69 protein-coding genes, 5 pseudogenes and 2 riboswitches (1 of these 76 running past the window's edge) are annotated in these 57464 nt (G+C 31.1%); of the genes and pseudogenes, 46 read left to right on the top strand and 28 right to left on the bottom strand.

The window, feature by feature from the left end; translation table 11 throughout:
* Positions 1 to 650, bottom strand: partial view of a GH25 family lysozyme gene (locus tag NST87_RS12525; protein WP_019469842.1) — the 5' portion only. 148 nt of this gene lie to the left of the window's left edge; the window shows 650 of its 798 coding nt (coding positions 1-650); it begins with the start codon at positions 648 to 650; its stop codon lies off the left edge, out of view.
* Between the two features lie 357 nt (positions 651 to 1007).
* On the opposite strand from NST87_RS12525, the gene rpsF reads away from it, so the two are divergent.
* The 3 genes from rpsF to rpsR are packed head-to-tail and all read left to right on the top strand — an operon-like array spanning position 1008 to position 2136.
* A complete protein-coding gene (rpsF, locus tag NST87_RS12520) occupies positions 1008 to 1313 on the top strand; it encodes a 30S ribosomal protein S6 (RefSeq protein WP_019469843.1) in 306 nt (101 codons plus the stop codon).
* 18 nt (positions 1314 to 1331) lie between these two features.
* A complete protein-coding gene (gene ssb, locus NST87_RS12515) occupies positions 1332 to 1844 on the top strand; it encodes a single-stranded DNA-binding protein (RefSeq protein ID WP_019469844.1) in 513 nt (170 codons plus the stop codon).
* Positions 1845 to 1893: 49 nt separating this feature from the next.
* A complete protein-coding gene (gene rpsR / locus NST87_RS12510) occupies positions 1894 to 2136 on the top strand; it encodes a 30S ribosomal protein S18 (RefSeq protein ID WP_002484306.1) in 243 nt (80 codons plus the stop codon).
* Positions 2137 to 2368: 232 nt separating this feature from the next.
* On the opposite strand, the gene NST87_RS12505 is transcribed toward rpsR, so the two are convergent.
* The 5 genes and pseudogenes from NST87_RS12505 to NST87_RS12485 all read right to left on the bottom strand — a co-directional run bounded on the left by NST87_RS12505 (position 2369) and on the right by NST87_RS12485 (position 5806).
* Positions 2369 to 3295: an Abi family protein gene (locus tag NST87_RS12505; RefSeq protein WP_019469845.1), complete on the bottom strand. Its 927-nt coding sequence runs from the start codon at positions 3293 to 3295 to the stop codon at positions 2369 to 2371.
* Positions 3296 to 4511, bottom strand: a pseudogene (locus tag NST87_RS12500) (tyrosine-type recombinase/integrase).
* Positions 4512 to 4654: 143 nt separating this feature from the next.
* Positions 4655 to 5422: a hypothetical protein gene (locus NST87_RS12495; protein WP_019469849.1), complete on the bottom strand. Its 768-nt coding sequence runs from the start codon at positions 5420 to 5422 to the stop codon at positions 4655 to 4657.
* Between the two features lie 98 nt (positions 5423 to 5520).
* Positions 5521 to 5658, bottom strand: a complete 138-nt coding sequence (locus tag NST87_RS12490; RefSeq protein WP_019469850.1) for a hypothetical protein — start codon at positions 5656 to 5658, stop codon at positions 5521 to 5523.
* A 10-nt stretch (positions 5659 to 5668) separates the two neighbouring features.
* A complete protein-coding gene (locus NST87_RS12485; RefSeq protein ID WP_019469851.1) occupies positions 5669 to 5806 on the bottom strand; it encodes a hypothetical protein in 138 nt (45 codons plus the stop codon).
* A gap of 1484 nt (positions 5807 to 7290) precedes the next feature.
* Here NST87_RS12485 and NST87_RS12480 point away from each other — a divergent pair.
* The 8 genes from NST87_RS12480 (at position 7291) to NST87_RS12445 (ending at position 11333) form a co-directional block, all read left to right on the top strand.
* Positions 7291 to 7836, top strand: a complete 546-nt coding sequence (locus tag NST87_RS12480) for a hypothetical protein (protein ID WP_019469854.1) — start codon at positions 7291 to 7293, stop codon at positions 7834 to 7836.
* A 585-nt stretch (positions 7837 to 8421) separates the two neighbouring features.
* Complete coding sequence (locus NST87_RS12475; protein ID WP_019469855.1) at positions 8422 to 8589, top strand: hypothetical protein; 168 nt, start codon at positions 8422 to 8424, stop codon at positions 8587 to 8589.
* Positions 8586 to 8726 carry a hypothetical protein gene (locus NST87_RS12470; RefSeq protein WP_019469856.1) on the top strand — a complete coding sequence of 47 codons (141 nt, stop codon included), beginning with the start codon at positions 8586 to 8588 and terminating at the stop codon, positions 8724 to 8726. Before NST87_RS12475 ends, NST87_RS12470 begins: the two co-directional genes overlap by 4 nt.
* A gap of 114 nt (positions 8727 to 8840) precedes the next feature.
* Positions 8841 to 9455 (top strand): stage II sporulation protein M, encoded by a 615-nt coding sequence (locus NST87_RS12465; RefSeq protein ID WP_040030357.1) that lies wholly within the window; start codon positions 8841 to 8843, stop codon positions 9453 to 9455.
* A gap of 250 nt (positions 9456 to 9705) precedes the next feature.
* A complete protein-coding gene (locus NST87_RS12460; protein WP_019469858.1) occupies positions 9706 to 9828 on the top strand; it encodes a hypothetical protein in 123 nt (40 codons plus the stop codon).
* A gap of 90 nt (positions 9829 to 9918) precedes the next feature.
* Positions 9919 to 10368, top strand: a complete 450-nt coding sequence (locus tag NST87_RS12455) for a GNAT family N-acetyltransferase (RefSeq protein ID WP_019469859.1) — start codon at positions 9919 to 9921, stop codon at positions 10366 to 10368.
* Positions 10369 to 10788: 420 nt separating this feature from the next.
* Positions 10789 to 11091, top strand: coding sequence for a hypothetical protein (locus NST87_RS12450; RefSeq protein WP_019469861.1), 303 nt, complete (start codon positions 10789 to 10791; stop codon positions 11089 to 11091).
* A 23-nt stretch (positions 11092 to 11114) separates the two neighbouring features.
* Positions 11115 to 11333, top strand: coding sequence for a hypothetical protein (locus tag NST87_RS12445; protein WP_019469862.1), 219 nt, complete (start codon positions 11115 to 11117; stop codon positions 11331 to 11333).
* Positions 11334 to 11730: 397 nt separating this feature from the next.
* Here NST87_RS12445 and NST87_RS12440 read toward each other — a convergent pair whose 3' ends face one another.
* The 3 genes from NST87_RS12440 to NST87_RS12430 all read right to left on the bottom strand — a co-directional run bounded on the left by NST87_RS12440 (position 11731) and on the right by NST87_RS12430 (position 12621).
* The gene (locus NST87_RS12440; RefSeq protein ID WP_019469863.1) at positions 11731 to 11964 is read right to left on the bottom strand and encodes a hypothetical protein; all 234 of its coding nucleotides are present in this window, start codon (positions 11962 to 11964) and stop codon (positions 11731 to 11733) included.
* 184 nt (positions 11965 to 12148) lie between these two features.
* Positions 12149 to 12355 (bottom strand): hypothetical protein, encoded by a 207-nt coding sequence (locus NST87_RS12435; RefSeq protein WP_019469864.1) that lies wholly within the window; start codon positions 12353 to 12355, stop codon positions 12149 to 12151.
* A 65-nt stretch (positions 12356 to 12420) separates the two neighbouring features.
* The gene (locus tag NST87_RS12430) at positions 12421 to 12621 is read right to left on the bottom strand and encodes a hypothetical protein (protein ID WP_019469865.1); all 201 of its coding nucleotides are present in this window, start codon (positions 12619 to 12621) and stop codon (positions 12421 to 12423) included.
* Between the two features lie 99 nt (positions 12622 to 12720).
* On the opposite strand from NST87_RS12430, the gene NST87_RS12425 reads away from it, so the two are divergent.
* From NST87_RS12425 to NST87_RS12375, 11 genes and pseudogenes are all read left to right on the top strand, one after another.
* The gene (locus NST87_RS12425) at positions 12721 to 12909 is read left to right on the top strand and encodes a hypothetical protein (RefSeq protein WP_115041329.1); all 189 of its coding nucleotides are present in this window, start codon (positions 12721 to 12723) and stop codon (positions 12907 to 12909) included.
* Positions 12910 to 13046: 137 nt separating this feature from the next.
* Positions 13047 to 13238 carry a hypothetical protein gene (locus NST87_RS12420; protein ID WP_019469867.1) on the top strand — a complete coding sequence of 64 codons (192 nt, stop codon included), beginning with the start codon at positions 13047 to 13049 and terminating at the stop codon, positions 13236 to 13238.
* A gap of 117 nt (positions 13239 to 13355) precedes the next feature.
* Entirely contained in the window at positions 13356 to 13631 is a 276-nt protein-coding gene (locus NST87_RS12415) for a hypothetical protein (protein WP_019469868.1), read from the top strand.
* A 10-nt stretch (positions 13632 to 13641) separates the two neighbouring features.
* Positions 13642 to 13860: an epilancin biosynthesis-related protein ElxI1 gene (elxI1, locus tag NST87_RS12410; RefSeq protein WP_019469869.1), complete on the top strand. Its 219-nt coding sequence runs from the start codon at positions 13642 to 13644 to the stop codon at positions 13858 to 13860.
* A 557-nt stretch (positions 13861 to 14417) separates the two neighbouring features.
* Positions 14418 to 14669 (top strand): GlsB/YeaQ/YmgE family stress response membrane protein, encoded by a 252-nt coding sequence (locus NST87_RS12405; RefSeq protein ID WP_019469870.1) that lies wholly within the window; start codon positions 14418 to 14420, stop codon positions 14667 to 14669.
* Between the two features lie 130 nt (positions 14670 to 14799).
* Entirely contained in the window at positions 14800 to 15330 is a 531-nt protein-coding gene (locus NST87_RS12400) for a hypothetical protein (RefSeq protein WP_019469871.1), read from the top strand.
* Positions 15331 to 15484: 154 nt separating this feature from the next.
* A pseudogene (locus tag NST87_RS12395) lies at positions 15485 to 15972 on the top strand (GNAT family N-acetyltransferase).
* A gap of 220 nt (positions 15973 to 16192) precedes the next feature.
* The gene (locus NST87_RS12390) at positions 16193 to 16381 is read left to right on the top strand and encodes a hypothetical protein (RefSeq protein ID WP_019469873.1); all 189 of its coding nucleotides are present in this window, start codon (positions 16193 to 16195) and stop codon (positions 16379 to 16381) included.
* Between the two features lie 202 nt (positions 16382 to 16583).
* Complete coding sequence (locus tag NST87_RS12385) at positions 16584 to 17900, top strand: peptidoglycan recognition protein family protein (RefSeq protein WP_040030356.1); 1317 nt, start codon at positions 16584 to 16586, stop codon at positions 17898 to 17900.
* A gap of 141 nt (positions 17901 to 18041) precedes the next feature.
* Entirely contained in the window at positions 18042 to 18737 is a 696-nt protein-coding gene (locus NST87_RS12380; protein ID WP_019469875.1) for a hypothetical protein, read from the top strand.
* A gap of 183 nt (positions 18738 to 18920) precedes the next feature.
* Positions 18921 to 19157 (top strand): hypothetical protein, encoded by a 237-nt coding sequence (locus tag NST87_RS12375; protein ID WP_019469876.1) that lies wholly within the window; start codon positions 18921 to 18923, stop codon positions 19155 to 19157.
* A 99-nt stretch (positions 19158 to 19256) separates the two neighbouring features.
* Here the strand turns inward: NST87_RS12375 and NST87_RS12370 are convergent, their stop codons facing one another.
* Positions 19257 to 20561, bottom strand: a complete 1305-nt coding sequence (locus tag NST87_RS12370; RefSeq protein ID WP_340721755.1) for a TrkH family potassium uptake protein — start codon at positions 20559 to 20561, stop codon at positions 19257 to 19259.
* 95 nt (positions 20562 to 20656) lie between these two features.
* Positions 20657 to 21394: a poly-gamma-glutamate hydrolase family protein gene (locus tag NST87_RS12365; RefSeq protein ID WP_019469878.1), complete on the bottom strand. Its 738-nt coding sequence runs from the start codon at positions 21392 to 21394 to the stop codon at positions 20657 to 20659.
* A gap of 373 nt (positions 21395 to 21767) precedes the next feature.
* Here NST87_RS12365 and NST87_RS12360 point away from each other — a divergent pair, with 373 nt between their 5' ends.
* The 3 genes from NST87_RS12360 (at position 21768) to merA (ending at position 24089) form a co-directional block, all read left to right on the top strand.
* Positions 21768 to 22181: an SRPBCC domain-containing protein gene (locus NST87_RS12360; protein WP_307725470.1), complete on the top strand. Its 414-nt coding sequence runs from the start codon at positions 21768 to 21770 to the stop codon at positions 22179 to 22181.
* 164 nt (positions 22182 to 22345) lie between these two features.
* Positions 22346 to 22780, top strand: a complete 435-nt coding sequence (hypR, locus tag NST87_RS12355) for a redox-sensitive transcriptional regulator HypR (RefSeq protein WP_019469880.1) — start codon at positions 22346 to 22348, stop codon at positions 22778 to 22780.
* Complete coding sequence (merA, locus tag NST87_RS12350) at positions 22767 to 24089, top strand: hypothiocyanous acid reductase MerA (RefSeq protein WP_115041325.1); 1323 nt, start codon at positions 22767 to 22769, stop codon at positions 24087 to 24089. Before hypR ends, merA begins: the two co-directional genes overlap by 14 nt.
* Before the next feature lie 106 nt (positions 24090 to 24195).
* Here merA and NST87_RS12345 read toward each other — a convergent pair whose 3' ends face one another.
* The gene (locus NST87_RS12345) at positions 24196 to 24372 is read right to left on the bottom strand and encodes a hypothetical protein (RefSeq protein ID WP_019469881.1); all 177 of its coding nucleotides are present in this window, start codon (positions 24370 to 24372) and stop codon (positions 24196 to 24198) included.
* Between the two features lie 593 nt (positions 24373 to 24965).
* Positions 24966 to 25190 carry a hypothetical protein gene (locus NST87_RS12340; RefSeq protein ID WP_019469882.1) on the bottom strand — a complete coding sequence of 75 codons (225 nt, stop codon included), beginning with the start codon at positions 25188 to 25190 and terminating at the stop codon, positions 24966 to 24968.
* A 259-nt stretch (positions 25191 to 25449) separates the two neighbouring features.
* Positions 25450 to 25547: riboswitch (guanidine-I (ykkC/yxkD leader) on the top strand.
* A gap of 53 nt (positions 25548 to 25600) precedes the next feature.
* On the opposite strand from NST87_RS12340, the gene NST87_RS12335 reads away from it, so the two are divergent.
* From NST87_RS12335 to NST87_RS12325, 3 genes are all read left to right on the top strand, one after another.
* A complete protein-coding gene (locus tag NST87_RS12335) occupies positions 25601 to 25927 on the top strand; it encodes a DMT family transporter (RefSeq protein WP_019469883.1) in 327 nt (108 codons plus the stop codon).
* Positions 25927 to 26241 (top strand): DMT family transporter, encoded by a 315-nt coding sequence (locus NST87_RS12330; RefSeq protein ID WP_019469884.1) that lies wholly within the window; start codon positions 25927 to 25929, stop codon positions 26239 to 26241. Before NST87_RS12335 ends, NST87_RS12330 begins: the two co-directional genes overlap by 1 nt.
* A 191-nt stretch (positions 26242 to 26432) precedes the next feature.
* On the top strand, positions 26433 to 27059 hold the full coding sequence (locus tag NST87_RS12325; RefSeq protein WP_019469885.1) for a LysE family translocator: 627 nt from the start codon (positions 26433 to 26435) through the stop codon (positions 27057 to 27059).
* 103 nt (positions 27060 to 27162) lie between these two features.
* On the opposite strand, the gene NST87_RS12320 is transcribed toward NST87_RS12325, so the two are convergent.
* Entirely contained in the window at positions 27163 to 27528 is a 366-nt protein-coding gene (locus NST87_RS12320) for a DUF4870 domain-containing protein (protein WP_019469886.1), read from the bottom strand.
* Between the two features lie 109 nt (positions 27529 to 27637).
* Here NST87_RS12320 and NST87_RS12315 point away from each other — a divergent pair, with 109 nt between their 5' ends.
* Positions 27638 to 28216 (top strand): histidine phosphatase family protein, encoded by a 579-nt coding sequence (locus tag NST87_RS12315; protein ID WP_019469887.1) that lies wholly within the window; start codon positions 27638 to 27640, stop codon positions 28214 to 28216.
* Between the two features lie 54 nt (positions 28217 to 28270).
* Here NST87_RS12315 and NST87_RS12310 read toward each other — a convergent pair whose 3' ends face one another.
* The 6 genes from NST87_RS12310 to NST87_RS12285 form a co-directional block, all read right to left on the bottom strand.
* Positions 28271 to 28486 (bottom strand): hypothetical protein, encoded by a 216-nt coding sequence (locus NST87_RS12310; RefSeq protein WP_115041323.1) that lies wholly within the window; start codon positions 28484 to 28486, stop codon positions 28271 to 28273.
* A 326-nt stretch (positions 28487 to 28812) separates the two neighbouring features.
* Positions 28813 to 29433 (bottom strand): NDxxF motif lipoprotein, encoded by a 621-nt coding sequence (locus tag NST87_RS12305; RefSeq protein WP_019469889.1) that lies wholly within the window; start codon positions 29431 to 29433, stop codon positions 28813 to 28815.
* A gap of 272 nt (positions 29434 to 29705) precedes the next feature.
* A complete protein-coding gene (ahpF, locus tag NST87_RS12300) occupies positions 29706 to 31229 on the bottom strand; it encodes an alkyl hydroperoxide reductase subunit F (protein ID WP_019469890.1) in 1524 nt (507 codons plus the stop codon).
* 16 nt (positions 31230 to 31245) lie between these two features.
* Positions 31246 to 31815 carry an alkyl hydroperoxide reductase subunit C gene (gene ahpC / locus NST87_RS12295; protein WP_019469891.1) on the bottom strand — a complete coding sequence of 190 codons (570 nt, stop codon included), beginning with the start codon at positions 31813 to 31815 and terminating at the stop codon, positions 31246 to 31248.
* 561 nt (positions 31816 to 32376) lie between these two features.
* Positions 32377 to 32727 carry a helix-turn-helix domain-containing protein gene (locus tag NST87_RS12290; RefSeq protein WP_019469892.1) on the bottom strand — a complete coding sequence of 117 codons (351 nt, stop codon included), beginning with the start codon at positions 32725 to 32727 and terminating at the stop codon, positions 32377 to 32379.
* A gap of 279 nt (positions 32728 to 33006) precedes the next feature.
* On the bottom strand, positions 33007 to 34998 hold the full coding sequence (locus NST87_RS12285) for a catalase (protein WP_019469893.1): 1992 nt from the start codon (positions 34996 to 34998) through the stop codon (positions 33007 to 33009).
* Positions 34999 to 35394: 396 nt separating this feature from the next.
* On the opposite strand from NST87_RS12285, the gene nfsA reads away from it, so the two are divergent.
* From nfsA to NST87_RS12255, 6 genes and pseudogenes are all read left to right on the top strand, one after another.
* On the top strand, positions 35395 to 36150 hold the full coding sequence (gene nfsA, locus NST87_RS12280; protein ID WP_019469894.1) for an oxygen-insensitive NADPH nitroreductase: 756 nt from the start codon (positions 35395 to 35397) through the stop codon (positions 36148 to 36150).
* 75 nt (positions 36151 to 36225) lie between these two features.
* The gene (locus tag NST87_RS12275; protein ID WP_037540008.1) at positions 36226 to 36792 is read left to right on the top strand and encodes a hypothetical protein; all 567 of its coding nucleotides are present in this window, start codon (positions 36226 to 36228) and stop codon (positions 36790 to 36792) included.
* Positions 36793 to 37340: 548 nt separating this feature from the next.
* A pseudogene (locus NST87_RS12270) lies at positions 37341 to 38374 on the top strand (PTS sugar transporter subunit IIC).
* 12 nt (positions 38375 to 38386) lie between these two features.
* Positions 38387 to 39063 (top strand): annotated as a pseudogene (gene sdaAB / locus NST87_RS12265) (L-serine ammonia-lyase, iron-sulfur-dependent subunit beta).
* A gap of 12 nt (positions 39064 to 39075) precedes the next feature.
* On the top strand, positions 39076 to 39966 hold the full coding sequence (sdaAA, locus tag NST87_RS12260) for an L-serine ammonia-lyase, iron-sulfur-dependent, subunit alpha (protein ID WP_115041320.1): 891 nt from the start codon (positions 39076 to 39078) through the stop codon (positions 39964 to 39966).
* Between the two features lie 91 nt (positions 39967 to 40057).
* Positions 40058 to 40237 carry a hypothetical protein gene (locus NST87_RS12255; protein WP_071560188.1) on the top strand — a complete coding sequence of 60 codons (180 nt, stop codon included), beginning with the start codon at positions 40058 to 40060 and terminating at the stop codon, positions 40235 to 40237.
* 132 nt (positions 40238 to 40369) lie between these two features.
* Here the strand turns inward: NST87_RS12255 and NST87_RS12250 are convergent, their stop codons facing one another.
* The 4 genes from NST87_RS12250 to NST87_RS12235 form a co-directional block, all read right to left on the bottom strand.
* Positions 40370 to 41752: an L-cystine transporter gene (locus NST87_RS12250; RefSeq protein WP_019469899.1), complete on the bottom strand. Its 1383-nt coding sequence runs from the start codon at positions 41750 to 41752 to the stop codon at positions 40370 to 40372.
* Between the two features lie 520 nt (positions 41753 to 42272).
* Positions 42273 to 43319, bottom strand: coding sequence for a hypothetical protein (locus NST87_RS12245; RefSeq protein ID WP_040029827.1), 1047 nt, complete (start codon positions 43317 to 43319; stop codon positions 42273 to 42275).
* 121 nt (positions 43320 to 43440) lie between these two features.
* Entirely contained in the window at positions 43441 to 44106 is a 666-nt protein-coding gene (locus NST87_RS12240; RefSeq protein ID WP_019469901.1) for a hypothetical protein, read from the bottom strand.
* A 246-nt stretch (positions 44107 to 44352) separates the two neighbouring features.
* Complete coding sequence (locus NST87_RS12235; RefSeq protein ID WP_019469902.1) at positions 44353 to 44766, bottom strand: general stress protein; 414 nt, start codon at positions 44764 to 44766, stop codon at positions 44353 to 44355.
* Between the two features lie 227 nt (positions 44767 to 44993).
* Positions 44994 to 45096, top strand: a riboswitch (purine riboswitch).
* Positions 45097 to 45342: 246 nt separating this feature from the next.
* Here NST87_RS12235 and xpt point away from each other — a divergent pair.
* Genes xpt through guaA form a run of 4 tightly spaced genes read left to right on the top strand, consistent with a single transcriptional unit; the run spans position 45343 to position 50256 of the window.
* Positions 45343 to 45924 (top strand): xanthine phosphoribosyltransferase, encoded by a 582-nt coding sequence (gene xpt, locus NST87_RS12230; protein WP_019469903.1) that lies wholly within the window; start codon positions 45343 to 45345, stop codon positions 45922 to 45924.
* Positions 45921 to 47189, top strand: a complete 1269-nt coding sequence (gene pbuX, locus NST87_RS12225; protein ID WP_019469904.1) for a xanthine permease PbuX — start codon at positions 45921 to 45923, stop codon at positions 47187 to 47189. The genes xpt and pbuX overlap by 4 nt, the downstream gene beginning before the upstream one ends.
* 37 nt (positions 47190 to 47226) lie before the next feature.
* Entirely contained in the window at positions 47227 to 48693 is a 1467-nt protein-coding gene (guaB, locus tag NST87_RS12220; protein WP_040029828.1) for an IMP dehydrogenase, read from the top strand.
* A 21-nt stretch (positions 48694 to 48714) separates the two neighbouring features.
* Positions 48715 to 50256, top strand: a complete 1542-nt coding sequence (guaA, locus tag NST87_RS12215) for a glutamine-hydrolyzing GMP synthase (RefSeq protein ID WP_019469906.1) — start codon at positions 48715 to 48717, stop codon at positions 50254 to 50256.
* A gap of 368 nt (positions 50257 to 50624) precedes the next feature.
* Here the strand turns inward: guaA and NST87_RS12210 are convergent.
* The 4 genes and pseudogenes from NST87_RS12210 to NST87_RS12195 form a co-directional block, all read right to left on the bottom strand.
* A pseudogene (locus NST87_RS12210) lies at positions 50625 to 51154 on the bottom strand (tyrosine-type recombinase/integrase); the annotation flags it as partial.
* 244 nt (positions 51155 to 51398) lie between these two features.
* Positions 51399 to 51638 (bottom strand): hypothetical protein, encoded by a 240-nt coding sequence (locus tag NST87_RS12205; RefSeq protein WP_019469908.1) that lies wholly within the window; start codon positions 51636 to 51638, stop codon positions 51399 to 51401.
* Between the two features lie 25 nt (positions 51639 to 51663).
* Entirely contained in the window at positions 51664 to 51804 is a 141-nt protein-coding gene (locus tag NST87_RS12200; RefSeq protein WP_019469909.1) for a hypothetical protein, read from the bottom strand.
* A 364-nt stretch (positions 51805 to 52168) separates the two neighbouring features.
* Positions 52169 to 52777, bottom strand: coding sequence for a stage II sporulation protein M (locus NST87_RS12195; RefSeq protein WP_019469911.1), 609 nt, complete (start codon positions 52775 to 52777; stop codon positions 52169 to 52171).
* A gap of 1401 nt (positions 52778 to 54178) precedes the next feature.
* Here NST87_RS12195 and NST87_RS12190 point away from each other — a divergent pair.
* The 7 genes from NST87_RS12190 (at position 54179) to NST87_RS12160 (ending at position 57412) form a co-directional block, all read left to right on the top strand.
* Entirely contained in the window at positions 54179 to 54418 is a 240-nt protein-coding gene (locus tag NST87_RS12190) for a hypothetical protein (RefSeq protein ID WP_040029830.1), read from the top strand.
* 128 nt (positions 54419 to 54546) lie between these two features.
* Complete coding sequence (locus NST87_RS12185; RefSeq protein ID WP_019469914.1) at positions 54547 to 54711, top strand: hypothetical protein; 165 nt, start codon at positions 54547 to 54549, stop codon at positions 54709 to 54711.
* A gap of 71 nt (positions 54712 to 54782) precedes the next feature.
* A complete protein-coding gene (locus tag NST87_RS12180; RefSeq protein ID WP_019469915.1) occupies positions 54783 to 55016 on the top strand; it encodes a hypothetical protein in 234 nt (77 codons plus the stop codon).
* Positions 55017 to 55310: 294 nt separating this feature from the next.
* Complete coding sequence (locus NST87_RS12175; protein ID WP_019469916.1) at positions 55311 to 55739, top strand: organic hydroperoxide resistance protein; 429 nt, start codon at positions 55311 to 55313, stop codon at positions 55737 to 55739.
* Positions 55740 to 56051: 312 nt separating this feature from the next.
* Positions 56052 to 56249, top strand: a complete 198-nt coding sequence (locus NST87_RS12170; protein WP_019469917.1) for a hypothetical protein — start codon at positions 56052 to 56054, stop codon at positions 56247 to 56249.
* A 39-nt stretch (positions 56250 to 56288) separates the two neighbouring features.
* The gene (locus tag NST87_RS12165) at positions 56289 to 56552 is read left to right on the top strand and encodes a hypothetical protein (RefSeq protein WP_019469918.1); all 264 of its coding nucleotides are present in this window, start codon (positions 56289 to 56291) and stop codon (positions 56550 to 56552) included.
* Positions 56553 to 56923: 371 nt separating this feature from the next.
* A complete protein-coding gene (locus tag NST87_RS12160) occupies positions 56924 to 57412 on the top strand; it encodes a hypothetical protein (RefSeq protein ID WP_040029831.1) in 489 nt (162 codons plus the stop codon).
* Positions 57413 to 57464 lie beyond the last annotated feature (52 nt).

The following is a 57464-nucleotide window of genomic DNA, read 5'->3' as shown; positions in this document are numbered from 1 at the left end:
TAACCATCATATTGTCCCACTGATTCTGAAGCATGTTCTTTCATAAAGTTCTCATATGAATAAAATAAGATTTTTTTATTTCCAGCAAGGCTGCGCATTTTGTCATACCAGGCAGTTGTACTTTCATCAGCGGTACCCGATGTCACAGTATTTTCTTCAAAATCATTAATATAAAAACTAGCTTTAGGCGCACGATTGTACAAGGTTTGTGCTTCATATCTAGCATCATCAGGATTTTCATACATACTATAAGAGTAAACGCCAAAATCCAAGTTATATTTATCTAATAGATTTGAGTTATGCTCTAATGCCGCATCGACTTTTTCAGAACCATATTGTGCACGAATAATAATGAAATCATAATTTGCTTTTAAATCTTTGACTTGTTGCGCTGAAAGTTTACCTTGCCATTCAGAAATGTCTAAGACACGTTCACCAGAAGCTGTTGTACTGGCATTAGAACGAAAGGCACTTTCTTGAGTTTCATTATTTTTTTCTTCTGGATGCTTTTCAATATATTTTTGATAACCATATCCCATTGTGCCTTTTTGATTTGCTGTATTTTCAGCTGCGTGTACAGTATTAAATGTTATTGTAGTTGCAAACAGGACACTCATGGACAGCAATCCTTTTTTAATAACTGAAGTCATATAAATCTCCTTTGATTTTAATGATACAAATCAAGAACGTACATGATATGCTATTAGAATTAAAATGATTTATCAAGTTTATCTGGAATAACTTTTAAATTGATTTATAATTATTTAAAAATAAATATAATATCTAATTTTTTATATACGCTTTATATGAATTTATGAGCTGTAGATGCCGAGTTGATAAAATGTTTCATATGAAACATGATGCAAAAATGTCATTTTGAACGTCTGATAATCATTGTAAAATGTAAAGCGTTGTGCTATAATTCTTGATTGTGAGTAATGAAAATTATTCCTTGCTTACCACAATGATGGTGAGCCGCATAGACCACAAGGAGGTGCAATTATAAAATGAGAACATATGAAGTTATGTACATCGTTCGTCCGAACATTGAAGAAGATGCTAAAAAAGCTGTCGTTGAACGTTTCAACGGTATCTTAGCTTCTCACGGATCAGAGGTTTTAGAAACTAAAGATTGGGGCAAACGTCGTTTAGCTTATGAAATTAATGATTTCAGTGAAGGTTACTACAACATCGTACGTATCCAAACTGAAGACAATGAAGCGACTGACGAATTCCAACGTTTAGCTAAAATCACAGACGATATCATCCGTTATATCGTAATTCGTGAAGACGAAGATAAGACAAGAAAATAATAAATGGGGGTCGTTTAAATGATAAATAGAGTTGTTTTAGTCGGTCGTTTAACTAAAGATCCAGAATATAGAACAACACCCTCAGGCGTGAGTGTTGCGACTTTTACTCTAGCAGTAAATCGTACGTTTACAAATGCGCAAGGGGAACGCGAAGCTGATTTCATTAACTGCGTTGTTTTTAGAAAACAAGCAGAAAATGTAAATAACTACTTATTCAAAGGTAGTCTAGCTGGCGTTGACGGTCGCATTCAATCACGTAGCTACGAAAACCAAGAAGGTCGTCGTATATTTGTAACTGAAGTTGTCTGTGATAGTGTTCAATTCCTTGAACCTAAAAACCAAAATCAGCGTCATGCTCAAGAAGAAAATAATAATTTCCAGAATTTTGGTGGACAACAATCCGGACAAAATACGTCTTCTTATCAAAATAATAACAATAATAATAATTCATCAAACAATAATCAATCAGATAACCCATTTGCAAATGCAAACGGCCCTATTGATATTAGTGATGATGATTTACCATTCTAATTATAATGAACGTATAAAATTAAAAAACTATTAAAAGGAGGCAGTTACCATGGCAGGTGGACCAAGAAGAGGCGGACGTCGTCGTAAAAAAGTTTGTTATTTCACAGCAAACGGAATTACACACATCGACTATAAAGATACAGAATTATTAAAACGTTTTATCTCAGAACGTGGTAAAATTTTACCACGTCGTGTAACAGGTACTTCAGCTAAATATCAACGTATGTTGACATTAGCTATTAAACGTTCTCGTCATATGGCTTTATTACCATATGTTAAAGAAGAACAATAATAGATATTGTATCTGAAAACCCCGTAGGCATATACCTACGGGGTTATTTTTGTGTTTTTATTTGTAAAAAGTTCGCAAAAAATTCGCAGAGTGTGGGGATTTATGAAATTTTGGCATAAAAAAAGGGCTATTCACTAAATTGTGAATAGCGCTTTTTTATGATTCTGGAACAAAGCGTATGCTTTGCGGAACATAATAATGAGTTCCTTTGTTAAATACAATGATAGCACCATTACAAATACGAGTCAATTATTTTATTGATAGCCGAAATAGTCATATTTAAATATTTTTCTGTTGTAAAATAGTTTCTGTGAGCATTTAACTGTGATTTAAAAGATATCAGTTCGTCTTTTAAGTTAGTAATAGTGTTGTTGTGACAATATTTTTTATGTAGTAAAAATACAGCGCTAATGTTTCTTACAGGCAATAACTTCATTTGTGAATAACTTAAATTGAAATGCTTTATTGACTCTTCAATCAATAGTTTATTAGTACTATCTAATTTCGGATCATTTAAATGAACTAATAATGGTTGATTATGAGCACTTACATTTCTAACTTTTCTCACATTACCTATGCATCTAACAGCAAGGAAATACTTAGCATCGTTAATACGAGAATGATAAAATTGTAGAAATTCATTAAATTGATTATAACTAATTAGTTCCAAGCATACCCATATTGGAGGGTTATCATAATATTTTTTGAATTCAGGTTTAGGGACTTTTGTCTTTGTAGTTTTACCATTAGATTCAATACTTACTTTTTCCATAACATTTCTAAATGTGCGCTTTTTTTGCTCTTCGCTTTTATAAAAATCGCTCATTATTGTATAGCCATCTTCGTTAGGATTTAATGAAACATCATTTAAAATTTCTGTTTTGACAATGTGTTCGATATCTAAACACATTGTAATTAAAAGGTACCTTAATCGCATATCTATAGAAGCTAATTCAGATAGGTATGCAAATTCTATATTGTATTTACCATCTTTTTTGGGGAAATTAGTTCTAAAGTATCCTAATTTAAAATAGTACGTTTTCTCACTTAAAATATGTTTAGCATCTTCGTGATCTTGTATATTAAAACGGATTCCTAAAGAAGTAAGCTTTTTTATTAGACTGTCCGTATTTAACATTGGTTTCAAAAAACTTTCCATTTAACTTTGTATCCCCTCTAGTTTATTCATCATATCTTTAGCCATCTGATCTGTAACATGGGTGTATATCTCTAATGTGGTTTTGTAGTCACTGTGGCCAACTCTATCTTGTATTGCTTTTAGGTTTATTCCTAATTGCGCAAGTGTTGATATGTGTGTATGACGTAATGTGTGCGTTGTTACACGTTTGTTAATCGAACTTATATCGGTTGCTTCTTTAATTATATTGTTCACCTTATTTAAGTCAATAGGGCTACCAGCAGTATTAGTAAATATATAACCTCTATCAATAAATTTATCACTCCACTGATTCTCTTTTTTATTTTCTAGCATGAGTGTTTGAAGTAAATTGATACTTTGAGTTGTAAGTCCGATTGTTCTGTAACTCTTACTTGTTTTAGTGGTTTATTTAACGCCAAATGCTCCAGTTTCTACATCAGTAACCCAGTTAATTGTGCCATCAATTTCTAATGTTTTATTCTCAACGTTTACATTGTCTGTCTTGATTGCAAGTAACTCACCAATTCGCATACCATTGTTAATTTGAAACTCTACTAATGCTTTAACCATTTCATAGTTACGTTTACGTGTATCATGGCTTTTATTCTCAATTAGGTAGTCGAAGCTTTCAAGCAACTCTTTTACTTCACTATTTTCTAAATAGTTATTACATTTAGCTTGTAGTTCAATTCTTGTCTTAGCTTTCTTAGGTATATCTATTTTATCTAAAATCCTAATATCATGAAGATCGTAGTATTTAAACGCATATTTGAAAACGGAACGAATAACAATAACAAGAGATTGAACATGGCCAATACTATGTGATTTAGCCCATTCATTTATGATGTCTTGTAAGTAGGTGTGCGTAATCTTGCTGATAAGTACTTTACTATCAATAGCATTTTTGACTGTATTAACATTACTTGTCTTCTCTTTGATAGTCGTTGGTTTTGAGCCTGAATGTGTCTTGTAATGCTCTAACCATTCATCGCATGCATCATGGAATGTTAAGTTCTCAAGCTGCTTTGTACTGTTATGCTTCAATCGTTGCTCAATTATTTTATTTAATTCTAATTGAGCGTCTTTTTGACTGCGTACATTGTTCTTGTTACGTGTAACTGATAACTGTTTTATACTTACCAGTTAAAGGGTCTGTATAGCGCTCTATATAGCGGTAGGCGGTACAGTTATTTTTAGTGATTTCACGCACCCACATTTGTCATCCCTCCTTAAAGATAATTAGGGTAGGCGTACTACCTTAAAAATAGTTAGTTATCATTTAGATTGATCATTGTTGTTGGTGCCTTGTTGGGCGTCACCTTCAGTTTCAGTGTTTTCTTGAGTGTCCTCTTCTGCTGTTTATTGTTCGTTTTCGTGACTATTTTGTTGGTTATTACTTTCTGTAGTTTGTTGATTGTTATTAGAATTCTGTTGATTACTATCTTCTTCAGTTTGTTGTTCATTTTCTTTAGTATCTTGTTGGTTATTTCTATTTTTATCATATACGTTGTTTTCTTCTGCTAGTTCTTTTAATCTCTGTTGTCTTTCTTTTTCATTTTTCTCCAACATACTTTTGTATTCTTCCATTTGTTGCTTATTTGCTAGATTATTAGCTCCTAATTTTTCGCCAGTTTCTCTATCAATGATTATTTCGAATGGCATAGGTGTTGAAATTCCATTGTAATAATATTTAACATGATACTCATTTTTATTAGTTCTATCTTTATCTATATGGAATGAATTCCAATCAATGTTTTGAACATCAATTACATCTCCACCAGGAAAGTCTTTAGCTTGTTCAATTGCTGCAACTTCCCCTATATCATTTGCGCTATTTTCCGTAGAAGTATTAGTTTTTTGATTGTTGTTAGTTCCATTATCTTGATTGTTAGTGTTAGCTGTTTGCTCATTTGATTCAACATTATCTTCTTGGTTTTTGTTGTTTGAAGAGGTGTTATTATTTGCACTTGTTTCGTTTTCTGAATTATTCTTTTGGGAATCATTATTGGATTTTTCTTCTGTTTTGTGGTCTGATTTGTTATTAGATTCTTTATCTGAAGAATTATCGTTATTGCATGCGCCTAAAACTAATGTCCCAGTTAATAGAAGGATTAAAAATTTCTTCACTTTAAAATACTCCTTTAAATAATAATTATTTTGTGAAAATACTCAATGAATTATTGATCTCACTAAGATTTTCCCATTCCACATTCCCCCTTGATATATCATTCTTCTTTCTCTAACCCTAATATGATCAATATTGCAACTGTAATTATGATAGATGGTGCAAATAAAGATAAGGCTATAAATATTAGGATTAAAAGTAAATAGAACTCATCAATTTTATACTTACCGAATTTCATAATAATCCTCCTATTTTTGTTCCTCAAATCCACATATTAAACAGATTAGAAATGCTACAAAAACTGCTGGTACAAATATAGATGTTACTAAGAGTGGTATCGACATCAGTAAATAGTTGTAATCGTATTTGTACTTACCGAATTTCATAAAAATACTCCTTTTGCTATTTATTTTGCTTTTTATATTCTATGTATTTATTCACTACAAGCGTCAGCATCGATGTGAAGATTATTAGACTGAATATAGATAAACATGTAGCAACTACATCATCTTTAGTCAAAATGTTGTGAATAGATAGACCAATGAAGAATAAATGTAATAAAACAGTGATTGGTAACATTGTCTTGAACAATTTTGAATTTGGTTGATTCCTATTTTGTTTGATGAATATGACTCCTTCCAACACTACTTAATTAAAAATTTACTATGTATCTCACAACCTTAAAATAGGGCGTACGTGTGCAAAGACACGTAGGGGTGGTGCTATTCCTTATTCTTTTTTCTCTCTTTAATAAACTCCTTAAAATACAAGTAACCATCGAGCATTGTACTTAATATGAAATTTATTACTTTAATTACTATACCTATAATATACTCCACAGCGATACCCCTTTGTAAACGTAATAGGTATTAATATACTTTATGAACGTATGAAAGGACACAGTTATTGTTCCTATTCTTTTATCTCATCTTCTTTTTTATTTTTACGTCTAAACATCTTACTCAATAACTTTGATGTTTCCTGTTCAAATAAGCTTACTATAGCTACAATTATATCTATTATTTTGATTATGACTCCTATAAGTATATCCACAATGATGCTCCTTTATGTAAGTAATGAGTACGATTTATTGGATTTTTGTTTGATCGTTTAATTTTACAATCCATAAAATTGAAGAGGTCAACAAAACTTTTCTAGCATTTTGTTAATTTACGAGCTAATGCGCTAAAATGGAGCATCTGTCTATTATTAGAATATGACTAGATAACCAAAATACAAAAAGTCCGATTGCATTAGTAAAAAAAATTAATAATTGCCAATATCAAAAAATGTAATAGCTCAAGTTTATCAAAAGACCATTCCAAAAAGTTAGTTTTTATAGAAACATCTTGTTTAATCAATAATATGGATTTAAAGTAACTTATTTAAAATAACTTAAGTAGATTGCAATAATAACAAAGATTGCTGCACAAATAGCGTGTACTATTAAGATTAAATTGTTTCTTAGTCATAGGTTTAAAATTGTTACGTTTTATTCTTCTATTATTTTCCCAACGATATATAGATGCCCAAAAGTAAGCGTAAATAGGTATAATGATGATTCCTAATATTATCGCAACAAGTAAGCTCATTGTTTATCACCTTTTTGTATAAGGATAGCATGGAAATATTTAATTGTTAACAATGTAAAAAATGAAAGTTAGTTCTTGGAATGATACTGTGTTATTACTGTTTAATGGATGTAGTTTTAGAGGTTTTATAAATGTTGGTGAACTATCGTTCATACACAACAAAAAACCAATTTTTACACTACCTTAATTGAAATGAATTTTAATTTTGTTAAACTTATTTTGGAGATGTTATTTATATAGTAATTTGAGAGAATTATTATATAAAAGGAGATTTAACATTGAATAAGCAAATTAAAAAAATATTAACTGCTAGTGTAGCTACAGCGATTTTATCTGGTCCTGTATATTTTACTATTGATTCTGGTAAGGCGAATGCTAAAACTAGAAGTGAAATAGATAAAGAAATGAATCAAAGAAAAGAGATTGGTGATGCACTCTTAAAAGAGATTGATAATAGTAAAAGTGATTTTAAAGATCCGGCAGTTGCTGAAAGGCTAAAATGGCAAGTGAAAAATTATAGAGGTGGTGTAGCTGAAAGAGGCAAAGCCACAATGACTACAAAAGCAGGAGCCCAAGCAATTAGAGCTACTGTAAATAAGGTCGGTGAAAAGGCATGGAACAAATTGGTAAAGAAAATAGAAAATACAACTGGTACTAAACTCGTTATGTTCCATTATCAAAGTATTAATAAATTTTGTGATATTTTAACAGGGTTTGAAGGCAACTTAGCAGATGGCATAGCGAATGGGTTAACTAATAAGTTTGGTTTTAATAAACAATTTGCATATGTTGTTGCTAGAGCATTTATAGCAATTGTTTTGTAGGTTTTACATATGAGTAATAAAAAAAAATTTATCTAATATTTTTAGTAATAACATTTATAATTTATATTTTTTTGCCAATTATTTTTGATGATAATTCTTTTAACATACGTTTATTTGCCATATTCCCATTATTATTTTTTGGTGCATTTTTATTTTCTTCTAACTCTAATAATAAAAAGTAATGATTTTATTCAATATTTCTTTGTACTAAGGCAATTTAATATAAAAGGGAAGTAGATATTATTCCAAAATCTCAACAAATAATATTAGCCATTTTGCTATTCTTTATGAGTTTTAATTTTTTGTTACCTATAATAGGAGCAATTTTTCAAATTGAAATTTTAGAGTTTGGTTCAATTTTTATAAAGCTACTTGATAGCATAACTTTAATAGTTGCAATCATCTTTGTATACAGACAAATTAAACGCAAAGGTTTTTGAATAGAAGTATGTAACCCAATATTTTTGATATGAGGAGTAGTATGTAGGATAAACATCTATGTACTTGACCTATTTTTTATATTTATATTCTGAATAAGATTAAATAAACTGAAATAAAGGTTGCTAGAAGGGAGTATTTTAGTCTATGAAATTAAGTCAATGGATAATTTGTATAGTGACTGGAGGATTAATTTTTTTAGTTTCCTTTTATATGGGAGATATGAATTTTTGGCCATCTTTGATTAATGGGTTAATAGGGTTTGTAGGATCTGTTTTTGTAGGAGAAGGTTTAAAAAAAGGTGGAAAATTATGAAGAAAAAAGATTTGAAAATTTTAAAGATTACTTTCTCTGGGTTAACAGCTATTTTATTTTATATTTCTGGATTATGGATTGTTAGTGCTTTCTTTGCTTTACTGTCATTGTATTTTATGGATGAAAAAAAGAAATGAGTTATATGTATAATACAATTCTAAACATCAATACGTGCTGCTGTAGGTTGTTCATATTTCTAATATGTTAGTTTGTGTTTGGTTGTGAACTACACAAAATGCAAGGAGAAGTCTATGTTTGTTATTGATAAAGGTTTTATTATTAGATCTTTAAAAATATTTTTATTTAGTCTGAGTATAATGATCTTAACGATTGTAATTACATATAGTATCGATATGAATGTGGAAGCAATGATTAAAGGTATAGATAACGATATATCCAGTTCTCTTAAACAATCTTCAGGACTAGGTGCAGTTATTATATATATCGTAAATAATGGTTTTATAGTTCCACTACAAATGTTTTTGCTTTCACTAATACCTATTCAATTTTTATACTTCTTTAATTTGATATATAGTTCTATATTGCCAGGTATTGTGATTGGTATTTTATTAAAAATTGATTTTTATAAAGCTATAGCTAACATCATATCTGTATTTCCTCACACTACACTAGAAATTTTAGGTTTCTGTATGTTTGCAAGTGTATTGTTTCAGATAAATAAATCAATTCGAAGTAAAATCAGAGAGCTATTTAATAAGAATAATAGTAAACGAACATCTGTTATAAAATCACTTTTCAGTACAATCAAAATCTATATATTTGCAGTGATACCAGTAATAATATTAGCAGCATTTTGTGAAGAATATTTAAGAGAGTTTTTATATTCGCTTCTTACAGGTATATAATTAACAACCCATCAACAGAAATGTTGATAAGGGTTTATATTTAAAAATTTCGCAAGATTTATAGAGTTTGAGAATTAATAAAATTTGTATATAAAAGCAATAGAACAGAGATACCTGAAATTAATTAGCAATATCTTAGTAGCAACAAAATAGAAGATAATGTTCACTTAAAAAATAAAGTAATATTCATATTAAATGTGTGATTATTTTATGGGGAATAAGGTATCTATATAGTAAAGGGGAATACTGTATGGACATAATTGGAAAAATATTAACATTTTTAATGAATACATTTTCTAACTTTGCAGGTAGTGACTCCTTGATTAAGGATATTAAAAAAGGATTTAAAGAAAATTCAAAAAAAGAAAATTAGCTATTTCCACCCGTCAGTATAATTTCTGATGGGTGTTTTCGTATTATATTTAAAAACCACAAAATATAAAATTTTGAAAGAGTGATAATTATGATTGAAAAGTTGAAATCTGTAGATGAAGCACCGATTGAACTTCTGTTATTGGCAGATCCATCAAAAAATTTAATTTTAAATTATTTAAAAAATGGTGAATGCTTTGTATATAAAGAAAATAATGAGACTTTAGGATGCTATGTATTACAAAAAATTAATCAAGATAAAATTGAATTAGTTAACATTGCAGTACTTGAATCTAAACAGAAGACGGGGATTGGTAAAAAGTTACTAGCAAATGCTTTTGAATATGCCAAGAAGAATGGTTACAAAAATATAAAGGTTGGTACAGGTAATTCTAGTATAGGGCAAATTGTATTTTATCAAAAAATGGGTTTTAGAATGTGTAATATAGATATAGGCTTTTATGATAGAAATTATAATGAAAAAATTTATGAAAATGGGATATTATGTAGAGATATGATTCGTTTTATAAAGGAATTGTAAGTAAACTTTTAGAAAGCGCCCACAACTTTAAAATTGAAATATAGACTATTTTATACACAATATAAATTTAATCGAGGGTGTGTTAGTATGAAAGCATATTTAAAACAATATTTGTGAGGACTTTTATATGAAATTTCTTAGCAAGGTGTTTGCAACTATCGCATCATTTATTGTAGATGTTATTGGAGGTAGCTTTTTTAGCTATTTAGCAGATATTACTTTTTTGAATAATGTTTTTTACAAGAAAGATAATAAAACTAAAAAGAAGGACTGAATTCACGATGACAATTTGGCTTTCAATATTGGGAATGTGGTTTTGCATAGGAATTGCATTCTTAGCCATTTATTTAAATAAGAAAAACAATAAAAATTAATGAGTAATGAAACACATAAATTTGAAAATTGAAAGGCTGTGTTTATTTGGTTTTTGTATACATAATTCTATCAGCTATTTTACTTTATTATGCAATTAAATACGGTATTAGAGACGGTTTGATTGATCATGATGCTAATAAAGAAAAACTTATCTATTTAAATAAAAGTGCAAACTTATTTGAAGAAATTGGTGATTTATATAGTGCAGTGGCTAAAGAGGGCAAATCTAAAGCTAAGAGCATATATGATAAGTCACTAGATGTATTATTGTCTGAAGTGGAGCCTAATGAAAAGTACAATACTATGATCGAATTAAAAAAACAGATAATAAATTTGAAAGATGGATAAATTAATATTAGGAGATGAATAATATGGACGTACTAAAAATTATATTTTTAATTTTATCTGTGATTTCACTCGTGATTTTTATTGGTTATTCTATCTTTACTTTTTATTATATTTTAAGTAAAAAGAAAAATGAAATGTCTGATAATGAATATCAAGAAAAACTTAAAAAGATAGGCATAACAAATGCTATAATTCTTATTGTAGTGGTTCTAGTTACTGTTGTTTACACTTTGATTCCTTGATCAATAATAAAAGGTTATAGCTCAATTGATTTAATAAAGTTTGATACAAAGCATACGTAATATTAAGGAAAAAGGAATGGTTTTGATAATAAGGGCAAATGTATGAAATGGCATTTACAGAAATGTGCTAGTAAATGCCTTTATAACAGCATTTTGAACATTAATGATTATTAATAAAATAGTAGTATATATAAAGCACGATAATAGATATTGTATCTGAAAACCCCGTAGGCATATACCTACGGGGTTATTTTTGTGTGTTATATATTTTGGGAAAGGACATTAAACTTTATTCAAGTGTAAGAAATTACTAATTTTAAATAAGTGTATTTTAAGTTTTTTAAGTGAACTTTCTATAATATCATTATTGTTGAAGTTTGCGTAGTGATGATTTAGATTAATCGTCATCATCTAATAAATTTATAACATTTACAATGATTTCTCTTGTATCAACATTAAACGAGACATCATTTCCATAACTTAGTGATTTAACTTTTATAGTATCATTTTCCAATTTTAAATATAGGGCAACGTGTTGATAGTTTTCTAAAATAACTAGTGTATCTTCGTCTCTAACTATATTATATGATCCTTTGCCATTAATTGTAACTGTCCAATTATTGAATTCCATTATACCCATCTCCTTTTATATATTATTCATCTTTTTCTAATCCTAAAATAACCATTAACACAGCTGAAATGAGCATGAATGGTACAAAAATAGATGTTATTAAAAATCAGCCAATCATGATTAGATAAAACTCATCAATTTTATATTTGCCAAATTTCATCATATCACTCCTTATAAAGTTATATTACTTCTTGTTATAGTCGTCTATCGTAACGCCGTCTTTTTCGACTTTTTTCGTGCTTGCTCGTATTAATAAAATTGCATTACCCATAAAAATTATTGCTAATATTAATAAAATGGTAAATCCACCAATATTTGTATAATTAAAAATAATGAGTGCTATCATTAAAATGATATTAATTGTATGGTGTATAGCCATTCTCTTATTCATTTTCTCCACTCCTCAAATATTAATCCTCTGGTTTTTAACATTTGGAATCAAAGATTTGTAATGAACTACCTAGCATTATTGTATTTTGACTCGAAATCCATGAGTGCAATAGTATAATTTTTCCACCATGAATCTTTTTCGTAATATTCTAAAAGTATTTTTAATTCCATAATACTATATGTAACTGTGCAATCTGCAAATATTAAAGGATAGGATAGTGTATGTCCTTCATACCAAAAGCCCATATCAACAATTAATCTATTCAAATTATGTCAACTCCTAGAATGATTTGGATGGATACAACATATATTTTATAAAAAGTATGTTAGGATTGAAATAATATTATAACAAAAAGGAGTATTTATATGTGGAATAATATTGAGGTAGTTGTTTCATTTATTATATTTGTAGGTGCACTCATATTTGCTGTTTATTCATTTTACAATAATTCTATTACAGCAGGTATTGGTGCTTTAATTGTGACTACAGTAAATATCTATTACATAGTTCAAGCATTGAGAGACAAAAGAAAAGAAAGAGAAGATAATTACTAAGTGTAGGTATTGTATTAAATAATTATAGAGACATCGCATAATTCAGCACATTATTAATAAATCAAATCAATATATAAGTTTATGTAATACGAGTGAGGTATTTTTTCTAAAATATTAGTGTAATAGGAGTGAGAAATTTGAAAAATAATATGGATACGAGTTTTATAATTGCTAATTTTATGAATATAATTTTAGTACTATTGTTTGCTTTTGGCGCGTTTAATCACCTTAATAATTTTTTTACAGTGATTTTTGCAATAATAACTGTTTTAAATGCAGGCTTTTTAGTTTATAAAAGTATCGAAATTTCAAAGAAAAATAACCATTAAAAGCCTTAACTAAAGTATTTTCTACACTATATAATCCACTGACAGAAATTTAAAAACATAAATACTAATCTTAAGTATTTTAAAATGATTGTTCATATAGCATTTTGGAGGTATTTTATGAATCATGAAAATGATAAGAAAAAATATCAGAAAATAGAAGTTATAGCAAACACTTTTGGCATAGTAGCTTTGATCTTAGTATTTGCCTCATTGATTCTAGCTTTGATTTTTGAATGGAAATTTCTAGACTATGTTGTTAACGGGTCTGGCGTACTTATTATACTAAGCTTAATCATAAGTGCGATACCGCACGTTATGGAAAAAAATATCAAGATAATAGTTTTTGATATTATCTTTATCGTAATAATAGCGATTATATTTTATAGTTTATAAGGGGTTATGTATGAAATTTATCACTAAAATTTTAGATGTTTTAGTATGGATATGTGTTATTTTATTGTTTAGTAAGTATATTGTTAAATATGCAAATATGATGTTTGATTGGAATTTAAGATGGTATTTTCTTGAAGATATTCCTCATTTAGCATTGATATTATTTATTTTACTATTTATATTTGCAGTACCTTCTGAAATGATAAAAGAAAAACATAATAATGAATAAAGTTTTACATATATTTTTGTGTTGTTAGAAAAGAAGACTTGGAATGATTTTGACGATATTAATCATATTTTTATTAATTAATCTCTTGCCAGCTCTATATTTTGGCAAAAAATATAGTGATTTGAAGAAGAAAAATACATCAAATCAAGACTTTGAAAAGTTATCAGATTCAATGATGCATGCAGATAAATTTATAATACCATTGTTAGTCATTATAGTTATAATGCTTTATTGCATTAAATGAAAAAATAAAATTATAAGATGAAATCAAGCGCATGTTACAAATTTAAGATTTACATTATCGTCATGTAGTTTTATAATTAGTTTTGCATGCCCACGGGTGTGCGAAAATGAGGAGATGGGTTTTCTGTGTGCCCTTGGGCATGCAGAAGATTCATAACTCCCGTTATAAGGCCCCTTTTATTAGGGGTCTTTTTGTGTTTAAAAACATTGATTACTATTTACGTAAATAAAGTAATTGTGGTATTGTATTTTCATGTTGGTTATCGTAATATTCATGTGTTTAAAAATATACAAATAAAAAGGAGTTTATGCATATGAGTTTTATAATAATGATCATTGTAGGTGGCCTAATTGGCTGGATTGCAGGCGCTATCGTAGGTAAAGATATTCCAGGAGGTATCATTGGTAATATTGTTGCTGGTCTAGTTGGTTCTGCGATTGGTAGTAGATTGCTAGGTACTTGGGGCCCAGTATGGGGCGGCGTACCAATTTTTCCAGCGTTGATTGGGTCAATTGTATTTATATTTATCGCTTCACTTATTATTAGTGCGCTAAGAAAAAAATAATTAAGATAAAGCGACTTACAAAAAGTTAGAAAAAATTTTTATTATAACGGGTAGAAATTATGATCTTTTTTGTAAAGATATTACGATAATCAACGACCATCTCACATTTATATTATAAAGGTGGTTTAGTATGATAAACATTATTTCAGCTATTGGTTCTATTGGAACTTTTATAATGGCACTATTTTATTTTGTTTCAGTTTCAATACAACTGTACCAAATGAAAATAAGTTTTATTCCTGCGCTTGGGTTTAATCAAATTTTACTTTCTTTAGATAAAGATAATCAACTACAAATGATTAATACAAGTTCTGATTCTGTTGAACATCAAGATTATTTAAAATTGTTTAATCTAGGTGGCGGGGCAGCAAAAGATATTGATATTGAAATAATTCTTAATGAAGATAACGTAATTCAAAAAAAATATGTAAGTATATTACCAAGTAAAGAAGGCTATTTATTACCAATTAATAAAGACGTTTTTGATGAGTTGCAAAGTACTATTCAAAATAATGGTTATGAGTCTAATTTAAATATTAGAATTAATTATTATCATAACGTTAGTAGAAAAGTAAAAACAATTATACTCAATGGTAAATTAGATAGATTTAATACGTATGATGAGAAAGAACTTTATGAATTACAATTTATTAATAAATAATACAATTTATGCTTTGTGCATATATATATAAACATTTTATGAAAAACACTCATTAGATAACTTTAGGGTTATGGTGAGTGTTTTTGTTATGTTTTATGACATAGATTTGCTGAAGATTTGCTTTAAATATACAATAAAGCAGAGGTGAAGCGATATGATAAGACAAGCACGACAATCGGATTTGCAATCGATTTTAACTATATATAATCATGCAATATTAAATACGACTGCAGTTTATACATATGAAGCAGTAACTATTGAAGAAAGAGAAGTTTGGTTTCATGAAAAATTAGAGCAAGACGAACCCATTTTTGTATATTTAAAAGGTGACAAAGTTGTTGGATTTGCAACATATGGCTCGTTTAGAAATTGGCCAGCGTATCAATACACTGTAGAACATTCCATTTATGTTGATCCAGAAACGAGAAAAGAAGGTGTAGCTTCACAACTGTTAGTTAAATTAATTGAAGAGATCAAAAACAGAAATTATAAGACAATTGTTGCAGGTATTGACGCATCAAATAATGCTAGCATTAAATTACATGAAAATATGGTTTTGAATTTTGCGGAAATATAAAAAGTGTTGGTTACAAATTTGACAGATGGTTGGACTTAGCTTTTTATCAATTGATATTGAAATGACTATGTTTAAAGCCAAATGATGGTATTTTAAGCAAGTAATTAATTTATTATAAAAATCGAACTAAAACCAGGTATTTGAAATAGAAAACAAAAGTGGTAGTTAGTTTAATGTATGGAAAGGGTATGGATAAATAAATAATATGACCTTTTCATAAGAGATTTATGTTTTTATGTAATGATACGGTTTGAAGATCTTATTAATATGACTTGGGGTGATTGGATGGCTGTGTTTGCGTTGTTATTTCATTTAGTCTGTTTAATTATTGTTTTAATCGCAGGTTTTAAAGCATTAAAAGAGTTCAAAAAACCTATGAATCAACGTAATCAAAGAAAAATTGATTCTATCTTAATACTTGTGTTAGTGGTGGCTTTGATTGCGATATTGTCTAGTGTTTTTACAGATATTTAATAAAACGTCGTTGCTCAAATGAGCGACGGCTTTTAATTTTGCTTTAGAAACCTCAAGTATCTTTAATATGAAGTATAAAACAATATTTCATTTTGTAATTAATTCAATATTAATATAGAATGAATTAAAGAAGTTTTGTAAATGAAATTTTTTGTTACATACATATTAACCGTATGAATATTTTATTTAAGGAGATATCGTTATGAAGTTTAGATTTAGTGTTTCATTGTTATTAGTTTCGAGCTTGCTACTGTCACAAACTGCAATTGCAGCACAAGAAAATAAAAACACGCAAGATACGAAGAAGAATGATACACAAAACAAAGAAAATACGAGCAAGGCCATTGATTATGAAAAAGCTCAAAAAATGAGTCCACAGCAATTGAAAAATGCATTAACGCCAGGAGATTTAAAGTTACATAATAAAGATGGTGAACGTCAAAATACTGAAATGAGAAGTTTTTCGGCTAATCGAGCGTATCAAGATGTAAATACATACATAGCAAATAATAATATAAAACCAGCTAAAATCGTACAAGATTCCAGAATGAATAACTTACCAAAGTATAATTATAAATCTGGTAAATACATTGGTGTAGTAATACATGAAACTGCAAATCCAAACAGTACAATCGATGGTGAAGTAAACTACATGTACAACAATTATAATAGTGCGTTTGTGCATGCGTATGCGGGTAGTGATAAAATTGTTCAAACTGCGCCAAGTCAATATTTAGCTTGGGGCGCAGGTGCTAATGCCAATCCATATTTTTATCAAATTGAATTAACAAGAGCTAACACATTTGATGGGTTCGCAAGATCTGTTAATAACCAAGCATATTTAACTGCAAAAATGTTGAAAGCCAATGGGCTACAGCCTTCGCTTGCTGACAATAATCAAGGAACAGGAACAATTATAAGTCACAATGCGGTAAGCCAATATTGGGGTGGTTCAGATCATTCAGATCCGGTTGGCTATTTCGGACAATGGGGATATAATATGAACCAGTTTTACAGTTTAGTACAGAAACATTATAAATCTCTATCAGGTGGAGGTAGTGACGGAGCAATTACTGGCAACACATATAAAGTATCAAAAGGTGATACGCTGTATAGCATTTCGAGAAGAAGTGGTGTTGCAATAGATAATATTAAAAAATGGAATAAACTAACGAGCAACACGCTTTCTGTAGGGCAAGTACTGAAGTTGAAAAATCCTAGCACCCCAAGTGATTCCATTACTGGCGATTCACACAAAGTGGTTGAAGGAGATACACTATATAATATTTCAAAACGAAGTAAAGTAAGTGTGGCAAACATAAAAAAATGGAACCATTTAAAGTCGGATAATATTAGTAAAGGACAAATTTTATATCTAGTTAAGACATATACGGTTAAAAAAGGTGATACATTATATAGCATTGCTAAAAATCAAGGTACCTCTGTAGATAAAATTAAAAAGGATAACAAGTTGAGTTCTAATAGTTTAAAAGTAGGCCAAATTCTAAAAATAAAATAGAAGCGTTGCATAGAACGAGCATCGTCTAATAAGAAGATGCTCGTTTTTGTAATAAATTAAAAAATGTTTTTATGAATATAATTGTGAACGTCATAATTTCGTGTTACTTTAATAATATAAAGTTATGGGTGGGTTTAGGAAATGAAACAATTCAGTTTAATCATATCATTATTATTTTTATCAGTGATCCTGACAGCATGTGGTAACAATGAAAAAAATAATGATGACGTTGAGCAAAGCAGTAATACAAACAAACAGGATGAAGATAATAATCAACATGAGGAACGACAATCTACAGAACAAAGTGAAGCAAAAAAGGATCAGTCGTTACATCAAGATTCAGCGGCTGAAAATGACAAGAATATGGATTCAAAAGCTAAAACGAAAAACGATAATGCTTCAAAAATGAAAAATAATGATAATAGCAAAAGTTATTTAAATGGTTTAAGTACTTCAAAAATCGAATACGCCCGTATTTGGCATCAACTAGGAATGATTAAAGATGTCAAAAATATTTATGTCAAAAAATATCCAAAAGGAACGCCCGTAAATAAAAATGCGGAAAAGAGCGCATTGTATCCTGAGGATGTCGTTAAATTAGAAGCGCCAATGAAAGTGGGTGGTTCGATAACTTATAGTAGTAATGGTGATGGAACTATTAATATTTATAAAAAAATACCATATAGATGGGAATCAAATGCGTCCTCGAACACTGAGGATATTTATCAAGACACTAAAAATGCAGTTGAACAAGATATAGAAACGGTTGAAATTAATGCTACAGACAATGCGCAAATCAAAAGGTTGGCCCAAAGTATCCAATTGGTTAATGATTGATTAGTTGTGTTTTAAAATAATTACAAATTTTGAAGTATTTTAATCATGATTTATCTGGAATTAACAATTCTCAGTATTTTATGATTATATATAGTGTGATACATTATATGTAATTGAAGTGAGTGCATTGTTAGCGTATTATATAGAGCGTTTGTAACGTTAAATTAAGTTGAGGTGATACAGATGTTAACTAAAGGTATTAAATATCCATATGTTAAATTTTTATTTGATGTGATTGGCATTTTATGTGCAATAAGTGTATTAGTGCTTGTGTTTGTTAACGGTTTTATCAATAATCAATCTGGGAACTTTAGCTTAGGATTTGATGTATCTGGTACACATATGGTGATTATGAATGCTTTGGTATTAATGACTATGATTTGTGCGATAATATCTACAATTTTAAGAAAAGTGAAATAATGTTATTAAGATTTGATTAGACGATACTGAAACGAATAGCGATGTGAAATAGCAATAGACCAGAAATTAAAAGCTAATTTCTGGTCTATTTTCATTTCTTTATAGATGTACATTTTCTTTAGCATAATGAAATTTTTGATTTTTTTCAGTAATAAATAATTGGAGGAATGTAAGTATACCAATTTTACCAATTAACATTGTGAGTACAATAACTATTTTCGTAGGGCTATCATAAAACGTCGTGAAGTTCATCGATAGCCCAACAGTGCCGAAAGCAGAAATGACTTCGAATAATACTTTAGTATAAGATATTGCTGAATTTAAATAACTTACTATAAATGAGACGATTATAACAAATGCACCGGCAGAAAATGTAATGGCCACGGCAGTTTTTAATGTGTGCTCATTTATAGATTTTTTGAAAATAGAGGGGTGCTGTTCGTTTCTTAATGTACTTTTTATAAATAATAACGTTAAGACTAAAGTTGTTACTTTTATACCGCCTGCAGCGCTGATAGGGGCGCCACCAATAAACATTAAAAGCATTAATAATATTGAAGTAGGTGGTGTGATTTGCCCAATATCGACACTATTAAAACCAGCAGTTCGGGTAGTAACAGACTGAAAGAATGAAGCGCCAAGTTTTTCTAAAAATGACAAATGTGCCATAGAATGGTTATATTCTAAAAAGTAAAATACAACCCAACCAATAAGTATCAGTATGACAAATGTCGTTAATACTATTTTTGAGTGTAGGGTTAATTTACTTAACTTTCTAGTTGTAGCGACGTCTAAAAAGACAAGCGGTCCAATACCACCCATGATTATAAGAATTGGAACGATCATAGTTATTATAGGGTCATTAACAGTGCCCATCATATTGTCACTAAATAATGAAAAGCCAGCATTATTAAAAGCAGAAATTGAAGTAAACGCACTTAAAAATATTCCTTTACCTAAGCCATATTTTGGAATAAATGAAAGTGCGATACATATTGCCCCAATGAATTCTGTAAGGATACTATAAATGACAAATTGAAGAATCAATTTGATGACGCCGCCAGGTGATTCAATGTTCCAAGTTGTCATAATCAAATAACGGTTTCTTAAACTGATTTTTCGATGCATCAGAATAAGTGTTAAAAGTGTTACAGTGACGATTCCTAATCCGCCAATTTGAATAAGTAATAAAATAATTGTATCGCCTAACCAATTAAATTGACTAGATATATCTATAGTCGCTAGGCCAGTAACTGTGAAAGCACTGGCAGAGATAAAAAATGCGTCTACAAAATTTAAAGGTTTTACGCCTGTGATTGGTAAATATAACAATAAGGTTCCAACGATTGTGGTGAATGAAAACAACATTAAATACATATATAATGGTTTGTTTAATAGTCTCATTTTTAATGTCCTTCGTATTTTAATAATCAGTATTTTATACTCATTATTAAAAAAAGCAAGTCAATTGATACAAGTAAACTGAAAAAAATAAAATTTTATGTTCGTGAACGAATACCTTTAGTGACAGCTTCTGCGAAATCATAAATTGAATCTCGGTATTTATTTGTATTTTCTCTCGTTTCTCTGTTTAAGTTATCCTTTTTGAAAAATGATTTTCTAATAGATGTAGATATTTCCAGTTGAACACCTGAACCAGAGTCGTTTTCATTGATGAAATTTTTAGAAGAACGACCGTTAATATTATTGGGACTTTTTTCTACATTAAAACCTTCTTTTTCTAATTCTTTTTTTATAGATTGCGCCATTTTTTTATCTTGGCCACCTATATAAACGATATCTTTATCGCCTTGAAATCCGTGTATAGAAATAGATTCTTGTGAACGATTAGTCATTTCGTTCAATTTAGGGTCGTCAAAATTGGTAGATGTAATATGCAATTGTTTGTTATTTGATTTTAATAATCCTTCAAAACTATATAAATTAAAGTCACCTTTTTTAGAAATGATTTTAGCTAATTCAGAGGTTCCTGGTTCTATACCACCACCATGAATAGCAGTGATGAGAATATCTTTATTGTTTGTTTTTTTAATATTTCTTTGCCAATCACGCTGTTTCACTGTGTCTGATTTTAATTGCGCGAAATTTTGATATTTATCTTGATTTGGTGCCTGGTTATTGTTCCATATATATGTAAAATATAGACTAATTAGTATTATGCCAACAATAACAAGCATAATTAAATAGTATACGTAAGTGCTTAGAATATTTTTCATAATTAACTCCTGAACAAAAGTATTTACTAACTAGTAAAGTATAACAAATTTATTAATACTATATAGATTATATGTTATTTACAATTATGTTAATGGCATTGTAATGAACTTTATATTTTGGGGTATGAAATATATAGAGTAAGAAGATAGATTGAAAATAAGACACCTTTGGTATTTTAAACACAACAATAGCGACTGATTGGAAAATGCAATATATAGTGGTGGGATTTTTATAACACACAAGTTTATGATTTTCTTTATCATGTAAGGCTAAGTCTTTTCTTGTTCGGTCAATCATGCTGAGTGTCTTAAGACAATATAATTATGTATTTTCATTGATGATTATAAAACGTTTAACTTTAAAAGAAAGGTTGTGGATCTTTTGGATATAGTAACTAAAATGCAAGTAAATGTATCTAGTAATCAAGTATTTGAAGCTTTTGTCAATCCAGAATATATCGGAGGATTTTGGTTTACTTCTAGTTCTGAACGTTGGGAAGAAGGTAAAACGATTACTTTACGATACGAAGCGTATAATGCTGAAATCGATATTTTAATAGAAAAAATTGTTAAAAATGAATCAATTCATTTCAAGTGGGGCAATAATCATGTGACTATTGAATTGGATGGTGATGATAATCACACAATTGTGACTACTACCGAAAAAGATATTGAAGAAAACGAGGTAGAACGTTTATTAGGTCAAAAAGAAGGTTGGGTATATATGCTTAGTTGTCTGAAATCATATTTAGAATATGGCAATAAAATAAGCGGTGCATTATTGTAACTGTCCAATAAGGATTGAAGGTGTGGTCAATGTTTAACATTGAACGTTCTTTCGATCTTTTTTAATACGCCTTTCAAATATCAAAACAAAACTTTTGCACAATATAGTTTAATATGTTTAAATGTAACTATAAAAGTTTCAATTAAACGTAAAAGGTGATTTCTATGAATTTAGAATTCAATATTGCAGTTCATTTACTGACTTTTTTGCTAAAGCACTATGATGAGCGTTTTAGCAGCAATGAATTAGCAGAACGTATCTGTATTAATCCGGTTCAACTACGCAGGGTAACACGTAAGTTAAACCAACATCATTATTTAGAAACTTCAAGAGGTAAATTTGGAGGATACCAGGCTAATGATATGACAGCAAATGTCAACTTGTCTGAACTATTTGTGATGTTTAAAGAAGACCGTTCGGAAGGACGGTTATTTACTGGTGATGCAGGCAGTGATTGTGAAGTTTCAAAAGAAATAGGCAACACGATGTTTAAGTTTTATAAAAAAGAAGAAGAACTATTAATTCATTATTATCAAAATGTAACGATTAAAGATGTCTTAAATGAAACAATTAAGGAGGATAATTATGAAAAAGTATGATTTATTAATTATTGGATTTGGTAAAGGTGGTAAAACTTTAGCGAAATTTGCGTCTGGCCAAGGAAAAAATGTAGCTGTAGTTGAAAAATCTCAAAAAATGTATGGTGGTACATGCATTAATATAGGTTGTATTCCTTCAAAAACACTTGTACATGAAGGATTAGCGCACGGCTCATTTGAACAAGCTTTTTCTAGAAAATACGATGTAGTAAATGCGCTAAACAATAAGAATTATCATAACTTGGCAGATGATGATAATATCAGCGTATTAGATTATACTGCAGCATTTAAATCTAACAATGAAGTAGAATTATTAGATGAAAGTGGTGAGGTACAAGAAACAGTTACTGCCGAAGATATAGTGATTAATACAGGTGCACAACCAATTATTCCGTCTATCGAAGGTGTAGAAACATCACAACATTTATATGATTCTACTGGCATTATGGAATTGGCAACACAACCTAAGCGTTTAGTTATTGTGGGCGGAGGTTATATTGCTCTAGAATTTGCTTCTATGTTTTCGAACTTTGATACACAAGTAACAGTTTTAGAGAGACATGATGATATTATGCCTAAAGAAGATAAAGATGTTGTGGCAGAAGTCAAAAAAGATCTTGAAAATAAAGGTGTTAAGTTGGTATTTAATGCTGATACAGAGCGTTTTGAAGATAATGCATCTGGTACGACAGTACACACAACGCAAGGTAGCTATGAAGCAGACGCGGTATTGTTAGCTACTGGTCGTCAGCCTAATACAGACTTAGGTTTAGAAAATACGGATGTTGAAATTGGTGAACGTGGAGAAATCAAAGTAAACCAAAACTTACAAACGAATGTGCCAAATGTTTATGCATTAGGTGATGTTAAAGGCGGCATGCAATGCACGTATATATCATTAGATGACTTCAGAATTGTAAAAGATCAATTATTTGGTAATGGCGAACGTACTACTGAAAATCGCGGTGCTGTGCCATACACTGTATTTATTGATCCACCATTATCACGTGTAGGTTTAACAGCAGATGAAGCCAAAGCGCAAGGTTATCAAATTTTAGAAAATGCAGTACCTGTAAACACAATACCTCGCCATAAAATAAACAACGATACAAGAGGTTTGTTTAAAGCAGTAGTTAATAAAGAAACGAGTGAAATATTGGGAGCTACTTTATATGGCTTACAATCTGAGGAAATTATTAACTTAGTAAAATTAGCAATTGATCAACACTTATCTTATGAAGTATTAAAAGAAAATATTTATACACATCCTACAATGGTTGAATCATTTAATGACTTATTTAATATGTAAGGCAAATATTTTTAACACTTATTAAAAAATGTCGAATCAAAAAGAGCAGGGTTAAGAAATCTGGTTTAACTGGATTTCTACCCTGCTCTTATTTTTATATTAAATTTTATATAATAGATCTAATAATCTGACCTATAAATCCAAAAATACCAATGATTAAACAGACAACGCCAAAGCTTACTAAACTTTGTTTTTTGCCGACACCTTCATTTTTAGGTGTGCGTTTATTTATGATGAGCAACACAATACCAACGATAATGAGTAATATTGAAACAATCCACATTTTGCGTCCCTCCTTACTTTTATCGATAAAATAATAATGCTTTTACTATATATTTACCCTGTTAACTACTAAAATTAACGCATTCCTTGTTCTTTACACATTATATGTGATGTGGCATCAAAAACCTATTTAAATATATTATAAATGATTATGTAAAGTACGGGTATAAAAAGCTATAAATAGATTGATAAACATTAATTTGAGGATGTAGTATGAAGAGAATTGGTTATATTTATGTATTTGCTACAAATAAACTAGAAGGTTTTTAAAAATATTTCACTCAAATGGTTGGATTAGGCATAATAAGATTAAAGCAGTTATAAATGCTAACACACATATAGTGATAGCAAAATACAATGGTAGTGTCGAAGGATTGGTTCGAAATTTATCAGGCAGTGTTTTTAACGCGTCAATTTATGACGTTATCGTGGATAAATCCTATCAAAATCATAGTAATAGATTATGACAGTGTTCATAGAATGATTATACAATTAGGTGGGAGTCGTGTGTACATTTGATTTTCAAAAATTAAAAGGTGAGTATACTGATTAATGTCTATCAGTTATACTCACCTTTTTGGTCGAGAATTTAGATTATAAAATATTGTGGCTCACATCCTCATGTGAATAGTTTTTCAATAAAGAACAACCTAGTGGATGATGACCATTGTCAACGTAATGGTTGATTTCTTCAAGTACATCTAAAATTTCATATTCTGGAGTATTTACATCAAACGTATATTTGAATACTTGTTTCTTGTCAGATAATACAGTAGCAACGAGTTCATTGTTTTGCATTTTGTAATTTAACAATTTCATAATAATCCCTCACTTTTATCAATATTTTGGTCTTGCTAACGGAAGTACTCAATTGAGAATAAGTTTCATTAACAACACTATTACATTATAATTATTATAATGTAATCCTTATTATACATTAAAATACATAAAAAGTAGAGTGTTTTGGCCTAAAAAATAATTTAAAACGCTTTCTTTTTAAGAATTAATATAATTTATTATAAAATGAAGTATCTGAACTTGAAGTTTAAAGTGTAATTTGATACGATTTCATTAATTGAATAAACCTTTCTAGGGTTCCACAACGATGGTGTTGGTTCGGTCCGAGAGAAAGGCACATATTTATATGTGACACGGAAGGATAAAAGCCTGGGAGATAGTATAGATAACTATCTCCTAGGCTTTTTTAATTTTTAAAGGAGGAATTTGCTATGAATTGGTTAAAAATTGTTATTGCAGCCGTCTTTGAAGTGGGCTGGGTAATTGGTTTAACTCATGCTTCATCAGTATTTGAATGGATTTTGACAGTGATTGCTATATTTTTAAGTTTTTATTTACTTATAGAAGCATCAAAAGTATTGCCAGTGGGTAGCTCTTATGCAGTTTTTGTAGGACTTGGTACAACAGGCGTTACGTTATGTGATTTTATATTCTTTGGTCAACCATTTAATCCAGGGAAAATAGTATTAATCATAACATTGTTGCTAGGTGTAGTTAGTCTGAAATTAGTAACAACAAATGAAGGAGGGCGTTCATAATGGCTTGGATTTTATTGATTTGTGCAGGTGTATTTGAAATGCTTGGTATTACATTTTTGAATGCTTATGTACATAGTCGCAAATATCAATCGCTCGGTTTGATGTTAACATTCTTTGCAATTAGTTTTTTAGCATTATCTATTGCTATGCAACAGTTGCCGATGAGTACTGCATATGCTGTATGGACCGGTATTGGTGCTGTTGGAGGAGCAGTTTTGGGTATGGCTTTTTATAAAGAATCAACAGATATTAAACGGATTATTTGTATTCTTGTTATATTAGGGAGCACGATTGGGTTGAAATTATTAAGCTAAAAACGAATTAACTTGAATCACAACAATTAATTTTGCTGTTCCAAGCTTTTTAAATATTGACTAATGATCTCAATTTGAATTTAGTTCATCTATTATTGTCACTTTATAATAAACGGATAGTAAAAGATTTATTTCGCGTGTTGCGATACCGTGCGCATCTTGATAACATAATTAAGGTGGAGGTGCAGAATATGGAAGGATTAGCCGCATTTATAACAATTACATTAATGATTATTATCGTTCCAGGACCTGATTTTTTCGTCGTGATGAAAAATTCGATCACATCTGGTAAAGGTAATGGCGCAATGGCAGCATTGGGCATAACGACAGGCCATGTTGTTTACTCTCTACTAGCGGTATTTGGTATTATTTTTATTTTGGCTAATATGTATTATGTGTTTTTAGTGATTAAAATACTGGGCGCTTGCTATCTTATATATTTAGGTATCAAAAGTATTATTAGCGCACGTCAAAGTATGAATTTTTCAACCACACAAATGAAAGCACAACAAATAAGTTATTTAAGCTCATATAGACAAGGTTTCTTTAGTACCATTTTAAATCCCAAAGCATTACTCTATTACATAAGTATCTTGCCGCAATTTTTAAGTGCGGGCGATGGTGTTACAACACAAATAGCAGTGTTATCTGCGATTGTAACAACGGTTATTTTATTATGGTTTATTTTCTGTGTATATATTTTTCAATACATTAAATTACTTTTTGCAAATAGAAAGATTAAAGCTATTTTTGACTATACGGTAGGAGCAGTATTGATTGGTCTGTCGCTTAATTTATTATTTAGCAAAAGTAGTTAATCTAGATTTAACTAAAAAAACAGCTTGAGGAAGTTAAAACTTTCCAAGCTGTTTTTTAGTATATTTTCATGGCTATCTAATATTCAAAAACAAACGATTTATCTTAGGGGTTAAAATAAGCATTTTCAGAAATTAATACTTTGATGCCACGATAAACATTTTTAATCGTATACCAAATCGTGAGTATAATTAAAATAATTGCAAAAATAATCGTTATCACTATAATTGTTTGATGTTGTTGATTGACTAGCATACCACCTAAACTTGCAATGATAATAATAAATATTGGCCCTAAATATGTGATGATATGATAGAATAACGATTTAGCAGCATGCGTTGATGCTGGTTTGTCAGCAAAAATCCAAATGATGATGGGTAATATGATTGGTGCGAAAAATATACTAAAATAACTTACAGAAGCTAAGACACGTCCTGCTTGTGCATCTGATTTTAAAGGTTGTTCATTCATTTTTATCACCTCACATTTAAAGTAACAAAAATAAATCTTGTTTTATAGAAGTTATACTTCATCTAACAAAAATGTTACCTTATTTAAAAATGTAAAGGAGTACAAACATATGAAGTTATACTTAATTCGTCATGGTGAATCAAAATCAAATTATGATAAAAAAGAAGGAAATCATTATTTTTGTGGTCAATTAGACGTTCCATTAACTGAAAAAGGCGCTCGAGATGCACAATTATTACAACATCATTTTAATAAATTAAAAATTGATCATATCTATATGTCTGATTTAACAAGAACGAGACAGACTTATAATGCAATTTTTGATAAAGATATTCCGGCAAGTGTGACGACATTACTGAGAGAACGTTCTTTAGGTAAGTTTGAGGGCGAAAAAGTGAGTGAAATTGAACAAGATACTCAATTTGCAACATATTTTAATGGCGGCCCTAATAGTTCGTTTAGACACAGTTTTACTCAAAAAGCACCAGCAGGGGAAAGTTATGAAGATGTGTTACAACGTGTAGCATCATTTTTTAAACAAGAGCTAGATACATCTTTAGATACGGTTGTAATCATTGCCCACCAAGTTGTAATTAGGTGTTGTTTCGTTTACTTAGGCTATGAAAATAAAACATCTGTGATAGATAAGAAAATTGAAAATTGTGTACCTTATGAAATTGAGCTATAGTATCGATAAAATATTGTATTAAAAAACCTGAACTGTTTACCTATTCAGTTCAGGTTAATATTTTTTTGCTGCTGTTAAGCTATCGTGAAATCCTTGGAATATAGTGTTGATATTGTCTAAGAAGCTACCAACAATAACTGCGAGTATGACGTAAGTAATACTTAAAGCAATGAATTTATATGAAATTACGCCATAAGTTTCTTTTTTCTCAAAGAGATTAAAAGCTATGAAGACAGCAGCCATGGCACCTAGTAAAATCGTAATTACCATAGTGCGACCTCCTTAAAAAGTTTTCGGCTGTGCTCCTATGTTTACTATGTTCAATCTTATAACATAGGATAACAAATACTTCTCTGAGAAAAAAAGGCATTTTATATTAAAAAACCTTACAATCGTGTAAGGTTTTTTACAAATATAAGTCAATATGAATCATATAATTTTAATTAAGCGCTGAAAAGGCTTTATAGTTCTGGAAATAGTTAATGTCATCATTTTGTAATGCATTTTGTTTAATTTGATATCAAATTAAAGTAAAATTGATAATTATTCAAAAATTGTTCACAAACTCAAGTGGTTACATAACGATGAATTGTATTTTACTTATCTATTGCATCACTTTTAATGCCCTTATCTTTAAGGAATTTTTTGATTTTTTCTTGTTTTTTACCATTTACGTCACCCGCTTGTTCTGCGGGTACGTCTACTACGTTTAGTTTATTTTGAGGTTGGTAGTTTACTTCTTCAATTTGCTTATCAGCATCTTTAATAGTGGTATTTAACGCTGTGAAATAGTTTATGATTCGATCCACATCGTCTTTATAACCTTTAGGTAGATGATTGTCTTTGACAAATTTTTTGAAACGCACGTCATTTTTAACTGCATTGTGTGATAAATCAGATAATCTTTTTGCTTGTGCATCTGTAATTTTAGTGTCCGTACCAGTTTGTTTATCTAATTTATATTGTAATAAATATTTATTATCGAGGATATCTGAATTCACATCCAAATATTTTTTAATCGCTTTGTTCATTTCCGCCTCGCTAATATTTTCTCCTTTTTGGTTAGAATCAAAGATATCATTTTCTGTAACTTTTTTTACATTTGAAGGGGCGTGTCTCTCACTGTGTTGCTTATCACCATTTGAATCGCCATTAGCACATGCTGTGAGCATCACAGTTAACATGAATACTAATGTTATAAGTATACTTTTTTTCATAAAACGTATTGCTCCTTTAATCATAGTCCGATTTATATATTAATTTATATGCTTTTGAAATTATAACCTAAGACTATCATTTCAAGCTATTGATTGATATAGATGTCATAAAGTTAAACGCACAATCTTTTGAACAAAGTTTGAAAATTCAAGTCTATACGTTTCATAATAGCGAAAAATTGTCGCTGCTATCACATAGAAGTTAAAACAACAAAAATAAAAAGGAGAACCAATTTGGTCCTCCTTTTTAATCTATTTGAATAGGGAAGTAATTAGTGTCGAATAATATAATCAAATGCATTTAGTGCAGCATTTGCACCTGCGCCCATTGAAATAATAATTTGTTTATTACGATCGTCTGTGACATCACCTGCAGCAAATACTCCAGGGATGCTTGTAGCATTTTTACGATCAATGATTATTTCATTTGCTTGGTTTAATTCAACGTAATTTTCTAACCATTCTGTATTTGGAAGTAGTCCGATTTGTACGAATATACCTTCCAATTCTATTGTGTGATCTTCACCAGTTGCTTTGTCTTGATATTTAAGACCAGTAACTGCATTTTCACCTAATACTTCAGTTGTTTGTGCATTTTTAATAATTGTAACATTTGGTAAAGAGCTTAAACGTTCTTGTAATACGTTGTCTGCTCTAAGCGTAGCGTTACGCTCAAGTAGGGTAACATGTTCTACAATACCTGCTAAGTCTATTGCAGCTTCAACACCTGAGTTACCGCCACCTACAACAGCAACGTTTTTATTTTCAAATAGAGGTCCGTCACAGTGCGGGCAGAATGCCACCCCTTTATTAATAAGGGCTTCTTCACCAGGTACTTCTAACTTACGCCAGCGTGCACCTGTAGCGATAATAACAGTTTTACTTTGTAATTTAGCATCGTTATCTAAAGTGATAACAATACCATTGTCTGTTTTTTCAATATCACTTGCTCTGACACCTGTCATGATATCCACATTATATTGTTTTACATGATCTTCAAGTGCAGATGAGAATTTAGGACCATCTGTTTCTTTGACAGTAATAAAGTTTTCAATTGTTGCAGTATCATTGACTTGACCACCAATGCGATCAGCAACAATACCAGTGCGCAATCCTTTACGTGCAGTATAGATAGCGGCACTACCACTCGCAGGACCACCACCAACGATTAACACGTCATAAGGATCTTTATCGTTGAATTCTGAAGGGTCTGCTTTACTACCTAGTTCAGATAATATATCTTGTACTGTCATACGTCCATTACCAAATTCTTCACCATCTAAATAGATAGCTGGTACTGCCATGATATCCTCAGATTCTTCTCTGAAAATAGCACCATCAATCATTGTATGAGTGATATTTGGGTTTAATAAACTCATTAAGTTCAATGCTTGAACGACATCAGGGCATTTTTGACAGGTTAAACTAATATAAGTTTCAAAATTGAGTGGGCGATCTAAAGCTTTAATTTGATCTATTACAGATTGTTCTTCTTTAGGCGCGCGACCACTTACTTGTAATAAAGCTAATACAAGTGAATTAAATTCATGACCCATAGGTAAACCAGCGAATGTAATACCTGTATCTTCGTCAGGTTTATCCACTGTAAAGCTTGGTGTACGTTTTAAGTCTTTCTCTTCAATTGTGATATGAGATGATGCTGCAGCAACTTCATCTAGCAACTCTTTTAGTTCTTTTGATTTATCATCTGTACCAAGACTTGCGCTTAGTACAACATCACCTTCCATTAATTGAAGTAATTGTTGTAATTGTGATTTTAGCTGATCATTAAGCATTCAAATCAATGCCTCCTTAGATTTTACCTACTAAGTCAAGACCAGGTTGTAATGTTTCTGAACCTTCTTCCCATTTTGCTGGGCAAACTTCACCTGGGTGTTGACGTACATATTGCGCTGCTTTAATTTTGTGTACTAATGTACTTGCATCACGGCCAATACCGTCTGCATTAATTTCAGCTGCTTGAACTACACCATCAGGGTCAACGATAAATGTACCACGTTGAGCTAGGCCAAGTTCTTCATCTAATACGTCAAAATTACGAGTGATTGTTTGTGAAGGGTCACCAATCATTGTATATTGAATTTTATTAATCGCTTCAGAGTGATCATGCCAAGCTTTGTGTACGAAGTGTGTATCAGTTGAAACTGAATATACGTTTACACCTAATTCTTGTAATTTATCATATTGATTTTGTAAATCTTCTAATTCAGTAGGGCATACGAATGAGAAGTCTGCTGGGTAGAAGCAAACAACACTCCAAGAACCTTTTAAGTTTTCATCAGAAACTTCGAAAAACTCATCTTTCTTTGGATCGTAAGCATTAGCTGTAAATGGTAAAATTTCCTTGTTGATTAAAGACATGTGAAACATCCTCCTATTTAATAACTTAGTGTTAGTTTAAGTATTATTGAATTAGATTATCATAATTTCTTAATTATAATAATTCTAATCTTTCGATTACTATTATTGCATGTAGCTATCGTTTCGTCAACATTAGAACCTTCAAAGCACATTGGTTTTAAATCGTGCTCGTTATTTGCATTGGAAGACAATAAAGTTAATTCAGCTACATTCAAAAATGAAAGCATATACATTATTTGTATTTTCTTTCACACTCAATAAATAACCTTCCTATTCTCAACTAAACATAAGAATTGAGAAGGAAGGCTATGAAAGTTTGATATGGTGGGCTTATAAAAATTGTCACAAATTTGTGAATGCAATTACCGTTTTCGGAATCTGTAATGATAAGCGAATATTACATCATTTTTAATGATAATTAATAGATTTATTGTTTCACACTATCATCGCATTTTCACATTTATTCAACGATTTCATACTAAAAATAGATAACTGTATTTATTGAATGATTAAATTGCATAGAGTAATTATTGTAATTTTGGGAAGCATCGCTTTTTATAATCAAACAAACGACTGTACCATCCACCAAATAATAAATGCTACAGGGAAGAATAACCACCAATAGTTAGATAAAAACTCCCAACCATTCATAGGTCGATCTTTCTGATTAGAAACTGGTTGTTGATAGGTTTCAATAATCGTCTTTTTTAATGCTTTATCTCCTTTAATGAGTTCATCTAAAGACACGTCGAATAAATCGCTCATTTTAATGAGCATATCAATACTAGGATAGACTTTGTTTAGTTCCCATTTTGAAATACTTTGACGCGAAATATTTAATATTTCAGCAAGTTCATCTTGTGACCAATTTTTGAGTTCACGTTGTTCTTTGATTCGTGTTCCAATTTCCATAGTTATCACTCCTTTTATTTGAAATTAACTGTATAACCATGTAATGTCACGCACTTAATCGTTTCCTATTGTGCAACTCGAGGTTGCAATTGCGTATTTGAAGGTATTTTGGAATAAATAGAGTTTAAAATTAAATATTTAAATGTTTAGTATGTATTTACCCATATTTACATAAAAAAGACGAGAAAGAAATTAAACTACAATGAAAAAATTTCTTTCTCGTACTTTTGTATCATTAAATATATCGTTTAATGGACAGATGATTTTAATTGTATAAGCTTATCTGTCCCAATATCTTGCGCGTTCAAATGCTTGAACAATTGTTTGAGCATCATCTGAAATAAATACACCGGGTGCGTCCAAGTCTAGTTTTGCACTTGATAGTTTTTCTGATGCAGCTTGATTAACTATTAACGGTTTGTTGTGTTTGTAAGTAAGTTCAGCAAATGCCTCTGCATCCGGTGATAATTCTGTACCATCTGAAATTACAAACACACTATCAAATAATGTAGGGTGTGCAGTATCATACGTTTCAGTTATGCCGAAATCTTTAGTGATATCTTTAGGCTGCTTGCCTACAAAAGCATAGTTGAGTTTATTGTCGACAAATGTTTTGGCGTATGATTTTAATGTTTCTTCATCTATTTCACCATTCACTAGTACTGCTACAGAATGCCCAGGTAATGGTATATCGAATTTTTCCATTGTTAACTTACTATCTTTTACATCAGTTTGTACTTCTTCATTTTCTGCTGGCACTTCGACACCTACGTTTGCTGCGACACGTTCTGCCAATGTACGATCAACTTTGTTCAATTGATTTACTGCATTTTGTTTAACCACAGCTGATTTACATTTACCAATTTCAAATGAAAATCCGTCTACGGTATGGTCAAATTCAGGCTCTGTTAAACTGTTTAAATAAAGTTTAGCTTGACTGTAGTAGTCTTTAAAGCTTTCACTACGTTTTTGTATTTTACGGCCTTCAACTTTTTCTTGGTAATGTTCATAACCGCCTTCTTCTTTAGGTGTTGTGTGAGGATCGTTGTTGTTTAAAGCATTGTTGTGGTACGCTGTTTGTCCTTTATGGACATTCATTTGATGCATAGCGTCTCTTTGATTGTTGTGTACTTCGTTAACTGGTCGATTAATTGGAATTTGATTAAAGTTTGGTCCGCCCAATCTTGATATTTGCGTATCTGTATATGAGAATAAACGTCCTTGTAATAGAGGATCGTTAGAAAAATCAATGCCAGGTACGATGTGACCAGGATGGAATGCGGCTTGTTCTGTTTCATCAAAAACATTAGATACATTTTGATTTAACGTCATTTTGCCAACAATTTCAACTGGAACCTCATCTTCGGGCCATATTTTTGTTGGGTCTAAAATATCAAAATCAAAATCAAATTCTTGCTCTGGTCGAATGATTTGCAGACCTAATTCCCACTCAGGGTAGTCTCCTTTTTCAATTGCTTCATATAAATCTTTACGGTGGAAATCAATATCTTTACCAGATAAGATTTGTGCTTCATCCCATACCAATGATTCTAAACCTTGAACTGGTTTCCAATGGAATTTAACAAAATAGGATTGCCCTTTACTATTAACTAAACGGAAAGTATGAACACCAAAGCCTTCAATTTGTCTGAAATTTTTAGGGATTCCTCTGTCACTCATAGCCCAAACAGCCGTGTGCATTGTTTCTGGGTTTTGTGCGAAAAAGTCCCAAAATGTATCGTGTGCAGTGCCACCTTGAGGCATTTCATTGTGCGGTTCAGGTTTAACAGCGTGAATTAAATCTGGGAATTTAATAGCATCCTGTATAAAGAAAACAGGTATATCATTACCTACTAAATCAAAGATACCTTCATCTGTATAGAATTTTGTAGCAAAACCACGCACATCTCTTACCGTGTCTGGAGAACCTTTTGACCCTTGGACAGTAGAGAATCTGACAAACACTGGGGTAGTCTTTTCAGGATGTGTTAAAAAGTCTGCAGAAGTGTATTCAGATAAATCTTTGTAAACTTGAAATTCACCGTGAGCGCCAAAACCACGTGCATGTACGATTCTTTCAGGAATACGTTCATGGTCAAAGTGCATAATTTTTTCTCTGAAATGAAAATCTTCTAGTAAGCTAGGACCACGTTCACCAACAGTTAAGGTGTTTTCATCCTCGCTTACTTTAACACCATTATTCATCGTCATTGCTTTATCGTCATTGTTTTTTTCTACATTTTTTAATTGTTCCTGTTTTTTGTTACTCAAATGAATTACCCCCTTATTAATATCATTCCACATTAAATGATTTTGAAAACATTTCAATTTTTGAATTAGTTTTGAACGTTATTATTTTTTTAACAAGGTATTTTACAAAACGCCAAAAAGTTTGTAATAATGCGAAATCTGAGAGAAGAATTTTTAGAAATATGCTTTATGTGTTCATTTATATTATATGTGTTAAGATGACTTATTTATTTGAGTCACATAAGCGTTACATTCATGCTTTATTTTGTTCATATATTTTATGAATACCTAATATTTAAAAGGGGATTAACATTTAATTAGTGTGAAAAAGGGTAAACAAATAACAAGCAATTCACTGCGAGCTTTGTTAACATTTAAATACTATAAACACTTACATAAAAGAGGAGCGGATAATACATGTCTGATTATGTATACAACTTATTGAAAAAACACCATTCAGTCAGAAGTTTTAAGGATGAACCTATTTCAGAAGAACATATTAAAAAATTAATTGAGGCCGGGCAAAGCGCCTCAACGTCTAGTTATTTACAAGCCTATTCAATTATAGGTATAGATGATCCTGAAATTAAAGAAGACTTGAAAGAAGTGTCAGGTCAACCTTACGTGGTAGAAAACGGTTATTTATTTGTTTTTGTCATGGATTATTACAGACATGCAATTGTAAATGAAAATACTAAAAAAGATATGGCGACTTCATTTGAATCAGCAGAAGGTTTATTGGTCGGGACGATTGATGCGACATTAGTTGCTCAAAATATTGCTGCTGCAGCTGAAGATATGGGATATGGCATGGTTTATTTAGGATCACTGAGAAATGATGTTGAACGTGTGCGTGAAATTTTAGACTTACCTAAGCATACTTTCCCATTATTTGGTATGGCATTAGGTCTGCCAGCAGATGATGAAAATGGAAATCCTAAACCACGCTTACCACTTGAAAATATCTTCCATCACAATAAATACGACAGTGATAAAGAAACGCAGCGTAAAACATTGGCAGATTACGATGAAACCGTAAGTAAATATTATGCATCTCGTACAAATGGCGAACGTAATGAAACATGGTCAGAACAAATTTCTAATTTTATGAGTGCTAAGCAGAGACTAGATATGTTAGAACAATTGAATAAATCAGGTTTTATTAAAAAATAATTCACTGACAACTTCTGTTGCGTGTCATTTATGATGGATAGGTCATATTTAAGAAAGGGGTTGGTTATGTTGAGCATGTTTGATAAATTTTTTGGTAAGAAAGCGCATGGAAAGCATAAAGCGAATGAGCAATATATTTATTCTTCTAGCAGTAAACTAACCCCTCAAGAAGCTCAAGCCTATTGGGTGAAAATGGCCCAAAAGTTAGTTGTCGGAGCAATTAATTCCGTTGATCACACAGCAGAACGTATATTTATTCTTATTTCATTTAACGAAGATGATTCTACAATAGATATATTCTTCCAAATGGACGGCCAGTTAAGAATGTGGAATGATTTAGATAATCAAACGCATAAAAAAACTATATCTAATAGTTTAATTTCACAAGCTCCGAATCTCGTGAAGCATGTAAACTGTTTATATGATAGTGTTGATTTAACTCGTCTCGCATATTCACAGATTCAGTATGAATTTGAAAGTAAGGCATGGTATTTACACGATATTAGTGAAGACAGTGCCGAAGCGCATTTAGACAAAAACCCTGCATTTTTAAAATGGTTTGATGATGTGTCGAATACGATTGATTCCATTCCGTTAGATGGCAAACAGAAAATTACTTGGGGTCCCTTCAAACCGAGATAGTAAATATTAAAAAGTGACGATAAAATCATCTTTAATGAAATTATAGAAAAGCTATCGTTAAGAAAAATAATTAAGCATGAAACATTTTCATATTAAAAAGATTTATTAAGTTGATTATCTCAATATGACCAATGCTTTAAGCGTTCGTAATATTAGTAGTTTCGCTTAAACAGTAACCGCCAATTTCTATTGTAACAATATAGAAATTGGTGTTTTTTATGAAATTTTTGAGTTTGTTGCGCAATGACAGTGCTTAATATTTTATGATAATAAGAAAAATTCAGGTGTTTGTTCAAGTTCTAATAATTTTTGTATGCATATCCTGGTTTAAAGTTTATTCGCTTTCATAAATCCATTAACTTAATATAATAATCAATTTGTTAAATTGTTTATTATATTATATAAAATTCTCTATTTTGTGAATTTATTCACAAATATTTCATAAAAGTCTGTTTTTTGCCATTGTAAGTGCTTTCACAAAGTTTTATGATGTGGTTGGAAATAAAAAAGTGATAGATATCAATGAAAATAGAAAGAGGTTTGAGGAAATGGATATTATTTTAGGTGTAGGAACGCTACTCATTGTTTTGTTAGCTATGACGTTATTTTTAAACTTTGCACCTTATGGTAAGAAAGGGCTACAAGCATTATCGGGCGCTGCCTGTGCAACATTCTTACCGCAAGCATTTTTAAGTTATGCTATTGGTGGTGTTTTTGACATTAAATTTTTGCAAGAGATTGGTGACTTAGCTGGTAGTTTAAGTGGTGTAGCAGTTGGCTTTCTTACTTGTTTAAAATTAGGTGTCTCGCCAGTTTTTGCTGTAATTGTTGGTTTAGTACTTCATGACTTTAAATTACTACCTGCTTTTTTAGCTGCTTATTTAGTTTCTTTTGCTATTAAATTTTTAGAAAAGAAAGTCCCTGAAGGCTTAGATTTAATAACTGTAATTTTATTTGCCCCTGCTGTTTCATTCCTTCTTGCAAGTATTATGAGCATGGCGTTATCGCATTATTAAAACAAATTGGTAGTGCTGTGACGGCTGTTGGTGATAATAATCCTTATGTCTTAGCAATTATTTTAGGCCTCATTATTCCTGTTACAGGTATGACACCACTTAGTTCTATGGTATTAACAAGTTTATTAGGACTAACTGGTTTGCCAATGGCAATTGGAGCACTGACATGTACGGGTAGCTCATTTGTCAATTTCATTATGTTTAAACAATTAAAAATAGGTAACGCCTCTAAAGCTTTTGCAGTTGCAGTTGAACCATTAACCCAAATAGATATCATTGCGAAGTATCCTTTACAACTCTATGGTACAAATGCGCTTATTGGTGTGGTAAACGCATGTATTGTCACATTTAGTGGATTAGTAATCAATGTGACGGGTATGGCGACGCCAATTGCCGGTGCTATTGTACTGTTTGGATTTAATGATCCAATTAAGTCTGTAATAACGATTGTTACGGTATCAATTACTAGTATTTTATTAAGTCTAGTTATAGGAAAAATGATTAATAAATTTAATATGACAAGCTTAAATTTCAATCTACCTAGAATGAAAAAACAGACAAATTAAGGAGAGAGAAGAATGGCAAGAAAACAAGATTATCAAAGTGCTTTTGATGTTATTGGGCCAATTATGATGGGACCATCTAGTTCTCACACGGCAGGTGCAGTGAAAATAGGCAATGCTGCACGCACAGTACTACAATGTGAACCTCAAAAATTGTGATTCATTATTATGAATCATTTGCCTCCACACACAAGGGACTTGGAACGGATTTAGCAATTATAGGTGGATCATTGGGTTTCAGTACATTTGATGAACGTATTAAAGACGCTATTTCATTTGCTGAAGCTCAAAATATTGATATAGAAATTATAGAAGAAACAAGTGCTAGCTTAGGTAAACATCCTAACTGCGCATTAATTAAATTAGATGGCAACGAACGACATGTGGAAATTAATGGTATTTCAATCGGTGGAGGTACAATCAAGATTAAAAGTATTCATGTGGACGGTCTTTGTATCCTTATGCATCACGCATTACCTATTTTGGTTGTAGATGGAGCAGCTAATATTTCATTAATTAACCATTTGATTAATGACTTGATTGAGTATGAAGTAGATATTAATGAAGAGATAAAAACAATTAATAATGACAATTGTTTATTGGCATTACACTTAAATAAAGCTTTAGATATAGATAGTTTAAGTAGGTTACGCGAGAAATATAAAGAATTAGATTTTTCATATATCTGTTAGAGGAGTGGCAATATGTATCATTCAATGCGAGAAATTATAGATTATGCAATGACGCACAACACAACATTTGCTGAAATGATGATTCGTGAGGAGATGGATTTAAAAGGGATATCGAGGGATGAAGTTCGTGCATTAATGAAACAAAACCTTGATGTTATGAGAGAAGCTTTAGAAAAGGGACTTTCTGGAGAAGGCGTAAAAAGTGTCACGAGTTATACAGGACAAGATGCCGTGAAACTAGATCGATATAATGAACATTACCATGCATTATCTGGGCATGATATGGTTGAAGCTTTAAAAGGCGCAATATCAACTAATGAAGTCAATGCTGCGATGGGAATCATTTGTGCAACGCCAACTGCTGGTTCTTCAGGTACAATACCAGGTATACTATTCAAGTTAGAAAAGACACACAGATTAACACAAGCACAGATGATTGACTTTTTATTTGCAGCCGCGCTATGTGGTAAAATCATCGCAAACAATGCAAGTGTTGCAGGTGCCATTGGTGGCTGTCAGGCAGAGGTGGGATCAGCCTCTGCAATTGCAGCGGCGGCAGCAGTTGAGATATTTGGTGGAACACCTGAAGAAAGTGGTCATGCGATGGCTTTAGCTATCAGTAATTTATTAGGATTAGTTTGTGATCCTGTGGCAGGGTTGGTTGAAATACCGTGTGTTATGCGTAATGCTATAGGTTCAGGCAACGGACTAATTTCAGCTGATTTAGCATTAGCGGGAATACAAAGCAGAATACCAGTTGATGAAGTGATAGAGGCGATGGATAGAGTAGGACGTAACTTGCCAGCATCATTAAGAGAAACTGGATTGGGGGGTCTAGCTGGAACGCCTACTGGAGAAGCGATAAAGAAAAAGATATTTGGACAAACAAGTGTTGAATCTTAAAATAACTAGGGCCATATAACTTGCCAGCATAAAAAATTAAATTGAAAAAATACATGTTTCCCACTAAACTAAATTAAAAGAGGTGGGAGACATGTTACTGAAACTAGGGCTTATTTTTATTGTGTTTGTTATAAATAGTATCGTGACGTACTACTTAACTACGAACGGTACATGGGTCAACCTATTGTTGAAATCATTGTCGCTAAGTCTGACTATTGTCTTTATTTATAATTACGTAAAACTAATGATAACGATAAAACGACAAAAATAGTAATATGATTAAATTAGAATTGAAAATATAGTAAAAGTATAGAAATGAAAAAAGGTTGGAACGACAAGCGTTCCAACCTTTAATTATATTTATAAAAGATATCTTAAGTTCATAGTATGTGATGTCTTATTATTATGAACTTGTGATTTCACCGTATTCTTTTGAATGATAAGTGTCAGTATCTAAGTTGTTTGTCAATTTAGCTGTACCTGTACCTGCAAGCATAGAGTCGTTAACATTTAATGCAGTACGACCCATATCGATAAGTGGTTCTACTGAAATCAGCACACCAGCTAATGCAACAGGTAAATTTAAAGTAGATAATACAATGATAGAGGCGAATGTTGCGCCACCACCGACACCAGCAACACCAAATGAACTAATCACAACAATGCCGATGACAGATAATATAAATTGTAAGTTAACTTCGACACCAGCTGCTGGCGCTACCATGATTGCTAACATTGCTGGATAAATACCGGCACAGCCGTTTTGACCAATAGAAAGACCAAATGAAGCTGAGAAGTTTGCAATACCATCTGGCACACCTAAACGATTTTTTTGAGTTTGAACATTAAGTGGTAATGCACCAGCACTTGAACGAGAAGTAAATGCAAATAACAATACTTCAGATGTTTTCTTAACAAATGTAACAGGGTTTAGTCCCATACCCGTTACAATGAGTAAGTGAATGATATACATTACAATTAATGCCGCATAAGATGCGATTACAAATTTGCCTAACGTCCAAATTGCACCAAAGTCGCTTGTCGCGATTGTATTCGCCATGATAGCTAAAATACCATATGGTGTTAGACGTAGTACAAATGTCACAATCGCCATAACGATATTATAAATTGCATCGATACCGCGTTTAAGTAAATGGCCGCTTTCAGGTTGTTTACGCATAACACGTAAGAATGCAAAGCCAACAAATGCAGCAAAGATTACTACAGCGATTGTTGATGTTGTACGTTGACCAGTGAAATCTAAGAATGGGTTACTTGGTAATAATTCTAAGATTTGTTGTGGTAGCGTGTTCGCTGTCATATCCTTAGCTTGACTTGCGATTTCACTACCTCTTGAGCTTTCAGCACTACCTAAATCAATCGTAGATGCGTCTAAACCAAAGACAAGTGCTGAGATAATACCGATAATTGCTGCAATTGCTACAGTCCCAATTAAGAAAATGAAGATATAGATGCCAATTTTAGCAAATTTTTCTCCAATATTAATTTTAGTAAATGCTGAAACGATTGAAATAAAAATTAAAGGTATAACAATCATTTGTAAGAATGAAATATAGCCATCTCCAACTATACTAAACCAATCTGTGGTTTGTTTAGTGACCTTTGAGTCCACACCGTATATTAAATGTATGGCAATTCCAAAGACAATCCCGATGCCTAATGCTGTAAAGACACGTTTAGGAAACGAAACATGTCTTCTTGCCATTACATATAATCCGATAAGGAAGGCCATAAAAATAATGATGTTTAAAATTGTTAGTAACATAAAAACAAGACCTACGCTTTCTTTTATTTAATTTATTTTGTTAAATCCGATACGCATACTAAGGATAGTAGCAAAACGAATAATATTCAAGTCAATTACTCAAAAAAATTATAAAATTTATATGACTTTATTTTTGAAACAGAATCGGAAGGGCTATAAATATAGGTAGGGTGTGGTGTCAAGGTGTTTGTGGCTAAATTAGATAGAAATTCAATTTGGATGAAATTAAGGGAAGTTTTTGGTTTAGAAACTAAATAATCCATTAAAGGAAGAAAATGAAGTAACCGCAGTTTTGGTTTTGGAAAAACTGGTGGACATTTTAGACGCCTTTGGGTAGAACAATATGATAGTTAAACGAGGGCTTAATTAGTCATAATAGCGCTGAATATTAGAAAAATAGTTACACAACAAGTTACGAAATTTCATGCAAAACAAAGAAACGTCAATTTCTATACTATTTCAATAGAAATTGACGTTTCTTTTTAACCAAAGGCTTTGACGCCTTGGAATTATCTGTCACTTATAAATTGAAGAGGCGTGCGAAAAATCCTTTACGTTCTTCTTTGCGCTCTTCTTTAGCAAGTGGCGAACCGTAAGAAGTAGTTGAAGTAGCCTCTTTAGATGCATTTGATTGCTGTGAATCTGATTCATTTGCAGTAGATGACGCTGATGCGACCGCTTTATTATGATCTGTTTTTTGCTCAACTTCAGAAGCTTCTTTGTGAGTATCCGGTTTAATAGAGTCATCTGCTTTATCAGCTGAGTTTACTTTAGAAGTTTGTTTTTCATCTTCCGAATTTGGTGATTGTACTGATTGTGCTGTAGGTTGTTCACTAATTTGTGTGATTTCTTCATCAACAGTTTCTGCTGATACATTTTCAGAAACTTCATTTGTATGTGGATCTGTTGTGTCAGCCATTTTATCAGGTGTTACTTTAGTATTAGCTTGTTCAGTTATATTTTCAGTGAATGCATTCGCTTCATTATTAATTGAACTTTGGTTGGTATGCACACTTTCAGATTCGACATTAGATTTCACAAGTTCAGTTTGTTCTTTTTGAGAATCTTGAATGACACTTTGTGTAGATTTAATTTCGTCTGTAGATGATTGAATTGCTTTAAGTGATTCTGTATTTTCTTCTAATTTAGATGTAATTTGATTTTGCATTTTATGCAATTCTTGCTGTTGTTGGTGCACTTGATTAATCATTTGTCCAAGCATTTGGCGCTCGTCACGCATATTTTGAATTTCAGTACGTAAGTCCTCTACGAGTAAAGATACATTTTGGTCTGAAGGTAGATTGTTGTCATCTTCTTTGACTAATACCTGTAGAAAATCTTTTTCTTTTTCGAGTTCTTCAAAAGCTAAATCATAGCTATTTGTCTGCTTAACTTTATCAGCAATATCTTGGAAGAGTTCAATATCCTCTTCTTGGAAATCTGTAGCTTCGCGGCCACGATATTCAGTTTTACTAAGTTGATAACCGCGTTCTTCTAAATGTTGAACAATTTTACGGACTTGCTTTTCACTTAGTTCAACACGTTGTGCAAATTCTTTAGTTAACATAGAAATGAGTCCTTTCATAAATGATTTTATGTATACGGACGTTTGTCTTCGGTTAGTGAAACGTCAGTCTTACCTCTATGTTAGTCTAAACTGTTTTAACAGTGATTTCAAGTGGTGTACACTATGATTTACGTAAATCCATTTCTTCTAATAGTGGGTAAATAATACTTCTAGAAATTCTGTTCGCAAATACATACTTTAATATATAGTTTGATTTAATACATGGTCCATATATGTCTTTTGTCAGTTCTATATTAGATTTGATAAATAAATCTTTCGGTGATCCCTCTGAATATCCATTTAAATTTGGGGCTAAATAGTCTAGATCATATTGCTTTTCAAAACCATGGCTAAATAAAAATTCACGTCTATTACTGAGCACTTGTTGCTCAGCTTCTGAAACAAGTTCTGGTTCTTTAGGTACCTCTAGCATAATAAAGTTTACATCGTGTTCATGTAATTGATTGGATAAATAATTAATTTCTTTTTCAATACGCGCTAAAGTTTTTGTAATTAATTCACCGTGATCCGGTTGGTCATTTGCAATCAGATAGATTAAAAATGCAGAATTTGTCGTTGCTTCATAATGTGCAGTTGCTAAACTAACAACTTTATCTGACTGTAATCCTACTAAAAAGATATAGTCATCTTTGGTATGTTCATTTTTTAAAGATTGTTTAAATATTTGTTCATCTTCGGATAAATCAATGTCAAATTGCCCATCGTAAAGTTTTAATGCTGCTTTAAATAATGGATCATCAATTGATTTGATAGTTTTAAAATCCATGAATAGATGCACCCCCAATAATAATGCGTTTATTATAACATAGGAAATTAATGGAAATCAGTGAAAATATTGTATGCATCATTTGTAATAGAAATAAAATAGGAGCGACACAGAAACCACAAAATACATAGTGATTTTCTATGTTCGCTCCTGATAAAGGTAGTCTATATGTTAAGCAGTAATTTGAAAGTATGTTGTGATCATTTTTAAATAGTTGCATTAAATCACAATTTGATTAAGCGCAGATTAGGATTTTGGTCCGTTTGTTTCTTCTACGTAATGTTTATCTTCAACAGTATTGCCTGCATATGCAGCGTTTGCTTTTTGAACTTCTTCATGAGAAGAGTTATCTCTAGTTGCAACAACTAGAAAGTTATTATCAAGAAGTTCTTTTTTAAAACGCTCTTTATCATAATCATTAATATCGTAATAAGCTAAAACAGTTTCTTCGCCGTCTTCTCCAGTCAGAATTTTAGCCATTTTGTCACTGAATGAACCACTCGTTGCTGTTAGGTTTACTTCAGAATCATGTAACTCGTCAAAATGAAGTTTTGTCTTACTTAATACCGAAATTTCAGATTCAACATAACCTTCTGACAATTTTTGTTGGATAGTTGGTAGTATTTCATCTTTGCTTTGTACAATTGTAAAATCTGCCATTGTCTTGTCCCTCCGTCCATTTTTCTATTGTTTATCTAATACTTTCCATATTAACTACTAGGTAAAACGAATATATTTTTATTATATAATGAAGTGACATATCTGACAATGTTGATTTTAAAGTAAAGAAAACGGTTACTACAACCGTTAATTATTAACAAATCTCTTTTTATAAAGCGCTTACTTATAATGTTCGTATTGAAAATCATGCTGAAATTTGCTATCATCAGTTAATAATTTATCTAACTCATATAATCTAGAGAATATGGCTCTAGAAGTTTCTACCATGTTGCCATTAACGACATGACTATGGGTAACCAATACAATACAAAGCATTCAACTCCAATCGTTTTAAAGCTTTATTAGGGAAATGAAGTTATACATATAATTTTCTAAAACAATTGTAGTGTTTTCAATTTTTACATAATTAGGGAAATGAATGTTGAAGACTTAATTTGCAACGCACATGTTGTAAGTTAAACATCAGTTCTTTATAGTATTGCACGTTCACTCATAGATCCTGAAACTAAGTTAGTTTAGGATTTTTTTTGTATAAAAAATGAGGAGGTTTTTTGAGTGGATTTGTTAAAACGGAAAGTTGAGGCAGACGGTGTCGTCATTGATGAGAAGATTTTGAAGGTAGATGGGTTTTTAAATCATCAAATAGACGCAAAGCTGATGCACGACGTGGGACTAACGTTTTATAATCAATTTAAAGATGAAGGGATTACGAAAGTATTAACAATTGAGGCATCTGGTATTGCACCAGCAATCATGGCAGCAATGCACTTTGATGTGCCGTGTTTATTTGCTAAAAAAGCAAAGCCCAGCACGTTAACGAAAAATACTTATCAAGCTGATATCCATTCATTCACTAAAAATACGACGAGTACTGTAATGGTTTCAGATGAATTTTTAGACGAAAATGATCGCGTATTAATCGTCGATGATTTCTTAGCTAATGGTGATGCATCATTAGGCTTAAATGAAATTGTTCAACAAGCCAATGCTGAAACTGTTGGCATAGGTATTGTAGTTGAAAAGAGTTTCCAACCAGGCAGAGAACGTTTAGAAACAGCAGGATTGAAAGTATCGTCTTTATGTAAAGTGGCTTCTCTAAGTGGTAACAAAGTGACATTTGTAGAGGAACAATCATGAAAACATTCATCTTAAGTTTACAACATCTATTGGCGATGTATGCAGGCGCTATACTCGTACCGATTATTGTAGGGACAAGCTTAGATTTTACTCCAGAACAAATTGCCTTCTTAGTCACTGTTGATATTTTCATGTGTGGTGTAGCCACATTTTTACAAGTTTGGAAAGGTACAGGCACTGGGTTGCCCATTGTCTTAGGCTGTACATTTACAGCCGTTGCACCGATGATTTTAATCGGGCAAACTAAAGGTATCGGTGATTTATACGGTTCCCTTTTCTTATCAGGTATATTGGTTGTCATCATTGCTCCATTTTTTTCATATTTAGTTAAATTCTTTCCACCAGTTGTGACAGGCAGTGTTGTTACAATTATAGGTATCAATTTGATGCCAGTAGCGATGAATTATTTAGCAGGTGGAGAAGGGGCTGAAAATTTTGGTGATGCCAAAAACATCTTACTTGGTGTAATTACATTAATAGTCATATTAATTGTGCAACGTTTTACAACAGGTTTCTTAAAATCTATTGCCATATTGATTGGCTTAATTGTAGGTACTGTATTAGCGTCAATATTTGGTATTGTTGATGTAAAACAAGTTGGTGAAGCACATTGGTTTTCATTACCACAACCATTTAGATTTTCAACATTCAGCTTTGATTTTGGCGCAACTTTAGTATTCTTTATTGTTGCATTAGTCAGTCTGATAGAATCAACAGGTGTTTACCATGCATTAAGTGAAATTACAGGTAAGAAATTGGAAAGAAAAGATTTTCGTAAAGGTTATACTGCTGAAGGTCTTGCGATTATCTTAGGATCTATTTTTAATGCATTCCCGTATACTGCTTATTCTCAAAATGTAGGCTTAGTATCATTATCTGGTGCTAAAAAGAACAAAGTTATCTATGGCATGGTTATCTTGCTCATTATTTGTGGTTGTATTCCTAAATTGGGTGCCTTAGCAAATATGATTCCTCTACCAGTATTAGGTGGTGCAATGATAGCAATGTTTGGCATGGTTATGGCATATGGTGTTAGTATATTAGGTAATATTAATTTCAAAAATCAAAATAATTTGTTGGTTATCGCGGTATCAGTTGGACTAGGAACGGGTATAAGTGCAGTACCTCAAGCGTTTCAAGCTTTAGGAGACCAATTCGCATGGCTAACTCAAAATGGTATTGTACTCGGTGCGATTTCAGCAATTGTTTTGAATTTCTTTTTTAATGGCATTAAGAATCAACAAAACATAGAAACTATGGAATAATGGAGCTATAAAACAAATATTAGGAGGCTGTATTCATATGTGGGAAAACAAGTTTGAAAAAGAATCTTTAACTTTTGATGATGTGTTATTGTTACCAGCAGAATCAGATGTATTGCCGAAAGAAGTAGACTTAAGTGTTCAATTATCAGAAGGTATTAAATTAAATATCCCTGTTATTTCAGCAGGTATGGATACTGTAACTGAATCCAAAATGGCGATCTCAATGGCTAGACAAGGTGGTCTAGGTGTCATTCATAAAAATATGAATATTGAAGATCAAGCAGATGAAGTTCAAAAAGTTAAACGCTCAGAAAACGGTGTTATTTCAAACCCTTTCTTCTTGACGCCAGAAGAAAGTGTGTATGAGGCAGAAGCATTGATGGGAAAATATCGTATTTCCGGTGTACCTATTGTAAATAATGAAGAAGAGAGAACATTAGTCGGTATTTTAACAAACCGTGATTTACGTTTTATTGAAGATTTCTCTATTAAGATTTCAGATGTTATGACTAAAGAAAACTTAATTACAGCTCCTGTAGGTACTACTTTAGATGAAGCTGAAGAACTATTACAGCAACATAAAATAGAAAAGTTACCGTTAGTTAAAGATGGTAGATTAGAAGGTTTAATCACAATCAAAGACATTGAAAAAGTACTTGAATTCCCAAATTCTGCTAAAGACAAACTTGGCAGATTGCTAGTTGGTGCAGCGATTGGTATTGCAAAAGATACAGATATTCGTGCTGAAAAATTAGTTGAAGCGGGTGTAGATGCCTTAGTTATTGATACAGCTCATGGACATTCTAAAGGCGTTTTAGAACAAGTTAAACACATTAAAGAAAAATTCCCACAAGTGACATTAGTTGCCGGAAACGTTGCGACTGCTGCAGGTACTAAAGCTTTATACGAAGCTGGTGCAGATGTTGTCAAAGTAGGTATAGGACCTGGCTCAATTTGTACGACTCGTGTGGTTGCTGGTGTAGGTGTACCACAAATTACAGCCGTGTATGACTGTGCAACAGAAGCACGTAAGCATGGAAAATCTATTATTGCTGATGGTGGTATTAAATTCTCAGGAGACATCATCAAAGCATTAGCTGCAGGTGGACATGCTGTGATGTTAGGTAGCTTACTTGCAGGTACTGAAGAAAGCCCTGGTGCAACAGAAGTATTCCAAGGTAGACAATATAAAGTATACAGAGGTATGGGTTCATTAGGTGCAATGGAAAGTGGTTCTAACGACCGTTACTTCCAAGAAGATAAAGCGCCTAAAAAATTCGTCCCTGAAGGTATTGAAGGTCGTATTGCTTATAAAGGTCCATTACAAGATACGATTTACCAACTTATGGGCGGTGTGAGATCAGGTATGGGTTACACTGGTTCAAGAAACTTAGAAGCATTAAGAGAAGAGGCACAATTTACACGTATGGGACCTGCTGGTTTAGCAGAAAGTCACCCACATGATGTGCAAATTACAAAAGAATCACCAAATTATTCATTCTAAGTTAAAAGGAGATTTAAAGTTATGGAAATGGCGAAAGAGCAAGAGCTCATACTTGTTTTAGATTTTGGTAGCCAATATAACCAATTAATTACACGTCGTATACGTGAAATGGGTGTGTATAGTGAACTGCACGACCATGAAATTAGCATTGAAGAAATCAAACGCATGAATCCGAAAGGGATTATCCTTTCAGGAGGGCCGAATTCAGTATATGAAGAGAACTCTTTTACGATTGACCCAGAAATTTACAATTTAGGTATTCCTATTCTAGGTATTTGTTATGGCATGCAATTAACAACTAAATTGTTGGGTGGAAAAGTTGAACGTGCCAATGAAAGAGAATACGGTAAAGCCGTGATTAATGCGAAAACTGACGAATTATTCTTCGGACTACCTGAGGAACAAAATGTTTGGATGAGTCATTCAGATAAAGTTATTGAAATCCCAGAAGGTTTCGAAGTGATTGCAGACAGTCCAAGTACGAACTATGCAGCAATTGAAGATAAATCACGCCGTATCTACGGTGTTCAATTCCATCCTGAAGTACGTCACACTGAATTTGGTAATGACTTATTACGTAACTTTGTACGTCGCGTGTGTGAATGTACTGGTGAATGGTCAATGGAAAACTTTATAGATATTGAAGTTGAAAAAATTCGCGAACTCGTTGGTGATCGCAAGGTATTATGTGCAATGAGTGGTGGTGTAGACTCATCTGTTGTTGCAGTATTACTACACAAAGCGATTGGCGACCAATTAACATGTATCTTCGTAGACCATGGCTTACTACGTAAAGGTGAAGGCGACATGGTCATGGAACAATTTGGTGAAGGCTTCAATATGAACATCATTCGTGTCGATGCTCAAGAACGTTTTATGAATAAACTGCAAGGTGTGTCAGATCCGGAACAAAAACGTAAAATCATTGGTAATGAATTCGTTTATGTCTTTGATGATGAAGCATCTAAGCTAAAAGGTGTTGATTTCTTAGCGCAGGGCACATTGTATACAGACGTTATTGAATCAGGTACAAAAACAGCACAAACGATTAAATCACACCATAATGTAGGCGGATTACCTGAAGATATGGAATTCCAATTAATTGAGCCTATTAATACGTTATTCAAAGATGAGGTACGTGAATTAGGTATCGAATTAGGTATTCCAGAACACTTAGTATGGAGACAGCCTTTCCCAGGTCCAGGTTTAGGTATTCGTGTGCTGGGTGAAATTACAGAAGATAAACTTGAAATCGTACGCGAATCAGATGCGATTTTAAGACAAGTCATTCGTGAAGAAGGTCTTGAACGTGATATATGGCAATACTTCACAGTGTTACCTGGTATTCAATCCGTAGGTGTCATGGGAGACTACCGGACGTATGATCATACTGTTGGTATTCGCGCAGTGACATCTATTGATGGTATGACAAGTGACTTCGCGCGTATTGATTGGGAAGTCTTACAAAAAATTTCAAGCAGAATTGTTAATGAAGTAGACCACGTTAACCGTGTTGTCTATGATATTACATCTAAGCCCCCAAGTACCATCGAGTGGGAATAATAGAATAGAATGATGAAACCCCTTAAGCATAGGCTTGAGGGGTTGTTTTTTGTGGTTGAGGAATGTAAAAAGGGCATGATTTGCAATTTTATGAATTTCGGGCATTAAAAAAAGAGGTAATCAATAAAAGTTACCTCCCTAATATGAAGAATTATTTAAATAATAAAACATACGCAATCCCCATAAATATACCGACTATAGACATTATCCAAATTAAATGAGGATTAAATCTCCAATCACTTGTAGATGTCTTAGCGATTTTTTTTGAATACCATAAATCTAAAGTTTTAAATAAAGCGAAAATCAATCCGAATAACAAAGGATAAATAATAAAATTCATGTTATCACTCTTTCTATTGTATTATAAATTATTGTATTTTCTCTAATTTTTTCATCATATCTTTATCCATTTGCTCAGTTACGTGACTATATATATGTAGGGTAGTTTTATGATCAGTGTGCCTCACACGCCCATTATTGCTTTGGGAGATACACCTAATTGCGATAATAATGATATGTGACTATGACGTATAGTGTGGCTTGTTGTGTGTTTTGTAATACCTGCGCTAGATTCTGATTGTTGCATATTTCTATTGATGGTACTAAGCGATATAGGATTGCCACGATGATTAGTGAATATAAATCGATATTCTTGATAAATAGATGCCCATTGAATAGCCTTTTTATTCTCTAACATAGCTTTGTGTGAAATGTCACAACTGCGAGAGGTTAGTGAAATTGATCTATAAAAAGCCCCAGTTTTGGTTGTATCTTTAAGGCTTACTGTATTATTTTCATTATGCCAATGAATTGTAACGTTTATTTCTAAGGTTTTATTATCAAAATCAATATTATCTGGTTGAATTGCTAATAATTCCCCTATACGCTCATTTAAGAGCCTTTGAGCTTCTTTCTGTGACTACTTATCATTCTTATTTAGAACAACGCTTACACGTTTCCATTTGTCTATAAATGGGTCTTTATACATCTCATAGAAACGATATTGCGTTTAGTTATGTTTATTAGAGAATTGTTCATGCCACATTTGTTATCCCTCCTTAAGATATAAAATAAATAGAGGAGGCGTATTACCCATGAAGAAATTTATTTGTCTTTTAATAAATATTTGACTTGATTATAAATTATTCATCATCTTCTAATAAGTTAATTATATTAACGGTAATTTCTTTAGTTACAGGGTTAATACTTACATCTTCGTTATAACCTAAAGATTTTACTTTTATGGTATCATTATCTATTTTTAATGCTATTTCAACGTGTTGGTATCCTTGTAAAATTAATAATGTATCTTCATTAACAACAACATCATGTGAACCTTTTCCATTTACAGTGACATTCCACTCATTAAATTTAAATTGCATGATAAATTCCACCCTTTGTTATGTATTATTTCTCTTTCTTAAAGCTAAATACTAAAAATGATATGCTAATAACCAAAAATAAAGGCATTACTGTAATAGATAATACTAGAAATGTCATTGCGAAAACAAAGTACGTTTCATCTACTTTATATTTACCGAACTTCATAATATTCCTCCTATTTACGTTACTCAAATCCGTATATTAAGCAAATTACAAATACTACAAAAACTGCTGGTACAAATATAGATACTATTAAAAGTGGTATGGACATGATTAAATAGTTGAAATCGTATTTATATTTACCAAATTTCATGTAATCACTCCTCCCCCTATGTAATTTACTAATAAGTACTGAGCTTTAAATTGTCGAAAGTAGTATATAAGACTTTTAAGATGTCTAAAAAATCATCATAATATGAATCAATCTATAGATATATTGAATTTTGTTTAAGAATCCAATAAAAAATACATGTGGGATGATCTTTTGATATTTAATATTATCCAATTCAAAATGATAGTGAGATTGTTATTATGTCAATAAGTTTAATAAAAGATCTGTTAAATAAGTTTCCATAAATGCTGCGATTATAATTAAAGGTAGGGCAATTAACAAATAAATTTTCAATAAATTAAGTATTGCTAATTTGATAGAAAGATTTTGTTTCTTACTCTTTCTGAAAATGTTATTAATTTTTCTAATAATAGATTGATTAACTTTAAATAAGGCACTAGCTATGAAGCAAAAACCCAATATTTCTACGATAGAATGAGGTGTAGAAGCTATAATCATCATGCTCCCTTTATATAAATCAAAATGAAGTACGAAGCCAAACGCTATACCTAGTGGTACTGTTGTTTTTATTATATTTAAGTAATATAGAAAAGGAATTGGAATTATAGTCAGTATTAGCATTTGAAAAGGCACTTTAAAGCCATTGTTTAGTATATATTCCCAAACCTTTTGCAAACCTCGTGCCTTATCTACGGAATTATGAGTACTCTCTGTAGCACTTTTTAAAGTTTCTATAGATGGACTGAATATAATTGCCAAAATAAGGGTGATTAAAAAAATCAATAATGTTGTAAATAAGAATTTTAATGTTCTTTTGAGATAAGCATCATCTTGAATTTTAAGCATATATGCCTCCGTGTAATAAAGGGTGTGTATGTAACTAATATCACACTATCAAATATTTATTAATATTAATAGGTTATTTAAATAAATGTAGTTCTCTAAAATGTACACATTATTATAAGTTCTGTTAGGCTGTTTTGTTATAATTACATTTATTTAGAAATAAAATTTATACATTTAGGCAATATAAGTTTTTGAAAAATATGTTATTATATTTTTGAGTTATCCTCAATATTATTAAAAAGAAAACAAAATTTAAGGAGAAAATTATGTTAAGTGGATTGTAAGATGTTCTAGGTTTTTTTATTGACCTATTTATGGGAAAGTATTCCCAATTTTATTTAATAGTATTTATATTAATAATTGTGTTAGCTGCTATAATAGATTTGTTTATATCGATTGGTTTTAAGAAATCAGAAAATAAATTATTATTATTTATTAAAAGTTTAGGTATTCATTTCGTTGGTATTATAGTCTTTTGCGGTATTCTGTTATTCATTAATCGAATATTAACTTTTATACCATTCTTTAATTTTAACTCTAAATCAGAGGAGTTAATGGGTTTAACTGGTATTACATTATATTTATCATTACTTTTTGTATTGTTTGTAGGACTATTTTTCATGAAAATGAGAGGGCATAAATTATTTCATGTTGTAATACAGTTTTTTATTGCTATAGCTATTTTTTACATAGGGACTTTATTATTAAATTTCTCAATACCTTTTAGCATGCTAATCATACTAGCAGATATTGTTATAGTTGTTTTAATTGGGAATGTACTATTGGAATATATAGAAAAGGTGGATTAGTTATGTGGATAGCAATATTTAGTATGTGGTTTTGTATAGGAACGGCATTCTTAGCTATTTATTTAAATAAGGAGAAATAAATATGTCTATACCATATGTAGTAATGCTAATGACAACGATTTACACTTTTATTTATTGGATATTGTTTTATATTTAGTAAATGGGTTATTGGTGTATTTATTGCAGTATTTATTCAATCTATTTTATTATTTAGTATCCGTTATTTCTGGCAAGATAAATCATTTGAAGATGTATTTATACATTCATTTGATTGTCTCACAATAGTTGTAGTAACTATATTTGCTATTTATAAAATCAATAAAGCTAAATCAGGTGAGTAGTGTTAAGATACTGTAAAAAGTATTAAACAGTTTAATTGTTCATAATATGATTGTATTACTATCAGCAATAATGGAAACTTATGTTTTACCTCTTTGGTATTTTCACATTTAGACAAATTAAATGAAAAGGGCCTATATAAAAGGAGTATTTTTCTTGAAAAAATTATTGATCGTTAAGAGTTCCGAGGTTCAACATCAATAAAGAAATTGGAAAAGTAACAATGTAAATGTTTGAAAAATGAGGTGTTGTAATGAAGAGTTTAAATATCATATCTAATATATTGATTTTATTAATTATAGCAACTTCCATATTAACAATATTGGATTTAATAAGTCTTATAAATTTTCCATTTTCTTTATCCGTTATAGGTTTAATACTTATCTTAAATTATTGGATTGAAACTAAAAAAGAAGGAAAAACTGAAGTTCTTTACTTATCAGTAGGTGCAGTTTTGTTTATTTTAGGTTTAATAGAGATTTTGTTCTTTTAGAAAGGAGTTTTCTCTTGTATTGATATTAGGATGAGCACCAAAAAGTGCTTGCCCTATTTTATTTTACAAATAAAAATGTTTTGATTAATAATATTTCGAAATGATAAAAAATGTAAGGAGTGGGTTATTTGAAATGGTTTTTACTTATTGTACAAGTGATTTTAGGGGTGTTTTTAGCATTCTTTGCATATAAACAAATGAATCAAGCCCATTTAGACACATGGTTTGGAGTTTATGTTATATTGTTTGCAATTTTTGTGGCTTGGTATGCTAAACATTATTATAAAAGTTAAGACTTCAGAGACTCAACATCAATAAAGCAATAATGTTTTATAGTTTAAAAAGTGAAAGGGGGCTTTTTATTATGAATGAAAAAAATCGTGGTATTTTTTCTATGACTTCTTTGATTATTTCTTCTGTATTTTTCTTCATTAGTCTTGTTGTTTTTGCTTTTCAAATAAATTCAGATGTGGCTTCTTTATGTACAACTTTAGGAATTTTATTTGTTGGTATTTATGGAGTGTTAGCTAAATTTAAACTAGGTTATATAGCTATTATTTTAGCTTTAATAGCTATAATTTTGAACTTAGCGTTTTAGGTTTGAGAAACGAGTTCTTCTTGTCTTGATACATAATATAACTACCTATTAGCAGAAGTGTTGGTGGGTTTTGTAATACATAGCGAACAATTGAAAGTATTTTAGCCAAATGGGACATTTACTTATGTACTTGTCCTGTTTTTTTATGAGTAGACATAAATGATAATTTAACACTTATGATTTTAAATATCTAAAAACTAATGATAAAATACAATTAGATTAAGCTTAATTTGATATGTAAAAAGATTAATTAATCGTTATTATTGAATTTCAAAAATTATTGGAGTGATTTTCATGGCAAAACCATTATTTGAAACAACTGTCATAAGTAATGGCGGAAGAGATGGAAAAGTTTTTAGTGAAGATAATACATTTTATCAAGACTTAGCTGTTCCAAAAGAAATGGGCGGCAACGGCGTTACTGAGTCAAACCCTGAACAGTTATTTGCAGCAGGTTATAGCTCTTGTTTTAACAATGCACTAATGCATATTTTGAAAGGTGCAGACAAAGGTACGATCGAGCCAGAAGTCCGTGCGACTGCTTACTTATTGCCAGATAAATCTGATGGCGGTGTAAAATTGGCAGCTGAATTAGATGTATCACTTAAAGATCTCAGCCAAGAAGAAGCGGAGATGTTCGTTGAAAAAGCGCATAATTATTGCCCGTATTCGAAAGCACTAAAAGACACGATTGATATTGAAATTACTGTAAGCGTTAATTAAGTAAAGTGATGCAAAAAGCTAGATAAGATTTTTAGAAATTTTATCTAGCTGTCATATATTTATATAACCGTATCTTAATTGGTGCGGTTATTTTTTATGAAATAATATAATCCAACTAAATGTTTAAGTACTTTTATAAAGAAAAAGTATCAATTTGATCATAAACATATTGGTATAAATCAGAAAATATTTTATGGAATTTAGCACTGTATTTTTAGTGATGATGATATTGTTGCAGCATTAAAAAATGGGTAACCTTCAGTGGAAGCATCAACATTTTTAACAACAATTTTATAAATTGGAGGTATAATTATGCCTAAATCACAACAAGTATTGGTTGGTATATGTCTAATATTATTTAGTTTTAATTTTATAGCCCCTATTATTGGAACAATGATGCATATTAAAATATTAGAATTTAACTCACCGCTAATTAAAACTGTACAATTCGCTTTTGTCATAATTTTTGGTGTTTTTACATATAGACAAATTAAACGTAAAGGTTTCTAGAAGAATAAGACTAAAATACTATATGATTGGAGTTTTAATATGTCTATGCCAAACATAGTCATGCTAATACTTACTATAATAATGCTGTTATTTGTATTTGTTTTTGGTCTATTACTTGATAAACCAGTGATATATATGTTTATTGCGTTGTTTGTTCATTCAACGCTTTTATTCATCATTCGTTACTTCTGGCAAGGAAAAGAATTTGGAGAAGCATTTACACATTCTTATGATTTCATTACCATAACAATAGTTATTATATTTACAATTTTGAAAGTTCAAAAAGCAAAATCAAGTGAATAATATTTAATCATATAAAAAGAGCTGGAAACATTGCTGAGGTGCAGTTTCCAGCTCTTTTTATTTTGATTTGAACATTTTGACAGATTCGATATTAGCAATATTTAAATTTAAAACTTACATATTATTACTATTTTCTAGCTATATTTTTACTTAATTGGAAATATTCCTCTAATACACGAATAAATGCAATAATATAGTGATTAGTAATCCCCCGCAAGTATTCGTTATTAATTTATAAAATATATTGTATACATACAACAGATAACTTCTTGGTAGTTAATGAAAATTTTATATTACGAAAATTCACTTTAACAGTAAAAGTGAGTGAGATATTAATATTACAATAACTTGATTAGAAAGGAAGTTTTAAAATGAAAAAGGTACTATTATCTACAGCTTTATTAATGTCAGTTGTACAATTTAGCAGTCAAGGGGCAAATGGTGAAGAGATTCCTCATGGTATTTTGCATAAGGATGGAAGATTTACAGAGCCAAATGTGTTTCCACATAAAGATATAGCAGAGGTTGAAGAGCCAAAAGAATTAGAAGATGCTACGAATGAATTTAATCATAAATCTAATAGTGAGACATCCTTGCACAATAATGCAGTAAATGAAAAATTAAAAGATGAAGGTGGTTTAAACCCTAAAAATCCAGGAGCAGAAAGTAAGCGATTTAATAAAAATCAGCAGTTAGACGCTTCAAAAAATAGCGTGAAGCACAATGCAATAAAAGAATTACCTGATACAGGCATGATTTCAGATAATAGAACACTAACCATTTTTTTAGCCAGTATCTCATTGATTGCGGGTAGTTTATTATTATGTAAACGTGTTAATTTTAAAGTTTTTCAAAAATAAGACATTTTAGGTATTACTTTTGTGATAATCTTACAGTGATGTCATTTTGAAT

This window comes from Staphylococcus sp. FSL W8-0271 (assembly GCF_038006605.1).
In the GTDB taxonomy this organism is placed as follows: domain Bacteria; phylum Bacillota; class Bacilli; order Staphylococcales; family Staphylococcaceae; genus Staphylococcus; species Staphylococcus cohnii.
The sequence above is the reverse complement of the archived record's forward strand: the minus strand, read 5'-3'. Positions and strand labels throughout refer to the sequence as shown.

Coding starts and splice junctions, on each gene's coding strand:
- NST87_RS12165 (WP_019469918.1), top strand. CDS start 56,289: ATGTCTATGCCAAACATAGTCATGCTAATACTTACTATAATAATGCTG.
- elxI1 (WP_019469869.1), top strand. CDS start 13,642: ATGAAATTTATCACTAAAATTTTAGATGTTTTAGTATGGATATGTGTT.
- merA (WP_115041325.1), top strand. CDS start 22,767: ATGAAAAAGTATGATTTATTAATTATTGGATTTGGTAAAGGTGGTAAA.
- NST87_RS12175 (WP_019469916.1), top strand. CDS start 55,311: ATGGCAAAACCATTATTTGAAACAACTGTCATAAGTAATGGCGGAAGA.
- NST87_RS12275 (WP_037540008.1), top strand. CDS start 36,226: ATGTTTGATAAATTTTTTGGTAAGAAAGCGCATGGAAAGCATAAAGCG.
- NST87_RS12235 (WP_019469902.1), bottom strand. CDS start 44,766: ATGGCAGATTTTACAATTGTACAAAGCAAAGATGAAATACTACCAACT.
- NST87_RS12385 (WP_040030356.1), top strand. CDS start 16,584: ATGAAGTTTAGATTTAGTGTTTCATTGTTATTAGTTTCGAGCTTGCTA.
- NST87_RS12310 (WP_115041323.1), bottom strand. CDS start 28,486: ATGGTAATTACGATTTTACTAGGTGCCATGGCTGCTGTCTTCATAGCT.
- NST87_RS12340 (WP_019469882.1), bottom strand. CDS start 25,190: ATGAAATTGTTAAATTACAAAATGCAAAACAATGAACTCGTTGCTACT.
- NST87_RS12405 (WP_019469870.1), top strand. CDS start 14,418: ATGAGTTTTATAATAATGATCATTGTAGGTGGCCTAATTGGCTGGATT.
- rpsF (WP_019469843.1), top strand. CDS start 1,008: ATGAGAACATATGAAGTTATGTACATCGTTCGTCCGAACATTGAAGAA.
- NST87_RS12320 (WP_019469886.1), bottom strand. CDS start 27,528: ATGAATGAACAACCTTTAAAATCAGATGCACAAGCAGGACGTGTCTTA.
- pbuX (WP_019469904.1), top strand. CDS start 45,921: ATGAAAACATTCATCTTAAGTTTACAACATCTATTGGCGATGTATGCA.
- NST87_RS12435 (WP_019469864.1), bottom strand. CDS start 12,355: ATGAATAAGAGAATGGCTATACACCATACAATTAATATCATTTTAATG.
- NST87_RS12325 (WP_019469885.1), top strand. CDS start 26,433: ATGGAAGGATTAGCCGCATTTATAACAATTACATTAATGATTATTATC.
- NST87_RS12485 (WP_019469851.1), bottom strand. CDS start 5,806: ATGAAATTCGGTAAGTACAAATACGATTACAACTATTTACTGATGTCG.
- NST87_RS12390 (WP_019469873.1), top strand. CDS start 16,193: ATGGCTGTGTTTGCGTTGTTATTTCATTTAGTCTGTTTAATTATTGTT.
- NST87_RS12245 (WP_040029827.1), bottom strand. CDS start 43,319: ATGTTAACTAAAGAATTTGCACAACGTGTTGAACTAAGTGAAAAGCAA.
- NST87_RS12205 (WP_019469908.1), bottom strand. CDS start 51,638: ATGCAATTTAAATTTAATGAGTGGAATGTCACTGTAAATGGAAAAGGT.
- NST87_RS12335 (WP_019469883.1), top strand. CDS start 25,601: ATGAATTGGTTAAAAATTGTTATTGCAGCCGTCTTTGAAGTGGGCTGG.
- nfsA (WP_019469894.1), top strand. CDS start 35,395: ATGTCTGATTATGTATACAACTTATTGAAAAAACACCATTCAGTCAGA.
- NST87_RS12440 (WP_019469863.1), bottom strand. CDS start 11,964: ATGGAATTCAATAATTGGACAGTTACAATTAATGGCAAAGGATCATAT.
- NST87_RS12370 (WP_340721755.1), bottom strand. CDS start 20,561: ATGAGACTATTAAACAAACCATTATATATGTATTTAATGTTGTTTTCA.
- NST87_RS12240 (WP_019469901.1), bottom strand. CDS start 44,106: ATGGATTTTAAAACTATCAAATCAATTGATGATCCATTATTTAAAGCA.
- NST87_RS12330 (WP_019469884.1), top strand. CDS start 25,927: ATGGCTTGGATTTTATTGATTTGTGCAGGTGTATTTGAAATGCTTGGT.
- guaA (WP_019469906.1), top strand. CDS start 48,715: ATGGAAATGGCGAAAGAGCAAGAGCTCATACTTGTTTTAGATTTTGGT.
- NST87_RS12375 (WP_019469876.1), top strand. CDS start 18,921: ATGTTAACTAAAGGTATTAAATATCCATATGTTAAATTTTTATTTGAT.
- ssb (WP_019469844.1), top strand. CDS start 1,332: ATGATAAATAGAGTTGTTTTAGTCGGTCGTTTAACTAAAGATCCAGAA.
- NST87_RS12315 (WP_019469887.1), top strand. CDS start 27,638: ATGAAGTTATACTTAATTCGTCATGGTGAATCAAAATCAAATTATGAT.
- NST87_RS12195 (WP_019469911.1), bottom strand. CDS start 52,777: ATGCTTAAAATTCAAGATGATGCTTATCTCAAAAGAACATTAAAATTC.
- NST87_RS12425 (WP_115041329.1), top strand. CDS start 12,721: ATGTGGAATAATATTGAGGTAGTTGTTTCATTTATTATATTTGTAGGT.
- NST87_RS12475 (WP_019469855.1), top strand. CDS start 8,422: ATGAAATTAAGTCAATGGATAATTTGTATAGTGACTGGAGGATTAATT.
- NST87_RS12400 (WP_019469871.1), top strand. CDS start 14,800: ATGATAAACATTATTTCAGCTATTGGTTCTATTGGAACTTTTATAATG.
- NST87_RS12465 (WP_040030357.1), top strand. CDS start 8,841: ATGTTTGTTATTGATAAAGGTTTTATTATTAGATCTTTAAAAATATTT.
- hypR (WP_019469880.1), top strand. CDS start 22,346: ATGAATTTAGAATTCAATATTGCAGTTCATTTACTGACTTTTTTGCTA.
- ahpF (WP_019469890.1), bottom strand. CDS start 31,229: ATGCTTAATGATCAGCTAAAATCACAATTACAACAATTACTTCAATTA.
- NST87_RS12170 (WP_019469917.1), top strand. CDS start 56,052: ATGCCTAAATCACAACAAGTATTGGTTGGTATATGTCTAATATTATTT.
- NST87_RS12455 (WP_019469859.1), top strand. CDS start 9,919: ATGATTGAAAAGTTGAAATCTGTAGATGAAGCACCGATTGAACTTCTG.
- NST87_RS12470 (WP_019469856.1), top strand. CDS start 8,586: ATGAAGAAAAAAGATTTGAAAATTTTAAAGATTACTTTCTCTGGGTTA.
- NST87_RS12415 (WP_019469868.1), top strand. CDS start 13,356: ATGAATCATGAAAATGATAAGAAAAAATATCAGAAAATAGAAGTTATA.
- NST87_RS12365 (WP_019469878.1), bottom strand. CDS start 21,394: ATGAAAAATATTCTAAGCACTTACGTATACTATTTAATTATGCTTGTT.
- NST87_RS12255 (WP_071560188.1), top strand. CDS start 40,058: ATGTTACTGAAACTAGGGCTTATTTTTATTGTGTTTGTTATAAATAGT.
- NST87_RS12460 (WP_019469858.1), top strand. CDS start 9,706: ATGGACATAATTGGAAAAATATTAACATTTTTAATGAATACATTTTCT.
- sdaAA (WP_115041320.1), top strand. CDS start 39,076: ATGTATCATTCAATGCGAGAAATTATAGATTATGCAATGACGCACAAC.
- NST87_RS12380 (WP_019469875.1), top strand. CDS start 18,042: ATGAAACAATTCAGTTTAATCATATCATTATTATTTTTATCAGTGATC.
- NST87_RS12345 (WP_019469881.1), bottom strand. CDS start 24,372: ATGTGGATTGTTTCAATATTACTCATTATCGTTGGTATTGTGTTGCTC.
- NST87_RS12445 (WP_019469862.1), top strand. CDS start 11,115: ATGGACGTACTAAAAATTATATTTTTAATTTTATCTGTGATTTCACTC.
- NST87_RS12250 (WP_019469899.1), bottom strand. CDS start 41,752: ATGTTACTAACAATTTTAAACATCATTATTTTTATGGCCTTCCTTATC.
- NST87_RS12180 (WP_019469915.1), top strand. CDS start 54,783: ATGAATGAAAAAAATCGTGGTATTTTTTCTATGACTTCTTTGATTATT.
- NST87_RS12160 (WP_040029831.1), top strand. CDS start 56,924: ATGAAAAAGGTACTATTATCTACAGCTTTATTAATGTCAGTTGTACAA.
- rpsR (WP_002484306.1), top strand. CDS start 1,894: ATGGCAGGTGGACCAAGAAGAGGCGGACGTCGTCGTAAAAAAGTTTGT.
- guaB (WP_040029828.1), top strand. CDS start 47,227: ATGTGGGAAAACAAGTTTGAAAAAGAATCTTTAACTTTTGATGATGTG.
- NST87_RS12305 (WP_019469889.1), bottom strand. CDS start 29,433: ATGAAAAAAAGTATACTTATAACATTAGTATTCATGTTAACTGTGATG.
- NST87_RS12190 (WP_040029830.1), top strand. CDS start 54,179: ATGAAGAGTTTAAATATCATATCTAATATATTGATTTTATTAATTATA.
- NST87_RS12200 (WP_019469909.1), bottom strand. CDS start 51,804: ATGAAGTTCGGTAAATATAAAGTAGATGAAACGTACTTTGTTTTCGCA.
- NST87_RS12290 (WP_019469892.1), bottom strand. CDS start 32,727: ATGGAAATTGGAACACGAATCAAAGAACAACGTGAACTCAAAAATTGG.
- NST87_RS12490 (WP_019469850.1), bottom strand. CDS start 5,658: ATGAAATTCGGTAAGTATAAAATTGATGAGTTCTATTTACTTTTAATC.
- ahpC (WP_019469891.1), bottom strand. CDS start 31,815: ATGTCTTTAATCAACAAGGAAATTTTACCATTTACAGCTAATGCTTAC.
- NST87_RS12505 (WP_019469845.1), bottom strand. CDS start 3,295: ATGGAAAGTTTTTTGAAACCAATGTTAAATACGGACAGTCTAATAAAA.